The organism is Thermosynechococcus sp., from assembly GCF_046299655.1.
Classification (GTDB): Bacteria; Cyanobacteriota; Cyanobacteriia; order Thermosynechococcales; family Thermosynechococcaceae; genus Thermosynechococcus.
This window is the reverse complement of the sequence record NZ_JBKBHZ010000014.1, coordinates 1-57,138: the sequence shown is the minus strand read 5'-3', so window position 1 is coordinate 57,138 and position 57,138 is coordinate 1. Positions and strand designations below refer to the sequence as shown.

Here is a 57,138-nt window from a genome sequence, read left to right as displayed (position 1 = left end):
CATCAACCGTGCCAACTTGGGGATGGAAGTGATGCACGAGCGCAATGCTCACAACTTCCCCCTTGACTTGGCGAGCGGTGAATCTGCGCCTGTGGCGATGATTGCCCCAAGCATTGAAGCCTAAACAGGTCGCTCCTAAACCTCTCTAGTGATAAGTCCAAATATGGCTCCCCACAGGGGGGCTTTTTTTGTTGTAATTATTGGGCAGGGAGTTGATACTGATCCACAATTTTTTTGGCAAAGGCGGGCACGTGAGTGGCCAGTTTTTGGGGATAGTTGCGCCGCACATAGAGATAGTTTCGGGTAAAGTGGGAGTCAATGGAAAAGCGGGCGTATTCAAGACCTTTGGGGCCAATGCGCTCAATCACTAAACCCACCAGTTTCGCTGCCCACATAGGGAGCGTCACACCTTTATCGTAGGCGGGAATGCTTTGTTGCACGGCAGGGTGGCGATCGCCCGCACTGGTGACTGGCTGTGTTTCCAATTGATCCCACACCAAATCGAGCATTTCTTGGCCCCGCTCATTGCGCACCACTAGCCACTGCCAGCCAAAGGGGGCACCCATATAGCCCACCACTAAATCGGCAAGGCCGTTCACGTAGTCAAAGCAACTCATGCAGGAAGGGGCAAAAATGTCCTTCAGTTGATTGGTTTTTAGACCAAAGAAGGGCACTGTTTCGGTGGAGCCATCGCTATGTTTGAAATGCACCCGAAAATCCTGCATGAACTCGTAGTGGATTACAGTTTCGGGCGATCGGCTGGTGGTTTCAAGGAATTTTTGCAGACCGGCACGGGTAACATTGTCCACGCAGGGTGTGCCCAGCACATAGAGCTTCTCAAGACTCAGTTTGTCCTGTACCGCTCGCAGAGCTTGAATTTGACAGCCGACACCAATCACCAACAGCCGTTTGAGGCCGGACTGCTCCACCTGTTCCAGTACCGAAAGATTGGGCGAGAGGGTGGGTTTATTCACACGCGCAGCAAGAATCTCCTCACGGCTGCGGGCAATCACGGGCTTGGGGGTAAAGCGATCGCGCTCACTATTTTGAACACAGACAACGCCCTCCACTCGTCCCGAGTCTAACAGGGCAATGGCAATGCTGCTGACAATTCCCGTCCACTGCGCCCCCGCAATTGGTTCGGTTTTGCGAGCCGCCATCATTTGCTGGTGAACGCCAAAGTAGCACTCATCCCAATTGTCAAGATCGCGGGCACGGCCATGGGTTTGCTGCTCAAGGGTGTCAAACTGCTGATTGAGGAAGGCACAGGCCTCCTTGACGTAGTGGATATAGTAGGTGTCGCAGAGGCCACACTCACTGCACAGCGCTTTAGCGGGGCGGGGGCTACTGGGCTTGAGGGCACGGGCTTTGTGATGGGCAGCAGTCATGGGCAATTACTTCAGCAGTGAACGGGCGCGATCGCAAATTGCTTCGGGAGTGAGACCATTGTAGGCCATGAGTTCAGCGGGGCTAGCTGTGGTTTCTCCCCGTTGCCAAGCCAAGACATCGCGAGGACAGGTAGCGCGCAGGAGAATTGGCTCCAGCAGAGCCGCTGCTCCTCCCGTCACCCCCAACAGGGCATCACCGCCAAAAAGCCGCTGAAAGGTGGTCTCATCGGCAAAGCCGCCATCGGGTTCAGCACAGGTATGCCAAGCCACATCGCTGGGGCGATATAGCCGCCGCGGATTAATCACCGAGACAATGCGTACCCGATAGCCCAGCTCCTCCAACTGGGGCAGAGCACTATAGACGGGTTGCAAAATCATGTCCCCAACTACTGCCAGCACCACTGTGCCCTTACCAGTGGCAGACTCGTAGAGGGTGACTGCACCCTCATCAAGGGCCTGTTCAGTTTGGGTAAAGGTGGTGCGCACCGGTAGGGGAGTTTTACTGGCAAAGATGGCAATTCCCTTGTTTTGAGCCGTCAGTGCCCAGCGGTAGCAGACTTGAATACTGTTAGCATCAGGGGGAAAGAGGGCAAAGACATTCCCATTACGCAATAGGGCAGCATAGTAGGCTTCAATTTCCGGCCGTTGGTGCGTCCAACCATTGCGCCCCTGCTCTAGCGCCCCAGCAGTAAAGAGGGTTACCGTACTAGGGGTTGGGCGCCGCAATTCTGCCATGGCTTGGGTGACTGTTTGCCAAATGGGAAGGCCGTTAATGGCAAAGGATTCGTAGGAGCACCAAAGGCTGCGGCTCCCCATCAAACACAACCCTGCCGCTAGACCCGCACAGGCATCCTCGCTCAGGGGTTCATAGACTTGGCCATTGGGGACTTGGTTGTAGAGGGGATCCGTCGTCGGGTGAATAATCTTCAGGGCTTGGTTGATGTTGCCAATTCCAGAGGCCTCATTGCCATCGGCATTCGTAACGAGGTAGTGGCGATCGCGCTGCCCCACTGCAGCCACCATCCGCCCCATGGCTGTTGTTGCAACCTTGTTTTCTCCCAATTCATAGGCTTCAAGGGCAATCTCACCGAGGGGGGGTAAGTCTAACACTTGTTCAGTAACCACCACCTCCGCCGCTGGACCACCGGCCGCAGCAACACAGTTTTGGCGCACCAGTTCCCAAGCCGCTGGGGATAAGGCACGGGCTTTCAGGGCATTGACAATATCAGGGTTGTCGAGGGTGTGCTGGGCATAGAGGTTGTGGGATTTTGCCCCCTTGGCATGAACGCCAGCACCCTTCAGTTGCTTGAGGATAAAGACGGTTAGCTTGCCAGAGAGGGCCGATCGCACCGCTTCTTGAACCCCCTTGAGCACCGCTTGCATGAAGGCCAATCGCTGGCCAAAGGAAAAGAGCGTGCTGTCAACGTAATCCCCCTCTTGGCCACTGTCGTCAAAGTCCTTGGCATCCACCAGCACCACTTCTTGGAAGCCATTGCCGTGCCAGTAGGCCATCATAGCCTCATTGTTTTTAGTGGAAACCATGCTGTGGTGCTCTTGGCTAAAGCCATTCCACACAAGAACGGGCAGAAAGTTAGTGACCTCTGGAAAAGCGGTGTGGAAGTGGGCCATACTGCTCATGACGTAGGGTTCCCCAAGGCCGCCATCGCCTAAGGTAAAGGGAAAGAGGGTTTGACGGTGTAACCACGCCGCCGCCATGGCAAAGTGCTGTCCCTGTCCGAGGGGGCCGGCGGGTGCCAGAATTCCCGGAATATAGCCAGAGAGGTGACCCAAAAGGCCATGTTTTTCGCGGAAGCGATCGCGCAGGTCTTGAACGGTATAAATGCCCATCTTTTCCAAAGACCGATCCAAAAACAGGGCGGCGTAGAAACCAGGGGCATGGTGACCGACTTCAGTGATGATATTCTTGTGCCCGAGCATCACGAGAGCGGCATAGGCTTCCGCTTGGCTAGCAAATCCACCGGGGTGACCAGAGGCTTTACTGCCGGTCATCTGTAAAATCAAATAGCGCAGGGCATCGGCATAAAGGAGCGTTTGATAGGCGGCCTCAGGAGCATCGAGATCGGGGAGGGCGCTCTGTTGGGCATTGAGCAGGGGAGTTTGACCATAGCGATCCCAGTCTGGCCAATCCTTGCCAAAATACTGGATTCCTTCACAGAAACTGGGGATCGAAGTTACCGCTGTCATAGACCCTGACCCAACTGTTGATTGCACACTTAGTCTCCTATCTTACAGGGGTGGGGGCGTGCCCACGGCCAAGGGGGAGAGGGAATCTCCCCAAAATGCAGAGATGGCAATGGGTTGTGGCTATGGATTGATTTTTCTTGGGGAACGAGATTAACAATGGTGTTGGTGATAGCCGGCGATCGCAGTGGTGTCGGCAAAACAACAGTTGCTTTGGCCTTGAATGCAGCCTTAACGGCACGGGGGCAGCGGGTTCAAACGTTTAAGGTGGGTCCCGACTACATTGATCCGCTGTTTCACACCAGCATTAGTGGTCGCCCCTGCCGTAACCTCGATGCTGTACTCACCAGTGCTGACTACATCCGTACCTGCGTCGGCTACCACAGTCAGGGGATGGATGCGGTCTTGATTGAGGGGGTGATGGGGCTATTTGATGGCCAGGGGGGAAGCCATGAGGGCAGTACGGCACACATTGCCCAACTTTTGCAAGCTCCCATCCTCCTAGTTTTGGATGTGCAAAAACAGGCGGCTTCGGTGGCGGCGTTGGTTTATGGCTTTTGCCACTATCATTCCCCCCTCCAGATTGCCGGCGTGGTCTTAAATCGAGTGGGGAGCGATCGCCATCGGCAAATCTTAGAAGCTGCCCTTGCCCCCCTTGAGGTGCCCATTCTCGGCATCCTCTATCGCGATCAGACTTTGAGCCTCCCCAGTCGCCACCTCGGCTTAGTGCCGCCCCAAGAATCAGTGGAATTTCAACACCTTCGCGATCGCCTTGCCCATTTAGGAAACACCTGTTTCGACTGGGAGCGCCTCACACCACTCCTTGCTCCCGCTGCCCTTCCCACAGCCCCGCCGTTTGCCGTTTCCCCTCTGCCCCCCGTCACCCTTGGCATTGCCCAAGATGCCGCCTTCCTTTTCTACTACGCCGACACCCTTGATCTGCTGCAAGCCTTGGGAGCGACGTTAATTCCAGTGTCCCCCCTACGCGATACCCATCTGGCCCCAAATCTTCAGGGCTTGATCTTGGGGGGAGGCTTTCCGGAGGTGTTTGCTCCAGAACTAGCGGCGAATCACTCGTTCCTAGAATCCCTGCGGCAGGCCATGCAAGGGGGCTTAGCCCTCTATGCCGAGTGTGGTGGCCTCATGTACCTCAGCCGCGGCATCCAAACCCTAGAGGGAAACTACTATCCTTTGGTGGGATATCTGCCGACTGTAGCTCACATGGGGCGGACACTGACCTTGGGCTACCGCCAAGCCACCGCTTTGCAAACAACGGCGTGCCTCCTTGCGGGCGAGACCGTGCAAGGCCATGAATTTCACTATTCTTACTTAAGTGCGCCGCCAGCAATGCCCCTGTGGCAATTGGACGGTCAACCGGAGGGCTGGGGTAATTCTCGACTGCACGCCAGTTATCTCCATCTCCATTGGGGCGGCCATCCGCAGTGGGCGATGCGCTTTCTCCAGCAGGCAGCAAAGGTTGGATAATGCCACTCATGGCGGCGTAATTCTTCAAGGTGTCTGTTGGGGGTAGTCAATGCCAAAGCAATACCGTTACGCCCTCTACCTTGGCCTTGGGCTGCTGGTGATGCTAGGGGTGACTTTGGCGGCTTGGGCAACAGCGCCCTCCCAAAACCTAGAGTATTGGCAGCGGGTGATCCAAGAACACCAACAGCACCAGCAGGCAGTGGGTCAGCAGCGGCAGCAACTAGAACGCCTTGAGGCGGCGGCCAGCGATCGCCTTGAGAGCTTGGAAAACAATGTGGACACGACCACCCAGCAGTTAATGGCAGCCAGCGATCGCCTACAGGCAGCGGAAAACCTGCTCAAGGAACTCAAGGCGCAGCAACAAACCCTCAGCCAGCGCTACAAAGCCAGTGTGGCTGTGATGAGCGATCGCCTGCGGCGGCTACAACGCTACCGTGAGATTCCCCAGTGGGCGATGATCTTCGAGGCAGAAACCCTCAACGATTGGCTGGAGCAGCAGGGGCGCCTGCGCCAAGTCTATGAGCGCGATCGCCAGCACTTGGCCGCCTTGGTTCGCGATCGCGAGCGGCTGCAGCGGCAGGAGCGGCAAATTCAAGTGCAACAGCGCTTCATTCAAGCCCTACGCCAACAACTGCAACAGCAACAGGCCATCTATGAGCGCGAAGCCGCTCATCAACGTCAACTCATTGCCCGCCTCAGGAGCGATCGCCAAGCCCTTGCCTCCATCGAAGCCCAACTTGCCCGTGATAGTGCTGCCATTCAGCAACTCATTAGCCAACGCCTCGGCTACATTCCCAGGGGCACCCCACCCCTTCCCCGCAGTGGCCGTCTTGCTTACCCCATTCAAGCCCCCATAACCAGTCCTTTTGGTTGGCGGATTCACCCAATTTTAGGCACGCAGCGATTCCATGCTGGTGTGGACTTTGGCGCTGATTTTGGCACCCCCATCTTTGCTGCTGAAGCGGGCACCGTGATCTTTGCCGACTGGTCAGGGGGCTACGGCCAAACGGTGATTCTGGATCATGGCGGCGGCATGACCACCCTCTATGCCCATGCGCAGCGACTCCTTGTACGGGAAGGAGAATTGGTACAGCAGGGGCAGCCCATCGCTGAGGTTGGGTCTACGGGACTCTCCACTGGACCCCACCTCCACTTTGAAGTGCGCCTCAATGGCGAACCCAGCGATCCCTTGGCCTATCTCTAGGGGGTTGGCTGCCAAAAGACACCAATGGCATTATTGACCCGTGTTGTTGTCACCGAATGGCGATCCACCAAGACCCCACCAATATACAGGGCGGTTGAACTGCCACCATCCAAATTCACAGCATTGATCAAGCCCAACTGGCGGAGAATTTGTGCCCATTCTGCAAGGGTAGGCCCCATGCCGCCAACACGGTTGTGGGTAGTGACCCAGACAATGCTGCCATCACGGCGATTGCCCATGGCACTGCGGGGGGCTGCCTGCGCATCCAACCCCCTACCAAATTGTTCCAGTGCCGCATTCAAAACCACTCGTCCCTGCTCCACCAGTAGGGGACCGGCACCAACAATATTGGGAATGCTATTAAAGGCAGCGGGCATAGCCATAGTTTCCAGTTCCACTGACGCTCCCGTGGGGAAGTTTGCCAAGACGGAATTAAAGTTACGCGCCACGAGTAGGAAACCATCCGGGGGAATAGGAACCGCTTGATTGTTATTGATGGGTTCCTGCGCCACCACCTGCTGATTGCGCACTGTAATTACTACTTCGCTACCCGTTTTGCCTTGGTAACTGGCGCCCCAACGGGGAGTATAGAGGGCAAGACCGCCTTGGACATAGCCAGAATTGAACGTGACAATGGGCACCGTAGCGGTGGGCGTCTTCACCCGCTGTTGCAAACTAAGGCGACCAACAACGATTTGACCGCGATCGTCCCAGCCAATAGCACCGCGATTGAGAATGGGGCCGGCAAGCCAGTTGCCCTCACTGCGAATTGCCCCCAGAGGCGCTTGGCGATCGCGATTAAAGAAGCCGGCATTGATTGCCGCCGCTGCCCCCCATGTTTGAGCTAGCTCAGGGAGAGTGGCCAGTCCTACTACGGTGGTTGGCTGAGGGGTCAAGGGGCGCAGACGCAGCCCGGACTGTTGGGGGTTGATGATGAGCAGATCCACAGGGAACTGGTGATTGCCGAGGGTAACAGTTTGCTGTTGCCAACGCAGTCCCGGTGCCCATTGAATTGTGCGGGGTGGCGGTGCATCCCTACGAAAATCAATCACCAGACGGGGTGGGTTGAGCAGCATCGAGGCCACGGGGCGAGCGGTGCCGGGAATTTGTGTTTCCAGAACCGTGCGATTGGGGGTAGCCGTAGTTTTAACGTTGGGAATGGTGGCCAACTGGCTGCTGGCTTCAATGGTTAGGCTCAGATCGCGAGGAGTAAGACCCGTGCGGCTAAAGGTGAGCCGATTGATTTGCCAAGGGGTGGGGCGGTCCAATTCAAAGACCCAGCGATCGCCCCAAGGTTGTCGTCCCTGCCGCCAACTGAGAATCCGTGCCGGAGGGGTACTGATCTGGAGCGTATTGCCTTGGGGTTGCACCTGCCACTGATATTGCTCAATCCACGCTGTAATGTCTAGGTAGCGGTACATACCGTTAGGGCTAAAGCGCACTGCCAAGGGGCTAAATTGCGGCTGAAACCACGCCACTGGCTGCTGAAAAGGATCCGTAGTATCCCCCAAGAGAATGCCGAAGCGATTGGCAAGACCCCCATCACTAATGCCAGTGCGCACTCGATTTTGGTTATCACGCCACTGCTGCCAAGCCACGGGATAGTCGCGGCCATTTAGGTTCAGGCGATCGCCCTCTAGCACCTGCCCCAGAGCAATACTTGTGCTGGCGATCGCAGCAATAATCCCCCCTCCCCAGGCCCGATAAACCAATCCTGCAGACACGCTCAACCCTCTACACCCATACTGAGACTAGTCAGTATAGATGCCCTTCTCCCCCTCAAGGTTGCCCCAGCAACCCACCTCAGCTAGGTCTGATCGGAAGGGGAGGAAACCTCCTCTGGCGGCGGTGCCACTTGCGGCTGAAACTGAAAGAGGGAATACACCACATTGCGGCGGATGGCCACCATCATGTCCAGAAATAGTTCATAGCCCTCCCGCTTGTACTCAATGAGGGGGTCCTCTTGGCCATAACCACGCAAGCCCACCGACTCCCGCAGGGCATCCATCTGTTGCAGGTGTTCCCGCCACAGCAGGTCAATTTGCTGCAGGATAAAGAATCGCTCCGCCTGCCGCATCAAGCCGGGTTGGATGCGCTCAATTTCTGCTTCCTTTTGCTCGTAGGCCGTGCGCACTTGCTCATGCAAAAAGGCCTGCATCTCCGGTACGCTGAGGTGCGCCAGGTGCTCAGGGCGCAGATCCGCAAGCAAATAGACAAATTCCTGCACCTTAGCCACCAAGCCCTCTAAATCCCACTCTTCTGGCGGCAGATCCGGATTGACATAGGCGGCAATAATGTCATCCATGGTTTTTTCGGCGTACTCCAGCACCCGATCCTTGAGGTCTTCCCCTTCCAGCACCCGTCGCCGCTCCGCATAGATAGCCCGCCGCTGGTTATTCATCACCTCGTCGTACTCAAAGACCTGCTTGCGGATGTCGTAGTAGTAGGTTTCCACCTTGCGCTGCGCATTTTCCAAGCTGCGGGTGAGGAGTTTGGATTCAATGGGCATGTCCTCATCAACGCGCAGAGCATTCATGATGCTGGCCACGCGATCGCCCCCAAAAATACGCAGCAGGTTATCCTCTAGGCTCAGGAAAAAGCGCGTTGATCCGGGGTCGCCTTGGCGTCCTGCCCGTCCTCGCAACTGGTTATCAATCCGCCGCGATTCATGGCGTTCGGTACCAATCACGTGCAAGCCACCGAGGGCTACCACCTCTTCGTGTTCTTTTTTGGTGACCACCTCGTATTCTTCGCGGATGCGGTTAAAGGCATCCCGCAGGGCTTGAATCACGGGGTCTTGGGTCGGGGCTTTCTCCGAGGCGATCGCCAGCATATCCTCCGCCTGCAACTCCGGCAGACTGCGCTCACCATAGGTCTTGACTGCTAAATCCACCGCCTGGCGCAGCAACTTTTCTGCCTCCTGACTAATTTCACAGGGAAAGAGTCCCGGTGAAGCCTTCCAGTTTTTCTGCGCCGCCTGACTAAAGCCTTGGCCACCGCCGCGATCCATTTTCAGCCCCAACAGCATCATCGGGTCATCACTGGGGGGCATGACAATGCGAGGCATAAAGTATTCCCGCACCTTGAGGCGTGCCATATAGTCGGCATTCCCCCCTAGGATAATGTCGGTACCGCGACCTGCCATGTTGGTTGAGATGGTTACCGCCCCCTTGCGCCCTGCTTGGGCAATGATCTCCGACTCCCGCTCCACATTTTCGGGTTTAGCATTCAGCAGGTTATGGGGAATTTCCAACTCCCGCAGCAGTTGCGACAATAGCTCCGACTTTTCTACACTCGTAGTCCCCACTAGCACTGGCCGTCCTGTAGCGTGAACCTCCGCACATTCAGAGGCCACGGCCAGCCATTTACCCCGCTCCGTTTTATAGACCACATCGGGAAAATCTCGCCGTTGACTGGGGCGATTGGTGGGCACCACCGTCACTTCTAGTTTGTAGATTTTCTCGAATTCCGCCTCTTCCGTCTTGGCCGTCCCCGTCATCCCCGCCAACTTTGGATAGAGCAAAAAGAGATTTTGGTAGGTAATCGTGGCGAGGGTTTGGGACTCATTTTGAATCTCTAGGCCTTCCTTGGCTTCGATCGCCTGATGCAGGCCATCACTCCAGCGGCGACCCACCATGACTCGCCCGGTGAATTCATCCACAATCACCACTTCACCATTGCGGACGATGTAGTTCACATCCCGCTGGAAGAGTTCCTTGGCCTTGATGGCATTGAAGATATAGTGTGCCCAAGGGTCTTGGGGATCATAGAGATCGCTGACCCCTAGCAACTTCTCTGCCTCGATAAACCCCTCATCGGTCATGAGTACGTTGCGAGCTTTTTCATCCACCTCGTAGTGCTCGTCCTTTTTCAGGAGACGGGCGACCTCAGCGGCCTTGAGGTACTTCTCGGTGGGACGCTCCACTTGACCGGAAATAATCAGCGGCGTGCGGGCTTCGTCAATCAGTACCGAATCCACCTCGTCAATGATGCAGTAATTGAAGGGACGCTGCACCACTTCGGCCATGGACGTGGCCATATTGTCCCGCAGGTAGTCAAAGCCAATTTCGCTATTGGTGGCATAGGTGATATCGCAGGCATAGCTTTTCTGCCGCTCTTGGGGCGCCATTTGCTGCTGAATCAGCCCGACCGTTAGACCCAAAAAGCGATGTACCTGCCCCATCCATTCCGCATCCCGCCGTGCCAGATAGTCGTTGACCGTAACAATGTGCACCCCTTTGCCCGTTAGGGCATTCAAGTAAGCCGGCAGCGTAGCCACGAGGGTTTTCCCTTCCCCCGTTTTCATTTCGGCAATCTGACCCTCGTGGAGAATCATGCCACCGATGAGCTGGACATCAAAGTGGCGCATCCCCAGTACCCGTCGTGAGGCTTCGCGCACCACGGCAAAGGCCTCTGGCAGCAGGTCATCGAGGGTCTCACCATTGTCGAGTCGCTGCCGAAACTCAGCCGTTTTCCCCTGTAGCTCACTATCGCTTAGTTGCTGAATTTGCTCCTCCAGCAGGTTGATCTCCACCACAAGGGGTTGATACTTTTTAATTTTGCGCTGATTGGGATCGCCAAATAGGGCTTTCAGCATGCGACGGGTACCATGGATACAGAGCTATACATTATTAATCGTATAGCAACTACTCGTTCCTCGCTGCCTAGACATATTGGCTGATGTCCTCTTGGCAAACCTCATTGAGATGGGTGAGGGCACGAAACCGCAGCATCACGACCTCCTCATAAAAGGGATTGAGTTTACACAGGGGCGGGATGGTCAGGACTGGACGACCAAAGGGGCATTGGGCTGGAATCAATCGGCAGAGGCGGTGGGCGATCGCTGGCATTGTGATCGGATAAGCCATTAACCACTGACGGATTTTGGCCATTAATTTGGTCATTAAAAAATGAAGTGGGTGTGCGTTGGGCAAGGAGTTGATTCATGGGGCTATCCTCACAATTGCGCATACCCTCACGGTAAAAGATAATCTGGACAAATAGCAACATGGTTTTAATATAAAAAATATTTATCAACAATAAGCATTACTAAACTTGCAGCCGCTTCAGGTGAGGAATCGCTGCCCTTCAGCTCAGCGGAGTGCTAAACTGTTCAGCAACTCAAACTCTAATGAAGTTTTGTCTAGAAATTTTTCAATTGCTTACATAAACTGATTTGCTATTTTTGCCCCTTCATCTTGGCCTTGCTTGCATTCGTTAAGGAAGATACTCAATGCGTCCACTGGTTGCCAACTACTACCTGACCTACCGCTGTAACGCCCGCTGCCACTTTTGCGACATTTGGGCACTGGAGCCGGGCAAAGAAGCTGATTTTAGCACTATCCAAACTAATCTCCGTGATTTGAAACGTTTGGGCGTGAAATATGTGGACTTTACGGGGGGTGAACCCTTGCTGCGTGCCGATGCTCCAGCCATCTACCGTGAAGCCAAGCGGCTCGGTTTCCTGACCAGCATGACGACAAACACGATTCTCTATCCCCGCCGTGCTAAGGAAATTCAAGGCTTGGTGGATTTCTTGAATTTCTCCCTCGATGGGCCTGATGCCGCCACCCATGATCAGTCGCGGGGGGTGAAAATTTTTGACACGCTGGTGGAGTCTGTCAAAATTGCCCTTGACCTTGGCGAATACCCAGTGCTCAATCACACTGTCACAGCGCAAAATTATGAGCGGATTGGCGAGGTGGCTGAATTTGCCCAAAGTCTAGGGGTACGGGTTTGGTTGAACCCCGCTTTTACCGCCCATGAAAACTACAACGACAAGAAGAACCCCACCCCTGAAATTGCTGACAGCATTGAACAAACGGCGAAGAAGTATAACAATGTTGGTTACAATAAGGCAGCATTAGCCCTCATCCGTGCAGGGGGAAACAATCCCCGAAATCCCCGTTGCAAAGCGGTGGATGCCGTCATTGCTATTTCTCCCAATGATGAGTTGTTGCTACCGTGCTATCACTTTGCGCAGAAGAGAGTCCCCATCAACGGTCGCCTGTACGATCTGTACAAGTCCTCCGAGGTGGTAGAGGAGTATCGTCGCTCCCAAGGCCGACTCTCCGTCTGCGAAGGCTGCACAGTATGGTGTTATCTCATTCCCAGCTTCTTTAAGGGAGTAGATAAGTACTGGTTTCTCAATCAGGTGACCTATGCCGGAGAATTCCTGGCCCGAAAACAGTTTCTACAACGAAGCCGATCCCCTCGACGAACTCCTGTCGGAGTGGGTTGACGCCCCAGAAAGTCCTCCATTACAACCTCGTTCTGAGGGTCGCCGCCGCAAAGCTTTCTTGGCGCTATCTCTGATTTGGGGCAGTACAATCGCCCTTCACCTAATTGTGGGCGGTATTTGGCTCATTTATGTTTTAACGCTGTTGATGAGTGTGCAAACACTGCGCTACTGGCGGGTTAGGCCACAAACTCTCCCCGCCGCAGGGACGGTGGAAAAGCTGCAGCCCATGGTGTCGTTGGTGGTGGCGGCAAAAAATGAAGAAGCGGTCATTGGTCGCCTTGTCAAGAATCTCTGCTGCTTGGATTATCCCCACTACGAGGTGTGGATCATTGATGACAACAGTAGCGATCGCACCCCCGATATTTTGAGTGAACTACAAAAGCAGTATCCTCACCTCAAGGTGCTGCGACGGCTACCGGGGGCAGGGGGCGGCAAATCCGGTGCCCTCAATCAAGTCCTGCCCCTGACTCGGGGAGAAATTATTGGCGTCTTTGATGCCGATGCCACGGTGCCCGAAGACTTACTGCAACAGGTGGTTAGCCGCTTTCAAGTACCCAACGTCGGCGCGGTGCAAGTGCGCAAAGCCATTAGTAATGCCGACATCAATGTGCTGACCCAAGGCCAAGCGGCAGAAATGATTCTCGATGCCTACTATCAACAGCAGCGAGTTGCCTGTGGTGGCATGGGGGAACTGCGGGGCAATGGCCAATTTGTGCGGCGGCAAGCCCTAGAGCGCTGTGGCGGCTGGAATGAAGAAACCATTACCGACGATCTGGATCTCAGCCTAAAGCTGCATCTCCACGGTTGGGAGATTGATCTGCTCATGCATCCAGCGGTGCAAGAGGAGGGGGTAACCACATTGATGGCTTTGTGGCACCAACGCAATCGCTGGAGCGAGGGAGGCTACCAAAGCTATCTCGACTACTGGCAGCCCCTACTGCGCAATCGCCTTGGCTGGCACAAAAGCTGGGATGTTCTCTTCTGGTTTTTGATTAAGTATGCTATTCCCACGGCAACCATCCCCGATTTGCTGATGGCTGTGCTGCGCCACCGCAGCCCCTTACTTCTTCCCCTTACAACGCTGAGCTTTACAATTTCACTGGTAGGCATGTGGCGAGGCATTCCCCAGACGCAATCAGTGAGCATCTGGCAACTCTTTTGGCAGAGTTTGCGGGGGACTCTCTATATGCTCCATTGGTTGCCGGTGGTCAGTACGACCACGCTGCGCATGGCGTTACGGGCTAAGCGGCTCAAGTGGGTGAAAACGGTGCACCATGGCACCTAAGATACACCTAGGAATCAAGTTGCGGTAGGCTAGGGGCGAGGTCATTCCCAGAGGCTTTTCATGGCACGCAGCAATTCTAATGTTCTTCCCCTGCTCATTTCCCTAATTTTTACATTGGGGCTGCTGGGGGTAGGGGGGGTGGCAGTGATGCGATTACTGGGCCGTCAGAACCTCTTGCCCCAGTTGCCCACGAATAACCCCTCGCAGCCTTCGCCGCCAACATCCACTGCTAGTCCTGAGGTTGCTGCTGAGCCAGCAGCCAAAACATTTAACGAGGTCAAGGCAGTTCCTAACGGCATATTTGCCTATGGGGGGAGCACCACGTGGGCACCCATTCGTGGCGTGGTCGATCCCGTTCTCTTACGGGTTTGGCCAAACTTCCAGTTGCGCTATACGGATCCACCCACTGGCACCCCCGGTTCGGGGAGTGGTATCCGCATGTTGCTGAACGGCCAGTTGGCCTTTGCCCAATCCTCGCGGTCTCTCAATGCCCAAGAGCGACAGCAAGCGGAAGCCAAAGGACTCAAGTTGGTGGAAATTCCAATAGCCATTGATGGGCTGGCGATCGCGGTCAACCCTAGCCTCAACATTCCCGGATTAACGGTGCAGCAGGTGGTGGACATCTTTACCGGCAAGCTGACCAATTGGAGTCAAGTAGGCGGCCCGAATCTTGCCATTGCTGCATTTTCGCGGCGGCCGGAGGACGGCGGCACCGTGGAGTATTTTATCCAAGAAGTCTTAGGCGGCCAGCCCTTAGCTTCCAATGTCACGCTTGTGCGCGATACCACCGATGGCCTACGGCGCGTGGCCACCACCTTGGGAGGAATCTACTATGCCTCGGGACCGGAAATTGTGGGTCAGTGTACGATTCGCCCCTTACCTTTGGGGCGGCAACCCAATCAGTATGTCCCCCCCTATCGCGAACCCTATGTTGATCCCAGCCAATGTCCAAAGCAGCGCAATGTTCTCAACCACGCAGCATTTCAAGATGGGTCGTACCCCATTACTCGCCGTCTGTTTGTGATTGCTAAGGACGATAACACGCTGGATGCCCAAGCCGGCCGCACCTATGCCAATTTGTTGTTGAGTGATCAAGGCCAATTACTGATTGAACAGGCGGGCTACGTTCGCTTGCGTTAGGGAAGTAGGATGCTGGATAAGCCCCTCAATCGAACCTATGAACGGATCATGGTGGCGATCGCCAGCCTCAATTTCCTCTTGGTGCTTTTTGACCTTACCTATATTCCATTGCGGGATTTTTGGCTGTTGGGCAAGGTGCGCATTCCTCTGCTGCAGCGAGTCATTTATTTACCTCAGCCCCTGCAAATCACTCCCCTGTACGATCCCATCAAAGGCATAGAACCCCACCGCACCACCCAAGCCTATATTGAAACCATCGCCAAGCTGCGGCAAACGATTGCTGAGCAAGGTGTGGACGCTCCAGCCACTCAAGAGCTGTTGGCTCAGTTGCGCCAGCACAGCACAACACTGGTGGAGACAAACCCCTTTGCCTTGGCCAATAAGACGGGCACCCTTGAACGAATTAAGAACCTGATGCGGCTAAAGGTTTTTGGCCGTCGCGATGCCTCCGCAAAACAGTCCTTTGAGCGCTTTTGGAGTCCCGAGTATATCAATGAACAAAACTGGCAGGCCAACCTCACTTGGTTTGAGCAGCAAATTATCCCCCTGCTGGCGACCAACTACTGGCGTGCCTATGGGGAGGATGGTGACTTTATCAACCGCTTTGGTACCCTCGATATTCCCTTTAATCTCCTCTTTTTTGTGGAGTTCTTGGGGCGCACGTTTTGGTTGAGTCGGCAATATCGCGGTGCCCGCTGGTGGGATGCCATGGTCTGGCGTTGGTACGATGTCTTGCTCTTTTTCCCCTTTTGGTGGCTGGCACCCCCTTGGGCATGGCTGCGGATTATCCCTGTCACGATTCGCCTTGATCAAGCGGATGTGATTTGCTTGGATCGCCTTGAACGGCAAGCCTCTCAGGGCTTAGTGGCAGCGATCGCCACCGATATTTCGGAAGTGGTTGTTCTGCAAGTGCTTACCCAACTGCAAAAGGCCATCCGTCGCGGCCAATTGAGTCGCTGGCTACCGAGTATTTCTGGTGTCCAAGGGAGCAAGAAGACTCTCAACGACATTGATGAACTGGGGGAACTGGCGGCCTTGGTTGGACAGGTAGTCATTTACCGCGTGCTGCCTCAACTGCGACCGGAAGTGGAAACCTTGGTGGCCTACAGCGTGGATCAGGTGCTGCGGCAAGCCCTCCCCTATCGGCAGCTATTGGAAATTCCGTCCCTTCAAGCGCTACCGATCCACTGGCGGCAGTCCCTTGCGAAGGAGATTAGCGATCGCCTCTTTCTGCTATTGGAGCAAGCCAGCAAAAACCAAGGCAATCCACCCCGCGAGGGGGCATTACTAGTGAGTCAACTCGCCCAAAAATTTGGTCAAACCCTGAGTGCAGAGCTGCAAGAGGAGCAGATAGGCAAGGTCATTCAAGAGCTACTGGTGATGTGGCTCGAGGAGGTAAAAATTAGTTTTGTGCGCCAGACTCACCTTGAAGGCATTGAAAGGGTTTTAGAGGAAACCCGCGCCCTGCAGGAAAGCTTGGAACAGGTACAACTCAAAAAAAAATCTTAGGCTATTCGAGGGGCTGCAGCAGCCATAGGGCGGTGTAGGTAATGTCACTGGGGGTCGGTTGAATGAGCAGAAAGTGCAGACCTTGAGTAAATTGCAGGCGATCGCGAAAGAGTTCTCCCGCCTTGGCCATTTCGGCATTGTCAAAGGTCAAAAAGACCCAGCGATCGCGCAAGCCACTGTGCAACACCACCCCACAGGGCTGGCCTGGCACAAACTCTAAGCGATAGGGCACCTGCTCTTGGAACCACCGCGCCAGCTTCAGGGACTTGCGACCACCGTAGAGAATAATGCCCGGAATCAACGTCTCGGGAGCCAAACCTAGGGACGCTGGCAACATGGCCATATCAAAGGCCAGAATTCGTAGCGGATACTGCATCAGTTGTTCGAAGTCCGGGGGGGTAATGGCTGCAAATTGCCAAGAGTCTCCCCAAATCTCCTCCGGCAGCGGTAATGGCGGCGGCTGCTCGATCGCCAACGGATCATAGGTTTCCCCTGTGTAGGTTTTCAGGCTGGGATACTCCTGAGCGCGTTGGCGCAGGTAGTGCTTGAGGGCAGGAGTGCGGCGCGTGGCTTCGAGGGGAATCTGCAGTTCTTGGCAGGCCACCTCCACCAGTCCTAAAGTCTGGGGACGAAAGACCTGTACTCGTTCTGGTAGAGGTTGACCGCAACTTTTGAACTCGGTGGTAACCCAGGCACTACTCACCAGCGGCTGTGGGCAAAAAGCCGTGTAGTAAAAATTCTCATCAGGGTCACAAATCACCAGTTCCCACAGGTCAAAGCCACTGGGAGTACGCAAGGGTCGGCGGTAAAGATCAACTTGCCAGCAAGACATTGATGGATACAGAAGGGCTGTATCTCGCTATTGTCCCCTATTTTTCCAGTTTGTTACTGCAGTTTTCCCTTGGATTGTTTCTGTGCCTAAGCCACCACCTTGCCTCGGAACACCAAGTAATTGTAGAGATTGTAGGCCAGCATAATCGGGATTAAGAAGGCCACAAAAATCAGCATAAAGACTTGGGCACTGGGGGAGGCGGAGGCTTCATAAATGGTGACACTGGGGGGAATGATATTGGGAAAAATGACGAAGCCCAAACCAATAAAGGACACCAGAAACAGGAGAAAAGTCCACACCAAGGGCAGGACTTCTTCGCGCTTTTGTAAACTGCGCAGCAGCAGGAAAATCAGCAAGACCCCTAGGAGGGGAATGGCCGCAAAAATGTAAAACAGCGGCGGCTGAAACAGTTGGGCACGCAAGTGCTCATGGAAAATGGGAGCGGTGATGGTAATTAGCACAGCGCCGATAAAGGTGGTCCACGCCGCAATTGTGGCGGTGCGATAGTGGGTTTGCTGCAACTCGCCGGTGGTTTTGTAAATCAGGTAGGTTGACCCAATCAGTACATAGCCCTGAATCAACGTCAGTGCCACCAATACCGAGTGCCACGTCAACCAATCCCACATGCCACCTGCAAAGTGACCGGCGGCATCGACCTTGATGCCCTCAAAAACGGTGCCCACCGCAAAGCCCTGCCCCAAGGCCGCCAAGAAGCTGCCAATGCCAAAAGCAAGGTTCCAGACCCGTTTATTATTGGCATTCTCGCGAAACTCAAAGGACACTGCCCGCAAAATCAACCCCACCACCATAATTACGGCGGGGAGGTAAAGGGCATTAAGAATAGTGGCATAGGCCAAGGGAAAGGCACCAAATAGTGATCCACCCATCAATACCAGCCACGTCTCATTGGCATCCCAAACATTGCCAAGGCTGGTCATGAGGATATTGCGGCGCTGTTCATTACTACTGGTGAGGGAGAGAATGCCAATGCCCAGATCAAACCCATCCAGCAGAATGTAGAGAAACAGGAACAGACCAAGGATAAAAAACCACACCTGAGGCAGAAAGTGCTCTAAGGGAGCAAGGGGATTCGGTTCCATGGCCACCTCCTTATTGCTGAGTCTCTAGGGGACGGCGATCGGGTTGGTGCTCTGCCAGCTTGATGCGAATTTCCAGTTGTTCGGCATTCTGCAGACCAGGGACGGGCAGAGCCACATTGGGGCCTTTTTGGATAATGCGACTGCCAAAGAAAAGAGCGGCAAAGAAGAAAATCGTGTAAAGGGCAACTAGACCACTCAAGGAAAAGAGCACCACTTGCGGCGGTAAATGGGAGGCGGCGTCCGCTGTGCGCAACTGGCCATAGACAACCCAAGGTTGTCGCCCCACACAGCGCACCATCCAACCTGCTTCGATGGCCAGATACCCCAACGGCCCTGCAAAAATCCAGCCCCACCACAGCCACTTGTAGTTGCGCAGGCGATCGCCCTCCAGACCCGTGCGCCACCAGACAACAATCGTGAGGATCGCCAGAGCCGCAAGGTACAGACCAATGGCCACCATCAGGCGAAAGGAATAGTAAATCAGGCCAATCAAATGGGGGCGATCGCTGGGTGCCCACTCCTTCAGACCCAGAATTGGCATGTCCAGCTTGGGCTTCAGTTCCAGTAGGTAGCTGAGGAGGCCGGGAATTTTCACTTCAAAGGTGTTTGCCTGTGCGGCCTCATTGGGGAGGGCAATCAAACTCCAGTCTGCAGGGGTACCCGCTGGCACCGTTTCCCAGAGGGCTTCCATGGCAGCTAATTTGGCCGGTTGGTAGTGATAGACCTGCTCAGCACTCAAGTGGCCGACAAAAACTTGTAGGGGCGCAATCACCAAGGCCATGACCAACACCACCTTCAGGGATTTGGTAAAGAAATTGGGCAGGCGGTTTTGCAGTAAATACCAAGCACTGATACCACCAATCACAAAAAGCGACGTTTCAAGGGTGGCAAAGAACATGTGGGCAAAGCTTTTGACCATGAAGGGGTTAGCGATCGCTTGGAAGTAGTCTTGGACGCGGAATTTCCCCTCGACAAACACCCCCCCGGCCGGGGTCTGCAGCCATGAGTTGGCGCAGAGAATCCAGAAGGTAGACAGGTTAGCCCCAAAAGCAACACAGATGGTGGAAATCCAGTGCATCACCGGGGGCACCCGTTGCCAACCAAAAATCATAATGCCGAGGAAGCTGGCTTCCAGCATGAAGGCCATGGTGCCCTCAAAGCCCAAAACGGTGCCAAAGAAATCCCCCACCGCTTCCGAGAAGGGTGCCCAGTTTAGCCCAAACTGAAAGGCCATGGGTAGCCCCGACGCCACCCCTATGCCAAAGTTGAGGATGTACAGCTTTGACCAAAAGCGCGCATGGTGATAGTAGGCTAAGTTTTTGGTTTTCAGCCACAGGCCCTCAATGACCACGAGGTAAATACTCATGCCCGTCGTTAAGACCGGCCAAAGCATGTGAAACATGGCCGTGAGGGCAAACTGCCAACGGGAGAGAACAACGGTATCGAGGCTATCCACTGTCATAAGACCCCTTAGAAGTTGACCTGCCTTACTTTTAGCAACCTCCTTTCGGCTTCGACAAGGAAAACAGGCGACCGTTGCCGAAGTTTCAGCTTTGCTTAAGACTCTGGAGCCGTGAGGGGGGTTGAGCAGCTACACACTAGATGGCGATCGCCATAGGCATTGTCAATGCGGGCAACGGCCGGCCAGAATTTGTACTCCCGCAGCCAAGGCGCCGGGTAGGCCGCGACTTGCCGCGAATAGGGATAGGGCCAAGGGTCTTGAACCAGCATCAGGGCTGGATGGGGGGCATGCTTCAGGGGATTGTGCTGGCGATCGCTCACCCCCGCCTCAATCTCCGCAATTTCCCGACGGATGGCAATCATTGCCTCACAGAAGCGATCCAATTCCGCCTTGGTCTCACTTTCGGTAGGTTCAATCATCATGGTTCCCGGTACGGGCCAAGAGATAGTAGGCGCATGGAAGCCGTAGTCCATTAGCCGCTTGGCAATATCCTCTACCTCTATGCCCGCCGATTTTTTCAATGGGCGTAGATCGAGAATGCACTCGTGGGCAACCAACCCCTGGGCCCCTTTGTAGAGAATTGGGTAGTAGGGTTCAAGGCGCTTGGCGATGTAGTTGGCATTGAGGATGGCGATCGCCGTGGCTCGCGTCAGCCCCACCCCCCCCATGAGAGTGATGTACATCCATGAAATCGGCAAAATACTGGCACTGCCCCAAGGGGCTGCGGTCACCGGGCCAATTTCTGATCCTTGGGGAATGACTTGGGTGGTGGGTAAGAAGGGCGCTAAGTGGGCTTTCACCCCGATGGGTCCGACACCGGGTCCGCCACCCCCATGGGGAATGCAGAAGGTTTTATGGAGATTCAAATGACAGACATCAGCACCAAAGTCACCCGGACGGCACAGCCCCACTTGGGCATTCATGTTGGCACCATCCATATAGACTTGACCGCCGTGACGATGGATGATTTCGCAGATGTGGCGAATTTCCGTTTCAAAAACGCCATGGGTCGAGGGATAGGTAATCATCAACGCTGCTAGGCGATCGCTATAGGTTTCCGCCTTGGCTGCTAAATCTACCACATCAATATTGCCTTGGGCATCACAATTCACTGCCACCACTTGCATGCCGGCCATCACCGCACTGGCCGGATTGGTGCCATGGGCCGAGGTGGGAATTAAACAGACATTGCGCTGGGGTTCGCCGCGGCTGTGGTGGTACTGGCGAATCACCAAGAGTCCGGCATATTCCCCTTGGGAGCCAGCATTGGGCTGTAGAGAAATGGCCTCAAAGCCGGTGATTTCGGCCAGCATCGCCTCTAGCTCTTGAAACAGTTGCCGATAGCCTTGGGCTTGCTCTGGCGGCACAAAAGGATGCATTTGATTGAATTCTGGCCAACTGATGGGCAGCATTTCCGCCGCCGCATTGAGCTTCATGGTGCAGGAACCTAGGGGGATCATTGAGGTGGTGAGGGAGAGATCCTTGGCCTGCAGGCGGTGCATGTAGCGCAGCAGGGCGTGTTCACTGTGGTACTCCTGAAAGACTGGGTGCTGCAGGTAAACCGATTGGCGTTTTAGGGTTGGCGGCAGGCGATCGCACCCTTGAACTGCCACAGGACTAGCCCCAAACAGCGCTAGTAAATCCGCCACATCTTCCTTGGTCGTGGTCTCATCCAAGCTGATGCCGACACTGCCATCCTCAAAGTAGCGCAGGTTAATCTGCGCCGCTGCCGCCCGCGCTTTGAGCAAAGATATTGGCAAATTTCCGAGGCCAATGCGTAGGGTGTCAAAAAATTGAGCATGGTAGAGCTGATACCCCGCTGCCTCCAAGCCTGCAGCGAGGGTCACTGCCCGTTGATGGATGCGCTCAGCAATTTGCCGCAGCCCCTCTGGACCATGATAGACGGCGTACATACTGGCCACCACCGCCAGCAAAACTTGGGCAGTGCAGATATTGCTGGTGGCCTTCTCACGGCGGATGTGCTGCTCACGGGTTTGCAGCGCAAGGCGCAAGGCCTTTTGACCAAGGGCATCACGGGAAACCCCCACCAGTCGTCCCGGCAACTGCCGCTTAAATTCCTCACGGGTGGCAAAGAAAGCCGCATGGGGTCCGCCATAGCCCAAGGGCACACCAAACCGCTGGGAACTGCCGACGGCAATATCCGCCCCCAATTCCCCCGGCGGCGTCAGCAGTGTCAAGGCCAGCAAGTCGGTGGCCACCGTGACCACAAGTCCCCGCGCATGGGCAGCGGCAATCAGGGCTTGGGGCGATCGCACCGCGCCATCGCTAGCAGGATATTGCAGCAGCAGACCAAAGGCATTCTCCCAAGGCAGCTCCGCAGCGAGGGGATCAACTGGCACGATTTCAATGCCCAAGGGCAGAGCACGGGTGCGCAGCACAGCCAAGGTTTGGGGATGGCAATCCTGTGCCACCAAGAAGCGGTTGGCGCCCTTTTGACGGCAGGCATTCAAGCTCAAGGTCATGGCTTCAGCGGCAGCAGTTGCTTCATCGAGGAGGGAAGCATTGGCAATGGGTAGCCCCGTCAGATCGCTCACCAAGGTTTGAAAGTTGAGGAGCGCTTCGAGGCGTCCTTGGGCAATTTCTGCTTGGTAGGGGGTGTACTGGGTGTACCAGCCGGGGTTTTCCAGAATGTTGCGCTGAATTACTGGTGGTGTGATGCAGTTGTAATAGCCCATGCCAATGTAGCTGCGCCAAATTTGGTTTTTCTCTGCAATTGCGCGTAGCTTTTTCAGCGCTGCGGGTTCACTCAGACCCTCCCCAACTGCCAAGGGACGCTGCAAGCGAATTTCGGGGGGAATAACGGCATGGATCAATTCCTCAAGGTTGGCATACCCCACTAGACCCAACATGTCAGGGAGATCGGTAGGGGTGATGCCAATGTGACGCGCGACAAATTCAGCCTTTGTTTCTAAGATGATCTGCAGTTGGGGCAGTGAACGAACCATTGCTATCGGGCTTACTCTTAACCAGTTGTCCGTAATATCTTAATCGTTCTCCACAGCAAATTCAACTGTAAGCTTACAAATAACCTTTTACGAAGTATCCCCGAAGTGTTACACCTAAGCTGGTAGTAGCCAGTATGAAATTGGCAGCCCGTTTGGCGAGGTTGAGGAGTAAATTCTTCTCTGTTGCGATTCTGATCTTTTCATTATCTACTCTTAGGAGATTCTTTAACCCTTTCTTGGGAAATAGTCTATCAAAATCAATTCCTGTTGTCTCAACTTTTTTGCACAAAAATCCATTCTTAACCAGTAGCTCCTTAAGTGTTTTCGGAGTATAATAGCAGAGGTGTTCGGGATAATTGATAACCGAATATTTTTCTTGCAAAATATACCTAACGATTGAATTAAAGTTGGGAGTTGTACAATAAAAAATCCCCCCCGGCCGTAAGAATCTAAAAATTTGGCAGATGAATTCTTTAGGATTGTTGATATGCTCAATTACTTCAATTGCAACAATTACATCAAAGTAGTTAGAGGGAAATAAATCCTCCCGCAAGGTGCCGTAATGAGTTCTAATGCCTTTATCAATACACAATTGAGCACCTCTTTCCGAGAGTTCGGTTCCTTGCACCTCCCAATAATTTTTTCTTGCCTCTAGTAAAAAATCACCTTTCCCACAACCTACTTCAAGAATTTGATTGCTATGGCGGTAGATTTCAAACTCCTCTAAAAGCTCGTGATAGCGCTTAATGGTAATCGGGGATACAGGTTTGTCTTCTGCATAACAATAAATAGAGTAGTATTGTTTTAATTCTTCCTCTGAGGGAACTTTCTCAATAAATACAAAACTACAATCTTGGCACTTTACAATCTGATGACTATTGTAGTATCTTCCTAATTTTTTTAAATTAGATGATTGGCAAAGCAAGCAATTAGAATGAATGGTCATAAAAGAATCCTTTGCGATTCAAGTTCAGGCGATCAAGGGTTCATTAACACTATAGCATCGAAACTTCAAGCGCCTCAGTCTATCCCACAAATTGCGTCTGACTCACTCTTATCACTTCCTGTTGGGGCAGTGAATACGCCATTCCTTGAAACAGTTACCTGTGGGTTTTGGATATTCTAGTCTGCGATGAGACTCAGGGGTTTACGAGCCTGAAGCACTTGTAGGCTACGTCCTAACACATAAGCTTTCCTTTCAAGGAGAAATTTATTTTCTTTAAGTTGTTGGGGCAAGTCTATTTGCAGCAGTTGCCAAGCGGTTTCCGTTTCAAAGAGCCAGAAAAAGAGGGCCATCCCCGGCCAAAAGAGGGGCACTTCGGGAGGATGAAAATCAATCAGGGCAAACCAGCCGCCGGGCTTAAGCACTCGCCGCACTTCCGCCAAGATGGCACGCCGTTGCTGCGGGGTCATTTCGTGGAGCGCCATGCTGATGTGGACAAGATCAAAAGTGGCATCGGCAAAGGGCATCTGCTCCGCAAAGGCTTCTACATAGGTGGCTTGGGGCACCCGCTTTCGGGCACGGGCGATCGCCCGTGGGGAGGCATCCAATCCGATCACCTGATCAAAGGCTTGAGTTAAGGCTTTCGTGACAACGCCATGGGCACAGCAAAGGTCTAAAACGACGGCACTGCGGGGTAAATCCAAATCCTGCCAAGCCAACCGATGCAGGCGATCGCTCCCGCCAACTGCGATTGCGGCAAGGGCGCTAATGGCGTCATACAGCCACGGATATTGATAGCTCCAAGTGCGTAAAAAGGTTGCCACAGGGGGGAATCAAACCTTGCGGTTTGCCGAAGTGAGGCCAATTAAAGCCACTTAAAGGACAGTGTACCGCCTTTGGGGGCAGGATGCCTTGGGAAAGGACTGGTATAGTCTTATCTGGTAGAGCGCAGCTGTAAGTGTGTCGGGAGTGAGCATGGGTCAACAATCCATCTGCCAACAAAGCAATCTGCTGCTGGGGAGCCTTGTGGGGGTCTTGATTACCCTCACTGGGGGAGCGATCGCCCAACCTGCTCCTACAGCAAGCGAGCTTTTACCCCTCAATCCCCATCCCGATCCCCTCTATCTCCCCAGTCGTCCCGATCAAGTAAAAATTGATTTGGATCGCCCGATTACCCTCAACGAAGCCCTTGAACTAGCGCGGCGCAATAATCGTCAACTGCAAATCCTTGAGGCGCAACTGCAACAAAGTCGGGCGGTGCTGCGCCAAGCCGAGGCTGCCCTTTACCCCACGATTTCCTTGCAGTTGGGGATTAACCGTACCGACTCAGCCGCCATTCGTCTGCAAAATGCCCAACTGCCGCCTCCCTTGCGGGCCAATAGCACCAGCAACACTTGGACAAGTACCGTACAACTGGGATACAACCTTTTCACGGCGGGTCAACGGGATGCCAGTATCAAAGCGGCTCAGGAACAGGTGCGCAATGCCGAACTCGACCTCCAGCGAGAACTAGAACAACTGCGTCAGGAGGTCACCAATGCCTACTACAACATCCAGCAGGCGGAAGCGCTTGTGCGCATTGCCGAAGCTGCTGTCCAAAATTCGCAGGTGAGTCTGCGGGATGCGATCGCCCGTGAGCGGACTGGCCTAGGCACCCAATTTGAGGTACTCACCGCCCAAGTGCAACTGGCCAATAACCAACAGCAACTTGTGCAAGCCCAAAGCCAACTGCAAACAGCGCAACGCCAATTGGCCCAGGTGCTCAGTCTCAATGACAAGGCCAATGTGCGGGCGGCGGATCCAATTCGCGTGGTGGGAGAATGGACGCTTTCCCTTGAGGAAACTATTGCCCTCGCCCTGCGCCAGCGGGTGGAGCTAGAGCAGCAACTGACGCAGCGGAATGCGGCACTTCAGCAGCGACGGGTGGCCCTGGCGAATTTGCAGCCCCAGTTGGTGGTGGGCGGCAGCTTCAACACCCTTGATGACCTCACCGATAGGAGGGCACCGCGGTGGGGATATACCATTGGGGGTCAGCTGAACTGGACGCTCTTTGATGGGGGCGTCTCCCGTGCCAGTGCTGCCCAGCAGGAAAGTGCCGCCGCGATCGCGGAAGCCCAGTATGCCGCCTTTCGCAACTTAATTCGTTTCCAAGTAGAGCAGGCCTACTACACCCTCAAGTCAAGTCAGGAAAATATCCGCACCAGTGAGGTGGCGGTGCGCCAAGCCACGGAGGGATTGCGGCTGGCGCGGTTGCGCTTCCAAGCGGGAGTGGGTACCCAACTGGAGGTGAGTAATGCCGAAACAGCTCTGGTTCAAGCCCAGAGCAACCTGCTCAGTGCCACAATTGAGTACAATCGGGCGATCGCTGCCCTGCAACGCTTTGTCAGTGGGTTGCCCCTCAGTCCCCAAGGGACAGTCACACCCTGATGTTTGGTGATGTTTGGTTTTTTGAATCTGAATAAACCTGCGGGCTGCACCTCCCACGACTGCATTAACGCCCTGCGCAAGCGGCTGCGACTCAAGCGCATTGGCCATGGTGGCACATTGGATCCCATGGCCACCGGGGTGTTGCCGATCGCCCTTGGTGCGGCAACCCGACTTCTCCCCTATTTAAGCGATCGCAAGGCCTATATTGGCACAGTACGCTTTGGCCTCACCACAACCACGGATGATATTACGGGGGATATTTGCCAAGAGCAGTCAGCCAGTCACCTCACCCGCGAGGCCATTGAGGAACAGCTTCCGCAATTTATTGGGGAGATTGAGCAATTGCCCCCAGCCTACAGTGCCATTCAAGTGGAGGGCCAGCGGCTCTATGCCCGTGCCCGTGCAGGTGAAATGGTGAGCGTTCCGCCGCGTACCGTCGAAGTTTACGAGATTGAAGTGTTGCATTGGCAAGCGGGGCATCATCCCGAACTCACCCTACGCATTGTCTGTGGCGGTGGCACTTATATTCGCGCCATTGCCCGTGACTTGGGGGCAGCCTTAGGAGTGGGGGGAACCTTGGCGGCACTGCAACGCATTGAAAGTGGGGGCTTGAGAATTGAGGCGAGCCATTCCCTAGAAAGCATTTCCCCAGAGCATGTACCCTTGCAATCGCCGCAGGCGGTTCTCTCTCATCTGCCTTGGCTTGAACTGAATGAGGCCCAGCTCAACGACTGGTACCATGGCCGCGCCGTGGTTGGTGAGGGGCTACCCCCGGCGGAAAGTTTCGTTGGCGTCACGTTTGGCGGTACTTGTGTAGGCATTGGCCTTAGTGGGGGCGATCGCCTGCAGCCCAAGGTTGTGCTCAAAAATTAACTGTGTCTTCCGAAACATTTTTCTAGTGCTAGCTTAGGAAAAAGAAGCAATCAGTAGGTGAAGGAATGGGGCTGCGTTGGCTACACCGTTTCATTTGTTTTTGGGTTGTCCTCGTGGGGGTCTGGAGCCTTTTCGCCACTGACTCAGCGATCGCCCTCACAGAGGAACAAAAACTCTTTAATGAGGCGTGGCGCATTGTCAACCAAGCCTATGTGGATCCCTCCTTTAATGGCCAAAACTGGTGGCTGGTGCGCGAAAAAGCGCTGAAACGTCCCCTTCCCAATCGCGAGGCCACCTATACAGCCATCGAGAAAATGCTGGCCACTCTTGAGGATCCCTTTACCCGCTTCCTGCGACCAGCCCAATTTCGTAGCCTACAAACGACCACCGCTGGCGAATTGACCGGCGTCGGCTTACAAATTAGTACGGATCCTGAAAGCGGTGTCCTTGAAGTGATTGCTCCCATTGATGGCTCCCCTGCTGCCAAGGCTGGTATTCAACCCCGCGATCGCATTCTGGCCATTGATGGTGTCTCCACCAACCAGCTCAGCCTCGATGAAGCTGCTGAGCGCATGCGGGGAGCTGCTGGTTCTGCTGTGCACCTGTTGCTACAACGGGGCAGTGAAGCCCCTCAAGAAATCACGCTGCAACGGGGACACATTGAAATTAATCCAGTCATTGCCGAAGCACGTCAGGTGCAGGGGCACACCCTTGGCTATATTCGCCTTGGTCAGTTTAGTGCCATGGCAGCAACAGAAATGCGCAAAGCGATTCAGAGGCTAGAACAACAGGGGGCAGAGGAGTACATTCTTGATCTGCGCAATAATCCGGGCGGGCTGTTGCAGGCGGGGGTAGAGATTGCCCAACTGTGGTTGGATTCGGGGGTGATTGCCTATACCGTCGATCGCCAAGGGATTATTGATAGCCTCAATGCCAGTGGCACTGCCCTCACCCATGATCCCGTCGTCGTCCTTGTGAATGGCGGTACTGCCAGCGCTAGTGAGATTTTGGCCGGCGCCCTGCAAGATCATGGCCGTGCTCGACTCGTGGGCGATCGCACCTTTGGTAAAGGCTCGATTCAGTCCCTCTTTAACCTCAGCGATGGCTCTGGCCTTGCCGTCACCATTGCCTACTATGAAACCCCCAATCACCACAACATCAACAAAGTGGGGATTGAGCCAGATCAACGCGTGCTTGAGGCTCCAGAGAACCTAATGGCCATGGGCACCGCCGCAGATCCGCAATATTTGGCAGCCCTAGAGCTGCTCCACAGCCCCGTGCAAGTTGCCACTAACGCAGCGTAACGAACTCCTCCGCCGTCGAGGGGTGAATAGCCAGAGTGGCATCAAAGTCCTTTTTGGTGGCGCCCATTTTGAGGGCGATCGCAATTCCTTGAATGATTTCAGCGGCATTGTCCCCCACCATGTGGGCACCCAGCACCCACCCTGTATCTTTTTCTACCACTAACTTCACGATTGCCTTTTCCTCGCGGCCGCTGAGGCTGTAGTACAGAGGACGAAAGGCAGTACGGTAGATTTTGACTTTGTCTTCTCCTAATTTCGCCTTGGCTTGGGCCTCGGACAGCCCCACCGATGCTGCCTCTGGCTGGGAGAATACCGCTGAAGGGATATTTTCATAACTCAGGGTGCGCGGTTGGTTGCCAAATTGAGTATCCGCGAAGGCACGACCTTCCGCAATGGCCACAGGGGTAAGGTTCACGCGGTTGGTGCAGTCCCCCACTGCAAAAATGTGCTCTTGATTGGTGCGATAGTATTCATCCACAGGAATGGCCACAATTCCTTCACTGTTGGCACTCAGGTGCACCCCTGCTCGCTCTAGACCCAGTCCTTGGAGGTTGGGTGCCCGCCCAACGGCACACAGTACGGCATCCACTTTGGTTTCATAGGTCTGTCCCTGCTGTTCGTAGTGAACGCGGATTTTGCCCTTTTGGGTGAGGGTCAAGCTACTAATGTGGCAGCGGGGACGAACATCAACGCCGTGGCGCAGCATCCCCTCATAAACGCCATCTTGAATATCTTGATCAAAGTGGCGAAGGGGGCGATCGCCCCGCAGAAAGTGAATTACCTCGGTGCCCAAGCCACGCAGAATGCCGGCAAACTCAACACTAATGTAGCCACCGCCAAGAATCGCAAGGCGCTTGGGCTGCTTGGGCAGTAAAAACATCTCCCGGGAGGTGATGCTGTATTCAATGCCGGGGACATTCGGCTTAATGGCTTCGCCCCCCACAGCAATCAAGATTTTTGCTGCTGTTACTCGCTGCTGCACCTCTCCTTGGCGATCCACCAATTCGAGGGTATGGGGATCGGCAAAGCGGGCAAAAAAGGGTAGCAGTTCAACGCCGGCTTTGGCAAGGTAGCTGATGTGCAGTTGGCTGAGGCGATTCACTTCTTGGTGCACTGCCTGCATCAGGCGTTCCCAATTCACCTTGGCCCGAACCGGCCGCCAGCCATAGCCAACCGCATCCGCAAAGAGATGGCTAAACTTGGAGCCATAGACCATGAGCTTTTTGGGGATACAACCCCGCATGACACAGGTGCCGCCGACTTTATCCCCTTCAGCGATGGCTACCTTGGCACCGTAGGAAGCTGCCCGTTTCGAGGCTGCTAATCCCCCCGAACCAGCACCAATCACAAACAGGTCGTAGTCGTAGCTCATTTTCCCTCCCCAAAACCTAGCCTCAGTCTAGCGAATCCGCGTCAGCCCCAAAAGTAGCCGTAGCCAAAGCCGCACAGGGTTGCCATGAGCACAACCAATACCACATAGGCCACTGTTTTACGCCAGCCAATGATTTGGCGGATGACCAGCATATTGGGCAAAGATAGGGCTGGCCCAGCGAGGAGGAGCGCAAGGGCAGGTCCTTGCCCCATCCCGTTGGCGAGTAGGCCTTGCAGGATCGGAACTTCTGTGAGGGTGGCAAAGTACATGAACGCGCCGGCGATCGCCGCCACAAAATTTGCTCCTATGGTGTTACCGCCGACTGCTTGGGTAATCCATTGACTGGGAATGAGCGCTTCACTCCCCGGTCGTCCCAGTAGGGCACCCGCAATGAGCACCCCAACCAACAGGAGCGGTAAAATTTGCTGGGCATACTCCCAGCTGGATTCAAACCAAGCTTTGGCCTCACCCCGCGCGGTACTGGTCAGCCAGCCCAAACCTACAATGGCAGCCCCAAAGGGAAGCAGTGGTTGGGAGCCAAATCGCCAGGCAAGGACGGCAGTAACACCGATGACCAGCAATACTTTGGAGAGGTTGAGTTGATACCAAAACACCAACAGGCTTGCCAGAATGAGACCCAAGCCTCCGGTGATCCACCACTTCCCTTGGGCGATCGCCTGCCAGAGGGGAGCCTCGGTGGTAGCTTGCGCCCAGTTGGCAAAAACCAAAATGCCCACTAACACGGCAAAGAAGATCACCTGCTGCCCCAAGGAGCGTGGGGAGTCATCGCTTGGGGGTGAGGGAGGGGAAACCGCAGGTGCGGCGGTGGGGCCAGGAAAGAGAGCTTGCATAACCAGCCCAATCACCACACTAAAGAGAATCGCCCCGATCGCCCGCGCCACGCCCAAGGATAGCCCCAATACTCTTGCAGTGAGAATAATGGCCAGCACATTAATGGCTGGCCCAGAGTAGAGAAAGGCGATCGCTGGCCCCAATCCCGCGCCGCGCCGATAGATACTGGCAAAGAGGGGCAAAACCGTGCAGGAGCACACCGCTAGAATGGTGCCTGAAACTGCTGCCACGCCATAGGCCAAGGCCTTAGGGGCTTCTGCTCCTAGATACTTCATCACAGCCTCTTGGCTGAGAAAGACGGCGATCGCCCCCGCAATAAAAAAGGCGGGCACTAGGCAGAGAATGACATGCTCTTGGGCATACCAGCGCACCAGATAGAGGGCATTCCAAAAAGCAGCATGCAGGCGCGGCCACTGCTGCAACTGCTCCACGGGTAAATAGAAGCACAACAGGAAGACAGCAAGGATGGCAACGAGGGATTTCCACTGTCCCTGCCAAAAGGTACGACCCTGCATGGCTCTCTCCTTGGGGAATCTCAGCGGGGGAGTAACGCGGCAATTTCCGCCGCACTCAGAACCTTACCTTGGGAGACCACTTGACCATTGATCCGCAAGGCGGGGGTGCGCATCACGCCACAGTCGGCGATCGCCAAGGGATCGGTAATATGATTCACCTCCGCGGTCAAGTTTAACTGGGCAAGGGCAGCTCGGGCATTTGCTTCCAATTCGTGGCACTTTTTACAGCCTGTCCCCAGAACCTCAATTGTGAGTTGACTCATACGGGTTTTCCTCAAGCAGTTTTTCTACCCCTAGGCTAAACCCTATACCTCACTACAGGGTCAAGAGGCTGCTGCTGACTCCTCCAATAGGGTACAGGCTTGATCCATCGTCACGCTGCCAAGGCGGCTGTGGCATTCCTGCAGAAGGCTCTCCAATTCCTGCTTGAGTGCCTGTAACTCCAGCATCTGAACTTCAATGGCAGCAATTTTCTGTTGGAGTTGCTCATACACTGCCCAACAGGTGAGGGTGCGCTGCTCTCGTAGTTCCAGCAGTTGGCGAATCTCCTTGAGGCGAAATCCCAGCGCCTTTGCGCGTTGAATAAATTGCAAGCGCTCGATATCCACCTCGGTAAATTGGCGATAGCCCGCTGGAGTGCGCTGCGGCGTCGGCAATAAACCAATGCGCTCGTAGTAGTACAGTGTTTGCGGATGAATTTGCAACTGCTCAGCCACGTCTTTAATTTGCCATGTCTTGGTTTTCATGGCGGAAGTCTGCTCTCCTACAGAAAAGCTTGGCGATGAATCGCCTGTAGCGCTTGGTATTCAGCCATTTTGCCAAGGCGACGGAGCGATCGCAACCGCTGTTCAATGAGCATCCGCGCCTCTGTCCGACTGATAGACTCAAAGCTCATCCCCCCGGCTTTTTGGCTGACAATAAAAAACAGCCGCTGTGCATACAAGGTGGTAAATAGTTGCCGATGCTCATCTAGCGGGCAGACCCCGTAGAGTAAGCCAAAGGTGGGGTGATTGAGATACTGCTCAGCGGTCATGGCGGGCTTCAGGAATAGAGAGAATCTACCTCGCAAAGGTTGTAACAGATCAACACGGCAAGGATGGGCTGTGGGGGGCAAAGACAGCAGAAAGCCGCAGAAAGCGCCTAAAATCAGTAAAACATTTAACTGCAAACTTTTCAGCTAATACCATTTCTTTGTAAGATTGCACTAAACAAATAAGCCACAGGCAAGCAGCTCCCCTATCCGAAAACTGATGTTCCTTCCCTAGGAGACCCGCATGGCTTGCCCACTTCTCCTCGTCGCAGCCCGCCTCATTCCTTGGTTGGGGCGATCGCTAGCCATAAATGGCTGCTGTCGATAAAATTCCTCGTATCGGCCAATTGTGTGCCCTTGCCTACTACGGTTCTCTGCCTTGCCGCTGTCGGTGATGCGTTTTGACATTATTACCCTCTTTCCCGAATTTTTTGCCTCACCCCTCAGCACTGGGCTAATGGCTAAAGCCTTGGCGCGGGGGATTGCCGAGGTGGTGTTCACCAACCCACGGGATTTTAGTACCGACAAACACCATCGCGTTGATGATGAACCCTATGGTGGGGGGGTGGGGATGGTGATGAAGCCTGAACCTCTCTTTGCGGCGGTAGAATCGCTACCTGCTTTACCACGGCGGGAAATTCTCTATGTCACCCCTCAAGGAGAACCCCTTCAACAAGCTCATCTTTGGCATTGGGCACGGGAATTGGATCAATTGGTGATTCTCTGTGGCCACTACGAAGGGGTGGATGAACGAGTGGTGGAGCATTTAGTGACCCAAGAGATTTCCATTGGTGATTTTGTCCTCACCTGTGGCGAGATTCCAGCCCTGGTGATCCTCAATGGCGTGCTGCGCTTACTCCCCGGTACTGTAGGCAAGGAGGCCTCATTACATCACGACAGCTTTGAAGAGGGCCTGCTGGACTATCCCCACTACACGCGCCCGCCGCAGTTTCGGGGCTGGACTGTACCGCCGGTCTTGCTCTCTGGCCATCATGAGAAAATTGCTGCGTGGCGGCGATCGCAACAGATTGAGCGCACTCGTCAACGCCGACCAGACTTATATGCTAAATGGCTGGCTGCGCAGGTGCCTGCGGCATCTATTGAGGAACCGTGCAAAACCGAAAGCTAAAGTTAAACTAAAACTATGAAAATGAGTTATTAGGGTAACTTTTGGAAATAGTAGCAACTGCTAGAGTTTTTTTATGGTTATTCTTTCACTGGGTCTTTTGTAATGTTCGAGAGCGGCCTGTTCCCTCAAATAGCAGCAGAGAGCACCTTGATTCACGTTTTGCGGGAGCTTAGCGCCGAGGAGATTGAGCATTGTTTAGCCACTATTTTTGATGCTTTACCTGTAGGCATTTGCCTTTATAATCCTGGGGGTCAATTGGTTTATACCAATCCACGGGGACGCAAACTGCTGGGTATTCCTGACCCACACTATCCCTGCGACGCAATTCAGGCCAGTCTGAAATTCTACTATTGCGATAGCGATCGCCCCTATCTCAAGGAAGAGCTGCCCCCGCTTTTGGCCTTGCAGGGGGTTTGTGTCGGGCCAGTGGAATTGGATGTGCAGCGGGCATCGAGTCGCATCAGTCTGGAAGTCTATGGCATTCCCCTTTTAACTCGCCAAGGGGAGGTAGCGGGTAGCCTTGCTGCCTACTTTGACATCAGCGATCGCAAGCAGCAGGAAATTGAGCAGCGCATTCTGGCCAACCATTTCCAAACCCAAGCCAATCGCTACCGCGAGATGCTTCAAACCCAGACCGATTTCGTGGTGCGCTCGACCCCTGCAACCACCATCACCTTTGCCAATCAGGCCTTTTGCCGAGCCGTCGGGCGATCCCCCCAAGAAGTCATTGGCCGGCAGTGGGCGGAATTGGTCTGTGCCTCAGAGTTAACACCGCTTCTTGAAGCCTTGGCTGCCCTCACCCCCGCAGCTCCAACCTTTACGGCGGAAACCCGTCTCCAGACCGCTCAAGGCGCAGTGATCTGGACGCAGTGGGTGAGTCTTGGCGTCTTCGATTCCGAAGGGCAACTGCAGGAAATCCAGTCGGTCGGTCGCGATATTACCGCCCTCAAGGAGCAGCTCTGGCGGGAGCAAACCCTGAACCGCATTAGCCAAGCTATCCGCAACTCCTTGGATTTGGAGACGATTTTTCGCACGGCCGTCCGTGAGGTTGCCCAGATGGGCTTGGGACTCGATGCCTGTGTGGTGCAGTATTTGCCCGAAGCTCAAGTTTGGCGGCACATTGCCGAGTACTACCATGACCCAGACTTTACCTCCTTGGTGGGCTTTGAAATCCCCGATGCTGACAACCCCTTTGCCGATCGCCTGAAGCGGGGGGAGGTGGTGGCGATCGCCGATACCCAGGCAATTACGGATCCGCTGAATCAAACCATTGCCCAGACCTTTCCAGGGGCGTGGCTCCTCACCCCTTTACGAGTCAATGATCAGTTGTGGGGAAGCCTGACGGTTTTTACCCTGAAGCGCCCTCACCCTTGGTCAGCAGCAGAGATTTCCCTTGTGCGTGCTGTGGCCACCCAACTAGAAGTGGCCATCCATCAAGCCACCTTGCACCAACAATTGCAGCAGGAGCTAGAGCAGCGCCGCCAAGCCGAAGCAGCCCTCTGCCGCAGTGAAGAACGCCTTCGCCGCACAGCCATGAATCTGCCGGGGGCACTCTTTCGCTATCTGCAACGGGCTGATGGTCAGATTCAAGTGTTTTACCTTAACCCCCTTTGCGAAAAGATTTGGGGTGTTTCAGCCGAGGCTGCCGCCGCCGATGGCAAAGTCCTCTGGGCATTGGTGCATCCCGAAGATTACACCGCCACTTGGGAGTCGGTGCGCCGCTCAGCAGAAGCCCTTACCCCCTGGCAGTGGCAGTTTCGCATTTTGCGTCCCGACGGGGAGGTGCGCTGGCTAGAGGGGGCAGGGCAGCCAGAAGCCCTTGAGGATGGCGGTATCCTGTGGCACACCCTGGTCTTGGATGTCACAGAGCAGCGGCAAGTCCGCGAGCGCTTAAGGGAGCAACAGGCGCAGCTAGAAATGGCGATGGCCACTGCCGGCATTGGCTTTTACTCCTTTGATTGGGAAACCGAAATCTTTTGGGTTTCTGACAGCTACAAGCAGCAACTGGGGGAGCCACCCACGGCAGTCTTTACCCTAGAGGATTGGCGCAACCGCCTTCACCCCGAGGATCGGGAATCGGCATTGCAGTTTTTCCGCACTTTCCTTAGGAGCACTGATTCCCAGACTCTTGAATTTCGCCTGCGGCATCGTGACGGTTTCTATCGCTGGTTTTATGCCAGGACGACGTTTCTCTATGGTGAGAATGGACAGGAGAATAAGAATCACCACCCCTGCAAGGTGATCGGCACACAAATTGATATTACCGAGCGCAAAAATGCTGAAATTGCCCTCAAAGAAAGCGAACAACGCTATCGGCTACTGGCGGAAAACACCAGTGATATTATCTGCCTGCTGGATCCCCAAGGGCAGTGCAAGTACGTGAGTCCTTCCTGTGAAATGCTACTGGGGATTGCTCCCCAGGCAATGATTGACCGGGCGTTTGCAGAATTTTGTCCGCCTCAGGAGCGCTCCCGCGTCAGGCAAGAGTTACAGCAGATGGTGCAGCAGCAGCGCTTTTGGCCTCTGACCCATCGAGTGGCCAGTGCCAGCGGCACGCTCCACTGGTTTGAAACCCTAATTAAGCCCCAATACACTCCCGATGGTCAATTACAGCATCTGCAAGCGGCCTCTCGCGATGTCACCCCTTGGGTGCAGGCGCAGAAACAATTGAAGCACCAAGCCTACCATGACCCCCTGACTGGTTTGCCAAATCGCTTTTATCTTGATCAGGAACTCACTCAGGCCATTGCCCAAGCGCAACGCCAGTCCGATTTTCATTACGCGCTTCTCTTTTTGGATTTGAATCGCTTTAAGCTGGTCAACGATAGCCTCAGCCATCAGGTGGGCGATCGCCTGCTCGTTAGTTTTGCGCAGCGCCTCCGTCAATGGATTAACCCGCGGTACCTCGTGACTCGCTTTGGCGGCGATGAATTTGCCATCTTGGCCACTGGTCTGAGAAATCGCGAAGAAGCCATTGCCATTGCTGAAGACCTATTGCAGCAGCTCAAGCATCCCTTGGACGTTGATGAACTGCAACTCTACGTGAATGTGAGTATCGGCATTGTCTTTGCGCAGCGCGAGTACGACCAGAGCTTTCAGGTGATCCGCGATGCCGATATTGCTATGTATCGTGCCAAAGCAGAGCGTCAGGGTGGCTATGCCCTGTTTGATATTCAGATGCAGACCACCATCTGGCAAACCCTGCGTCTAGAGCATGATCTGCGCTGCGCCATTAACAACAATGACCTACAAATGGTCTATCAGCCCTTCTTTGAGTTGAAAAAGCAGCAGTTGGCCGGCCTAGAGGCCTTGGTGCGCTGGCGACATTCCAGTGGGGAGGTCATTTCCCCGGCCCAGTTTGTGCAGATAGCGGAGGATACAGAGTTAATCGGTGCTCTGGATCAGTGGGTGCTAGAGCAGGCCTGCCGCCAGTTTAAGGCGTGGCAAGAGCGCTTTCCCCAAGCGGCCAAGCTCATGCTGAGTGTCAATCTCTCGGCAAAAACCTTGAAACATCCGCACTTTTTCCGGCAGTTGGATGCCCTGCGCCAAACCTACCCCCTTGCCAAGGGACAGTTGATTTTGGAGTTAACGGAACGCATGGCGCTGGACTTGGGAGAAGAAATGCTAGGCCTATTGACGGCTTTGGGCGATCGCGACATTGAAATTAGCATCGATGATTTTGGCACCGGCTATTCCTGTTTGAGTTATTTGCACCGCCTGCCAATTCATCACTTGAAGGTGGATCGCTCATTTGTGCGGGAATTGGACAAGCCGGAAAACTACCGCATTGTGGAGATGATTATTTTGCTGGCTCACCACCTTGGATTTGGAACCATTGCCGAGGGCATCGAGACCCCCAAACAATTAAAACAGTTGAAGAAATTGGGCTGTTGCTATGGTCAAGGCTATTTGTTAGCTCGACCCATGCCCCCGCAGGAGGTTGAATCGTTCCTGAAACATTTACATTAAATCTACGTGCCCTCTAGATTACTCCCCGCTGCGGTGAAGACCTTCCCTTAGACTGAACGCAGGACATACGTGACACCTAAGTGAATATCTTGAAAGTAGCCTATGGCAATCCTGCACGGGACATGGCTGGCAGCGCCAACCCCACAATTCTTTTTATGGGCAGAAGAATGGCGATCGCTGGCTCAGGCAACCACGCCTTGGGCATCAACGACGGTGCCTGTCTATCCCTATGCGGCTCCCCTGAAGCTGTCCCTTGCCAAGGCGAGTCCTAGTTTTACGTATGCGGCTTTACCCGCCCAAGTGCAGGGCAATGACCTTGTGCCATCCCCCTTAGCAGAAGCCAACGGCGAACCGCTGTTTCTCTGGGAGGTGCCGGGCTGGTCAATTCCTGCCTCAGCGGTTTTAGAGCAACTGCATCAACTGAGTCTTCACGGCCAAGCCAGTGGCGGCATTGGCGATGACTTGCGCTATTGGTTTCACGTAAGTCGCTGGTTGCTGGATTTAATTGTGCGCGGTCAATATCTGCCGACGGCTGAGGGCTGGCGGATTCTCCTTACCCACAGGGGCGATCGCGATCGCTTTCGCCAATTTAGCCAACTGATGCCGCATCTGTGCCGCTGTTATCAAGAAGATGCCACGGCTCTGCGATTTCCCCCCCATGCCACAGACCTATTAGCGGATTTTCTCCACCACACCTTGCAGGGCTATCTCCACACTGCCCTTGCTTCCCTAGACTTACCCAAAGTCGGCTTGGGCAAGGAGCACAGTCACTGGCTGACTTTCCTAAAAACAGGGCAAGGGACGGAGCTGCCGCCTTCTTTTGTAGAACGGCTCCAACGTTGGCAAGAACCCTACCGCGAGCAGTTGGATCTGCGTCCCCAATGGCGGCTGGCGCTGCAACTGGTGCCCCCGGAAACTGCTGAGGGTGACTGGCGCTTGGCCTTTGGCTTACAAACTGAGGGCGAAACGGACACAATGCTGGCAGCGGCGGAGATTTGGCAATGCACCCAAGAGTCCCTGCTCTATCAAGGACAAGTGCTCTGGCAGCCCCAAGAGACCCTACTGCGGGGACTCGGTTTGGCTTCACGGATTTATCGCCCCCTGGATCGCGCTCTCCAGGAACCCTCCCCTGTGGATCTGACGCTGCAAACAACGGAAGTTTATGCCTTCTTGCAAAGTGCCATTCCCCCCCTTGAGCAGCAGGGGGTTGCGATTATTTTGCCCCCCAGTTTACGCCGCAATAGCTCCCAGCATCGCTTGGGTCTAAAGATGATTGCTACATTGCCGCCTACGGCCACCAGCGGCTTGAGTATGGAGAGCCTGTTGCAGTTTCGGTGGCAATTACAGTTGGGGCAGCATCTCCTCTCGGAAGCGGATTTTGAGCAACTGCGCCGCCAAGAGACTCCCCTTGTTTACCTCAATGGTGAGTGGGTGCTGCTGCGTCCCCAAGAGGTCAAAGCGGCTCAAGAATTTCTGCAATCTCCCCAAAAGACCCAACTCTCCCTTGCCGATACGCTGCGCATTGCGACGGGGGATACGGTGACGGTGGCCAAGTTACCCATTCTTGGCTTAGACGCCAATGATGCCCTTCAGGCACTACTCGATGGCCTCACGGGTAAACAAACCCTTGATCCAGTGCCGACACCGCAGGAATTTTGTGGTGAACTGCGTCCCTACCAAGCACGGGGGGTGGCGTGGTTGAGTTTTTTGGAACGCTGGCGGCTGGGGGCTTGCTTGGCGGATGATATGGGCTTAGGCAAAACCATTCAACTGTTGGCCTTTTTGCTCCACCTCAAGGAAGCAGGACGTGCCTACCGACCCACACTCTTGATCTGTCCCACTTCGGTACTGGGGAACTGGCTACGGGAGTGTCAAAAATTTGCGCCGACATTGCGCCCCTACATCCACCACGGCAGCGATCGCCCCAAGGGCAAGGCGTTTGTGAACAAAGTCGAAGCTCACGATTTGATTCTCACCAGTTATGCCCTCCTGCAGCGCGATCGCGCCACCCTTCAACAGGTGTCATGGCAGCATCTAGTCCTCGATGAAGCCCAAAACATCAAAAATGCCAACACCCAGCAGTCCCAAGCCGCCCGAGACCTTGCCGCCCAGTTTCGCATTGCCCTGACGGGAACCCCCCTCGAAAATCGTCTTCTTGAACTCTGGTCGATTATGGAGTTTCTACATCCGGGGTACTTGGGCAATCGCACCTACTTTCAGCACCGCTATGTGCGCCCGATTGAACGCTATGGCGATACCACCTCCCTCAACGCCCTGCGCACCTCTGTGCAGCCTTTTATTCTGCGTCGCCTGAAAACCGACCGCAGCATTCTCCAAGACTTGCCCGAAAAACAGGAGATGCTGGTCTATTGCGGACTTACCCTAGAGCAGATGCAGCTTTATAGTGCGGTGGTGGAAGAGTCCCTTACTGCCATTGAAAACAGTGAAGGCATCCAGCGGCGCGGCAATATCTTGGCCACTCTCACCAAGCTGAAGCAAATCTGTAACCATCCGGCGCAATATCTCAAGCAGGAAGACTATGCCCCCGATCGCTCGGGTAAATTGCAACGCCTAATAGAAATGCTGCAGGAGCTTCAGGAAGTGGGCGATCGCGCCCTTGTTTTTACCCAATTTGCCGAGTTTGGCCAGCACCTGAAAACCTATCTAGAGCAGGCGCTACAGCAGGAGGTCTTTTTCCTGTCGGGACGCACCCCCAAGGCCCAGCGGGAACTGATGGTGGAACGTTTTCAGCACGATCCGGAGGCACCCACAGTCTTTATTCTTTCCCTCAAAGCCGGGGGTGTCGGTTTGAACTTGACCCGTGCCAATCATGTCTTCCACTACGATCGCTGGTGGAACCCCGCGGTGGAAAATCAGGCCAGCGATCGCGCCTTTCGCATTGGCCAAACGCGCAATGTGCAAATCCATAAATTTGTCTGCACGGGCACCCTCGAAGAGAAGATCCACGAGCAGATCGAGCAAAAGAAAGCCCTCGCGGAAATGATTGTTGGTAGTGGCGAGCACTGGCTGACCGAACTCAACCTCGACCAACTGCGGCAACTACTCACGTTGGATAAAGAGCGAGTAATGACACTCTAGGCCATTGCCCACTCAGAGGCCTGCTCACCCCGCAAAAGACGAATTTGGGCGATCGCAAAAATGGTGGGAATAATGCGTGCATAGTTCGTGGAAATAGCCCGCCAACCCAAGTCGGCAATAAACCACACCCATAGGGCAGTACTCGCAAAGGCCAAGACACTGCGCCCCACAGCAAATTTGGCTGCTCCCATCGCTGCTCCGCGTGAGATTAAGGGGGTAATGGAGAGTTTGTAGCCCGCGAAATGAACCGCAAATTGCCGCGCCACCTGCTGTACGACCATTGAGCGGACAACGGAGCTGATGGCGATCGCCGCACCTCCCTCCAGAATCAAGCGCACGGTTTCCATCGAAATGGGGTGGCCGTTGCGCAGTTGGGGCAAGCTATCTTGAATTTGGGCGGCCAAGACCTTGCGATCGTCATCCCCCAGCTTTTTCCACATCCGCTGCAAGACATTCAGGAAGATTTCCATTTCCAGTTCGGGCACACTCCAACTGGGGGAAAACTTGATATTTAAATAGCGACAGACGCGCATCAGGGTTTGCCGATAGCTCACCTGTTGGGCTTTACCCGTGAGAACAGTGAGGCCATCCGCTGCCAAAAAGCGAAACCGCTCCTCAATGTCATCTAGCCATGCTTGGCGATCCTGAGCTTGGACGGCAATGGGATCCGGCGTTGTTAGATAGTCCAAGGGATTGAGCCGACGACGAAACAGAATTTCTGTTAAATCTTGCAACTCCTCCTCTGTTGCCAATTCCAGCGCAGCCCGTAGCTCGTTCATGGGGTTCTCGCTCCAGCAGCAGCACAATAGAACATGATGATTCTTCACCCCTGATTATAGGGATTCAGGCTGAAATTGTGGTACGGCTCTTTATTAAGCCCAGAATAGGCTCCCCTATCCCATAAAAGCGTGGTTCGGACAGTACAATACGAAAGAGTAGCAGGCTGGCAAGGCGAAAACCTATGGATTTATTGACCCTAGAAGGTTGGCTGGATAATACTACCTTTGCGGTGCTTTTTATCACCATGTTGCTCTACTGGTGTGGGGCAGCGTTTCCCCAATGGCCTGTTCTCACGGCGGCGGGTCGCACTGGCATGGCGATCGCCAACCTCTGTATTACTGGCCTGCTGACGGCGCGCTGGATCGAGGGGGGCTACTTTCCCATTAGCAACCTCTATGAATCCCTCTTTTTCCTGTGCTGGGGCTTGACAGCGATGCACCTTGTTGCCGAGTCCCTCAGTGGTCAGCGCTTGGTGGGGGTGGTCACTGCCCCCGTGGCCATGGGAATTACCGCCTTTGCCGCCCTCTGCCTCCCCCCAGAAATGCAACAGTCAGCGCCTCTGGTGCCTGCCCTGAAGTCCAATTGGTTAATGATGCACGTCAGTGTGATGATGCTCAGCTATGCCACCTTGATGGTGGGGTCACTGCTGGCGATCGCCTTCCTAGTGGTGACATGGGGTAAACCCGTCAGCCTCAAGGGGAGTTCTGTGGGCACCGGCAGTTTCCGTCCTCGCACACCAGAACCCTCCTTAGAATCCTCGACCGGGGGCGGTACCACCACGGTACTCACCCAACCCACCCTGCAACTGAGTCTGCAACGCCTAACCGTAGCTGAGACCCTCGATAACTTGAGCTACCGCATGATTGGTTTGGGCTTTCCACTGCTGACAATTGGCATTATCTCTGGTGCTGTGTGGGCAAACGAAGCATGGGGTGCGCCTTGGAGTTGGGATCCCAAGGAAACTTGGGCACTCATTGTCTGGCTGGTGTATGCTGCCTATCTGCATGCCCGCATTACCCGCGATTGGCAGGGACGGAAGCCGGCGATTCTGGCCAGCGTGGGGTTGGGTGTTGTCTGGGTCTGCTACTTGGGGGTGAATTTGCTAGGGAAAGGCCTGCACTCCTACGGTTGGTTTTTCTAGTGAGCGATTGCCCGTGTGGGGCCTCTACCACGCCCGCCTGCATACCACCTTAAAAACCCAACAATGGCTGCCCCAAGGGTCGCGGATTCTCATTGCCCTATCGGGGGGGCAGGATTCGGTTTGCCTAACCCAACTCTTGGTGGATCTGCAGCCCCATTGGCAGTGGCAGTTGGCGGTTATCCATTGTGATCACCGCTGGCGAGAAGATAGCGCTGCCAATGCTGCCTTTGTTCAAGAGCTGACGCACAGATGGCATCTGCCCTGTGAGGTGGTGAGTGCCCCTGAGATCCCCAAAACGGAAGCTGCAGCCCGTTCATGGCGCTACCAAGTCTTTGAGAGGGTGGCCAAGGCCTGCCACTGCACCCATGTGGTGACCGCCCACACCCAGAGCGATCGCGCCGAAAGTCTTCTGCTGCATCTGTTGCGTGGCACTAGCCCCGACGGCCTAGCCACTCTTTTGCCCATGCGCTCCCTAGGATCAGTTCAACTAGTCCGCCCCCTGCTGGGGATGACGCGAGCGGAAACGGCTGCCTTTTGCCAAACCTACGAATTACCCGTCTGGCAGGATGAAACCAACCAGAACTTGGACTATCGCCGCAATCGGCTGCGTTTGGAGTTAATCCCCTATCTGCAACAGCACTTTAATCCAAATGTGGAAGCAGTACTTGCCCAAACCGCTGACTTGCTGGCTAGCGATCGCGCCTATTTCGAGGCTGAGGTGGATCGTCTTGCCCCCACCGTGATGCGCGAGCATCCCCCTGCCTTGGATCGGCTACGCCTACGGGAATTGCCCCTTGCCCTACAACGCCGCTTGATCCAGCGATTTCTGCGTCAGCACCTGAAACGGGGCATTGATTTCAGCCTGATTGAAGCAGTGCGTCTCCTGATCGCGGCAGGCAATGGCAGCCAAACCTCAACACTGCCGGGGAGGTGCCAGCTGCGGGTCTGTGGTCAGTGGCTTGAATGGGTTAGCTAATCGGCACCACCGCCTGCATCTGTTCCCCCGGATCAAGGGGAGCGATCGCCACCCCCACCGCCTCTTTATTGAGGATGGGGATCTCTTCGCCGTTGGTGATCCACGCCCGTTCTTGGGTGGTCACTAGTGCTAAGGGGCTACCGCCACGGCCAATGCCCGCCAAGCGATCTGATCTATGGGGCAGGGGCATCGCCAACTGGCCTAAATGACCGAGGGGTACCACCTCAAGGAGAGAGAGGGGAAGTTGCTTGCCAAGGCCTGAAGCGGTAACCAAGATGATATTCTCTTGGTCTGAGAGGGCGATCACCCCCACCAAGGTTTCTTGCCCACTGAGGCGCACCGCCGCTTGGCCTTGATTTAGCCGTCCCAAAACTGGAATATCAGGGATGAAAAAGTGAAAGAGCCGCCCCCGCGAGGTGGCTAACACCAAATGATCCGCGTCCGCAGGTAGTACCCAACCAAGGGCATCCCTCGCCTTGGGTTTCGTGAGTTGGAGACCGCGCCCGCTCAGGTCTTGGAGGTCTGAGATGGGAATGACCTTTATTCGGCCTTGGCGTGTCAGGAGGATGAGCTTCTCTACTGTGGGTTGACTGGGGAGGACAGTGAGGAGAGTTTCCCCTTGGGCTGACTCCGGCAAGAGGGTCAGTAGGGGTTGAGCGCGATCGCTACGGCTAGTAACAGGTAATCGCTCTACGGGCAGGGGATAGACCTTGCCACTTCCGGTAAACACCCACAGGCGATCCCTAGCCTGTACCGAGAAGGCCAAGGGCAATGGCTCTGACCACGGTAGCCACGTTTGCAATTGGATATTCCCCCGACTGCGCTGGGACAAACAGCGCCCGTAACCACGATGATTCACTTCGACCCAGAGGGGCGTATCGTCACGCGCAGGGGATTCTGGGGGAGTGGAGGGTAGTGGGGGGGCGGCAAGAATTTGGGTGCGGCGGGGATCGGCAAACGCTTTCTTTAACTGGCGCAATTCTTTTTTCAGTGCCTTAAGGCGCTCCGGACGCCGGTCAATCAAGATTGCCAACCGGGCAATTCGCGCTTGTAGCTCCGCCTGTTCCCGTTCCAATGCTTGGCGCTCCTGTTGGGTGAGGCGGCGTAGGGGCATGGCCATCAGGGCACCGGCTTGGCGATCGCTCAAACCTAGGCGTGTCATCAATTCTTGCTGGGCAGTACTGCCATCCACTGCCGATCGCAAAATTTCAATCACCTGATCCACGGCATTGAGGCCGATGAGAAGTCCCGTCACCACCTGCTGGCGGGCTTGAGCCGTTTCGAGATCATGGCGATACTGCCGTAGCAGGGTCTGTTCACGGAACTGGAGAAACTCACTGAGAATTTCTTTGAGGGAGAGCTGGCGGGGTTGATTGCCCACCAGTGCCATGAAGTTAATACCATAGGTGACTTGCAGTGCCGTTAAGCGGTAGAGTTGCTCCAACAGTTGCCCTGCTGAGACATCCCGCTTCAGTTCAATGACCACCCGCAGCCCCTCGCGATCGCTCTCATCCCGCAGATCGGCAATGCCCTCAAGGCGACCTTGATTCACCAAATCTGCCACCTTCTCAATCCATGCCGCCTTATTGACCTGATAGGGTAGCTCCGTCACCACAATTGCTTGGCGGCGGTGACGGCCGCGTCCGGGCTGAATATCCTCAAGGGTGGCTACCCCCCGCAGTGTAATCGTGCCTCGACCCGTAGCGTAGGCGCGCCGCAATTCTGCCCCATCCACAATCACACCCCCCGTGGGAAAGTCAGGTCCCGGCAAGTGGCTGAGCAGTTCCTCTAGGGAAAGATGGGGGCGATCAATGAGCGCAATCAGGGCATCCACCACTTCCCCTAGATTGTGGGGTGGGATATTTGTCGCCATGCCCACGGCAATTCCCGTTGAGCCATTCAACAGCAAAATCGGCAGTTGTGCCGGCAGCACCAATGGCTCCTCTTGGGAACTGTCAAAGTTGGGGACAAAATCCACAATGGCGTCGCTGATATTCTCTAGGAGTGTGCGATGGGCGATCGCTGCCAAGCGCGTTTCGGTATAGCGCATCGCCGCCGGTGGATCATCATCAATGGAGCCAAAATTGCCATGCCCGGCCAAGAGGGGATAGCGACTGCTAAAGGGCTGCACCAAGCGCACCAGTGCTTCATAGACCGCTTGATCCCCGTGGGGGTGATATTTCCCCAGCACATCCCCTACCACCCGTGCACACTTGCGAAAGGGGCGATCGGGCGTCAGCCCCAACTCATACATAGCATAGAGAATCCGCCGATGCACTGGTTTTAGTCCATCCCGCACATCTGGTAGTGCCCGCCCCACAATCACACTCATGGCGTACTCCAGATAGGAGCGTTGCATTTCACTGTGCAGTGGTGTCGGAATGACCTGTCCAGAGGTCAGTAAATCCAGTTGTTTGGGCATGATCACGAACGAGCCAAAGGATCATTCCCCACGATACAAGAGTTTTGCGAATTGTAAAGCAACTTAAGACGCCCTGGGTGTTGCTTCCTCGAGTTTCTCCTAGGTCAGCCGCGCCAGCAGTTTCTTAATCTTAATGAGGATATAGATCACGGGCACGACAAAGAAGCTCAAGACTATGGCGAGTGCTGCTTTAATAGTTAGTTGCTGTGTCTCTAGGGGAATAGAGAATAGCTCCTATTGGCAATCCTCCGCTAAGATGTAGAGCAAGGGGCAGGGGGTCATTTCTAGCTGCCCTCAGAGGCTAGAACAGTCCTTGCACCAACCTTTATCAACGACAGTACAGGTACCAGTGGCTCTTACTAAGAAAACACAGCAAGAACAACCCATGATTAATGAGCGCATCTGCTTTCCTCGGGTGCGGGTGGTGGATAGTGATGGTTCCCAATTGGGGATTATGTCGTCCCAAGAGGCGATCGCGATCGCCCGTGAAAAGGAACTTGACCTTGTCCTCGTCAGTGACAAGGCAGATCCGCCCGTTTGCAAAATTATTGACTACGGCAAGTTTCGCTTTGAGCAGGAGAAGAAGGCGCGTGAAGCCCGCAAAAAGCAACACACCTCCGATGTCAAAGAGGTGAAGATGCGCTACAAAATCGAGGAACACGATTACAACGTTTGCATCAACCGCGCCGAGCGTTTCCTCAAGGCTGGCGACAAGGTGAAGGCCACTGTGACCTTCCGAGGGCGGGAAATTCAGCACTCCCACTTGGCCGAAGAACTCCTCAACCGCATGGCCAATGACCTGCAAGCGGTGGCCGAAGTGCAGCAGGCACCGAAACAAGAAGGGCGCAATATGATCATGTTTTTGGCACCGAAGCGGTAATTCCTGCTGGGGGGCGTATGTTTGGCTATCGTCCAGACCCCAAGTCCACCCCACTGGATGTTTCAACCCATGAGAAACCCCGTTCGGCACTGCTGCTGGCGATCGCCGCCCTTGTCGCGATTATTCTTTGGCAGATTCCCTTAGGGAACTATCTGCTGTATCCCTTTACAATCCTGTCCACGTGGTTCCATGAGATGGGGCATGGTCTTACGGCGATTTTGTTGGGGGGCTATTTTCGTGAATTAGTCATCTATCCCAGTGGTTCAGGGTTTGCGCGCTATGGGGGCGAGGTGCTGCTAGGAAATTTAGGACATGGCTTAGTTGCCATGGGCGGGCCATTGGGACCCGCGATCGCTGGCAGTCTCTTTATTTTGTCGAGCCGCTCTCATCGTGCCACAGATATTTGCCTCAAAGCTCTAGGAATGATTATCCTCGCCTCGGTGCTGCTGTGGGTGCGATCGCTCTTTGGCATTGTCTTCATGACGTTGGTGGGGATTGCCATTCTGCTGGTGGCCTATCGCGGCAATCGCTGGCTCAAGGGCATTTCCATTCAGTTCCTTGGGGTACAGGCCTGTATTAGTACCTTTCAGCAGGTGGACTACCTCTTTACCTATGCTATTCTGGGGGAGCAGCTTTCCGATACGGGGCTTCTCCAGCAGTACCTGTGGCTCCCCTATTGGCTGTGGGGAGCGCTGATTTCTGCGATGACGTTGGGGTTGCTGCTGTGGAGTCTCAAAGTGGCCTATACCCGGTCTAAGTAATGCCCCAGCGGTGTCGCCAGCGGCTGGTGGATTCACGGTGAGAGGCTTGCTGCTCGGCTTGGCGGCGCGATCGAATGGTCTCCGCACTATCCCGCAGGTGCGGATCGCGGTAGGGAATACCCGCGCGGGTTTGTAAATGTTCCTGCTCCATCAGCGACAGGGGAATAAGCTGATCGGCTTGCCAGCGAGCCACCGTTCCCTGTGCCCATTCATGGCTGTGCTGGGGGGCAGCAATCGGCAGCGTCCCAAGGTGTAAACCCGCCGCCTGCAAAGCGGCACGAACAGCAGCGGCACGACAATAGGTGGCCAAATGCCCCTCAGGAGCCAAACACTGCGCCACTAAGCTGAGAAACTCCACTGTCCACAATTGCGGACAGCGCTGGGGTGAAAAGGGGTCAAGAAAAATCGCATCTGCTTGGAATCCTTGACGAACAAGGTCTTGAATCGTTTGGCGGGCATCGCCAATAAAAAGCTGTGCCTGACACTGTGGGGTGCTTACCTGCTGTTGCTGAGCTAGTCCTTCAAGAATCGCTTGAACCGATGCTGACCAAGGGGGCATGACCGCTAAAGCTGCTTGGGGAACGCGCAGATCCAGTTCTAGGCCGATGACTGTGACTTGACAGGTGGGATTGTGCTGCCAAATCACCTCTAGGGCAGCAGCAGTGTTGTATCCCAAACCATAGCAGATGTCCAAAAGGCGCAGATGGGAGGCTTGGGCTTTGCGGGGCAGATCGGTGGCGATCGCGAACTTTTCAAAAGCTTCTTGACGTGCCCCCCCAAGACTATGGAACGTTTCCCCAAATTCTGGAGAAAAAAACGTAAAAGAACCATCCGCCGTCGGTTGGGGCTGCCAGATGGAGTTCAAGGTAGGCGCTAAGTTTTGGGAATCGGCCATCACTGCATTTGCGTGGGGGTCTGCGGTTGGGGGGCAGGTGGTCGGTTCATCATCACAACGCCAATTCCCGCGATCGAAAGAACAATGACAATTCCGCCAACAATCAGCAGCCAAGGAGGAGAGGATTTGGGAGCTGGCGCTGATTCTGGGGTAGCATTGGCGGGCAGCGGTGGGGGAGTGGCATTCAATTGCGTTTCTTCTGCTGATTTTTTATCGTCTCCGCCTTCTTCAGCTTGAGTAATTGTTGAGGTCAGGGGCACGGCCTTGATGCTGTGGTAGTTGACGCTCTTCAAATACTTAATAAACTCCGCCTCGCCCATTGACACAGTGGCATAGTGTGCCTTGACAGATCCGCCGAAGTTAATTTCATCGCCATCTTTTAGCTCATGGCTTTGCACCCGCTGGCCATTCACTAGGATACCGTTGGCACTGGGCTTACCATCGGCATTGCCATCCACGACACGATAGCGGTAGCCATTGGGGGAGGGAATCCGCAGCAGTAGAGCATGTTGCCGTGAAACACCGTGACCATGAATGATAATCGCATTAGTGACATCGCGGCCAATGGAGTAGGTTGCTGCATCCAAAGGGATCGTGCGCTTACCCGTTTCATCTTCAATGTTCAGTAGATGGTGCTCACGGTTATCACTCATGGCAACAGCCCAAGGCTAAGTTGATCTTTACATTAAGACATTAAGATCTTACCTTGAGGGCTGTATGTGGCATCACCTGCAATGAACCTGAGATGGGAAGTTCTAAGACTTTTCGGGGGTTGAGGCACGATCTTTATGTCAAAGGAAAGAGGCGGACAGGGGCTAGAGCCTGCAATTGTTGACTGAGGCGAAAGGCTTGGGGTTCGTAGATTTCAAGGGTAGTCGCTGCAGGGAGTTGTTGAATAAAAGCGCGCGATCGCCCTAGGGGCAGGCCTGTAATCTTAGTGATTAGATTGCCAATTTCGAGGGCGGCTTCTGCATTGCGAGGGGGACCGACCCACAGCCGCCAGAGACGCCGGGGAGCCATTTTGCCCTGTTCAATGCGCCGTAGGCCATCAATTGTGGCTAAGACAACCAAGCGATCGCCCACCGTGAGTTGCAGCGTATCACTGGGCAAAAACTGATGACTCGTCTCACCGCCGAGAAACTGTTCGTGGCGACGGTAGAAAACAGGGATGACTGCGTAACCGTAGGCCACTTCCCCAATCAACTTTCCCTCAAGGGTGTCACCGGCGGTAACGGTGTAGTCGGCAATCAGTACTGTCTGCTGATCGATTTGAAACAGACCGAGCATCGTTTCCCCAAAGGCAGCACCGGCAAAGGCTTCAGCAGCAAGGGCATAGGCACAGAGGGGGCGGGCACGGGGCAGCAGATCTCGCAAGTCCTCTGTGAGGATCGGATCATAGATACCAATCACCAAACCAATGGGAGACTCGCGCTGCTCTGTCGCTTGGCGGGCAATCAAGGCCACTTCTAGGTTCAACATTTCATCGCCCGTGGTGAGAACCACGCTTTTAGCCGTGTCCAACTGGGCTTGGGGGAGCTTTTCAGGAATGTTGCCAAGGAGCATTGGCAGGTCTTCAAAAAGCTGAGCCTGCTCAGGGTTGTCCACCAGTAGCACCAGGGGTTGACGAAAGGTGCGGAGGAGCTGCACCACCTGCTGCCCAATGCGATCTAACCCGACAACGATCACGTGATCCGCCGTGGGCAGGGGAGGACGTTTCTTGAGGAACTCAAACCGCGCTTGCAGCAGCTTTTCGGCCAAAAGTCCCAAGACACCGACAATAAAAAGAAGACTGACGATCGCCACCAGAATGCAGACGACCAGCAGCCAAGGGGGAACGGGATCATTTTCTAGGCCGCCAAAGACATCGCCAAAGCCCCCCAGTAGGAGGATAAACCCCGCTGCAAAGGCCTTTTGCCAATTGAGGTTAGGGACGTTGTAGCGCAGTAGCAGAGCAGTCAACAGCCACAGACCACTGCCTATCCAAAGGCCATTGAAGATTAGCTCGCGGGAGCGATCGCTATGGATCCACTGCCAAAATTGTTCTGCCTGCTCAGGCAATTGGCGTCCCTGCTGAATGAGGCGCTGGATGGGATGGGGGTCAGGAACCAAGGATTTCACCACTTCCACTCGTTCAATCCAAATCGGGCGATCGCCCACCTCAAAAAGCAAATCTGGCGGCCAATGGTTAAAGAGGCGATAGGGGCGAGTTGGCTGGAAGAGCGAGGATTGGGAATGGCAAGAACGAATACTAATCAGGCGTTGGTGACGGCGCTGCCAGCGGTGGGCAGGTGTACCCACGAGGGGACTATCAGCGGTAACTGGTTGTTGAAAGACTCGAAACTGCTGACCCTCAATTGTAAACGCAGCAAGGATATTTTCCTCAAGGGCCGCAAGGGCAAAGGCCGGCGCCGGCAGTTCTGTGGGATTGAGGGCCACAAAGCTCCCCAGTTTTTTCTCTAGGAGGGCGTTGAGATTATCGCGACTAGAGCGCACCACAAGATGCACCTGGGGATTTAGGCGTCGAGCCACAATTGCTGTCGCAATATTGGTAGCCTCATCACTCGTCACCGCCAGTAAGGTACGACAGCGATCAATCCCAGCCGCCTTGAGAACTGACTCTTGGCGACAATCACCAACGATCACAGGTTCACTGAGTAACTCTGTCAACTGGGGAATTTCCCACTCAATGTTGGCGCGGCGTTCAATGGCACAGATCTCTATACTCAAATGCTCACCTGCAAAGCGACGCAGACTTTGGATACAAAATTGCCCCAAGCTGCCAAGTCCGCAGACAATAAAGCGATCGGGCACAGGGGTTTCGCCCTCCCCTAGCCTTGTGACCGATGGTGTCGGTGCCGCCACAGACCAAGATTGCCACCAATAGGGAAATGGCTGATGGGGTTCAGCCGCCAACAGGAGAAACGTGCCCCGCTGCCACTGTTGCCAAAAGGCCTTACCCCAATTCGCGAGGCGATTGAGATCAAGGTTGGTGGCTTCAATCCAGATGCTGAGGTGGCGATCGCCGACATCAATGAACCACGTTGCACCCCTACCCAATAGTTGGTGCAGTTGGCGGTCAATCACCTCCTCTAAGCTAGCCATCGCCTCCTAGCCAAAATGGGACAGTAACTCCTGTTGATCCAACTGACGACCAATCACCACCAGACGGGTTTGACGGGGTTCTGCCGCTTGCCACAGGCGATCGTAAAACGAGTCTAACCGCTGACCGACCCCTTGGACTACCAATCGCATCGGCTTGCCCTCTATAGCGGCAAAGCCTTTGATGCGGTAAATGTCAGGCACTTGCAGTAATCGTTCAAGGGATTGGCGCAAGCGCTGTAGATCGCAGGCCCCCAGCTCTAGGCAGACTGCTTGAATCTGCTCATCGTGATCGTGCTCTTCCTCAAAATCGTGGTGACTGGGCCGCTGCCCCAAGTTTTCCTCAACTGCTGCATTAAATCCCAGCAGCAAATCCGCCGGCACCTGTCCTTGGCAAGCAGCAAGAAGCTTAATGCGGGGGGGCAATTGACGGCGCAGTTCAGCAATTAGATGGTCAACCTGATTGGGAGCCAGTTGATCCACCTTGCTGAGGATGACTAAATCGGCACAGGCCAGTTGATCATTAAAGAGTTCCTCAAGGGGCGTTTCCTCATGCTGCAAGTTGGGATCGGCTGCTTTCTGGGCAAAGAGCGCTTCTAGATCCGCACTCACTTGACCGGCGGCAAGGGCAACCCCATCCACGACGGTGACAACCCCATCCACGGTGGCGGCATGGCGCACCTCCGGCCAACGAAAGGCCATAACTAGAGGCTTGGGCAAGGCCAGTCCCGAGGTTTCAATGACAATGTGATCAATCTCCTGCCGCCGTGCCAAAAGGGTTTGCATCGTTGGCAAAAACTCCTCCTGTACCGTGCAACACAGGCAGCCATTGGTGAGTTCCCAGATGCCCGCCGCGCGATCGCAACAGGACTGCAACAACTCGCCATCAATACCGACATCGCCAAACTCGTTCACAATCACGGCAATGCGCCTGCCCGCGGCATTTTGCAGCAAGTGTCGAATCAGGGTTGTCTTACCACTGCCAAGAAAGCCGGTAATAATCGTGACTGGAATTTTTGCACTCATTAAAATGCCTCAATGTTGGGAAAGTCTTTGAGTTGATGAGCCGCCTCCCCACAGGTTCGCGGTGTCGGAAAGACCTTTTCAGGGTTGGCTAGACGTTTGGGATCAAAGGCAGAGCGCACCTGCTGCATCGTCTCTAGATCGGCTGGGCTAAACATTTCACTCATGAAACAGGCTTTATCACTGCCAATGCCATGTTCTCCAGAGATACTCCCCCCCAAGCGCACACAGAGCTTGAGGATTTCACCCCCTAAGGCCTCCACCTCTGCAAGGGCACCGGGTACCGCTTGATCATAGAGGATCAAAGGATGCAGGTTACCATCGCCCGCGTGAAAAACATTGGCAATGCGATAGCCACTGCGCTGACTCAGTTGTTCAATTTCCTTGAGGACAGTGGCCAGTTGACTGCGGGGAATCACCCCATCTTGGACAAAATAATTCGGACTGAGGCGACCCGCAGCAGCAAAGGCGGCTTTGCGCCCCTTCCAAAGACGGAGACGATCTTCGGCTTCTGTGGCCACAGTAACGTGGCGTGCCCCCTGTGCATAGCAAATGCGTGTCACCCGCTCTTGTAAGATGGGCACTTCTGCTTCTAGACCATCCACTTCCACAAGGAGAACAGCGCCAGCATCGCGGGGATAGCAGTTGGTGGCCACGACATCTTCGACGGCATTGATACTCAGGTTGTCCATAATTTCCATGCCAGCGGGAATGATACCGGCACGAATAATCGCGGAAACGGTTTCGCCGGCCGCTTCAATCGTGGTGAAGTCCGCCAATAGAACGGCGATCGCCTCCGCCTGTTTGAGAATCCGCAGCCGAATTTCCGTAGCAATGCCCAGCGTGCCCTCAGAGCCAACAAAAACCCCCATGAGATCATAGCCGGGTATTTCTGGGGCTGCACCACCGAGTTCAACAATCTCACCATTGGGCAAAACCACCGTCAGTCCCAGCACATGATTCGTGGTAACGCCATACTTCAGGCAATGGACACCGCCGGAGTTCTCGGCCACATTGCCGCCAATGGAGCAAATAATTTGACTCGATGGATCCGGGGCATAGTAAAAGCCCTGATCGGCGACGGCTTGGGTGACCCAGGCATTGATGACCCCCGGCTGCACCACTACCTGCTGATTGGCCAGATCAATGTCTAAAATCTGGTTCATGCGAGAGGTGACAATGAGAATCCCTTCGGTGTGGGGTAAAGCACCCCCGGATAACCCTGTGCCGGCGCCACGGGCCACAAAGGGAATCCGATAGCGATCGCACACCTTAAGAATCGCTGAGACCTGTGCGGTGGTTTGGGGGAGCACGACCAGCTTGGGTCGCTGTCGGTACATGGAGAGGCCATCGCATTCATACACCAAGGCTGCCGCTGGATTAGTGAGGACAGCCCCCTTGCCGACAATGGCCGTTAGCTCCTCCGTTACCCGCTGCCAAGGGGTAATTTGCTGTAGTGTGGACATCCCCAGTGCTCTGAAACTGCCTTACTCTTATCCTAAATTGGCTTCCCCTAGAAAAATGGGGGTGCGGGGGTTGACGTTTATTTACCAAATGGTTATAAAATTGAGTAGTAAAAGTTCTAGATTTAGTTCTAAGGCTGAACGCATCCCTCCACACTTTACCCCCCAAAGGAGTCCGCTATGCTATTTCGCCAACTCTTTGACTACGAGACCTGGACCTATTCTTACCTCATTGCCGATGAGGCCACGCGGGAAGCCGCCTTGGTGGATAGCGTCCTTGAACAGGTGGATCGCGATGTGCAGTTAATTGAGCAACTGGGGTTGAAACTGCGCTACTGCCTCGAAACCCATGTTCACGCCGACCACATTACTGGGGCAGGCAAAGTCCGCGAACGGACAGGCTGCCAAACCCTCGTGCCAGAAAATGCCCAAGTGGACTGTGCCGACAGCTATATCAAAGACGGGGAAGTGATTCACGTTGGCAGTATCCCCATTCAAGCGATCGCCACCTTGGGGCACACCGATAGCCACATGGCCTTTTTGGTGAATGGTACCCACCTACTGACGGGAGATTCCCTCTTTATCCGTGGCTGTGGGCGCACCGATTTCCAGAGTGGTGACGCGGGTGCGATGTACGATGCGGTAACGCAGCGGCTCTTTACGCTGCCAGATACCACCTTGGTCTATCCTGGCCATGACTATCGCGGTCATACGGTTTCTACCATTGGGGAGGAAAAACGCTTTAATCCCCGCTTTGTGGGTCGCGATCGCCAGCAGTTCATTGAATTCATGGCCAACCTGAACCTGCCGGATCCCAAGAAAATCATGGAGGCGGTGCCCGCTAACCAGCAGTGTGGCATGGTTGCTGCTGCCGTCTAATCCCTTGACCCCTGATCGCTCCTGTCTAGATAACCTTGAGTAACGAGTTGAGAACCAATGACGATGACCACAACAACGACTGAGTCTCCCCTCATTTCTGCGGCTGAACTGCACGATGCCCTGCAACGCCAGCAGGTATTGCTGATTGATGTGCGGGAGCCAAGCGAATACAACAATGCCCACATTCCGGGGGCGCTACTCTGTCCCTTGGCCAATGTGAAGGAACTTGAACCCCCCTGTAGCTCTAACACCCCCGTGGTGCTCTACTGTGAATCGGGTCGGCGATCGCAGATGGCCTACGAAATCCTTGCCCAGCGGGGGTTCCAAAACCTTAAAAACCTCGAAGGAGGCATCCAGCGCTGGAAACAGGCCGGTTATGCAGTACGTGGCGCTGCTAACGCCCCAATCAGCCTCATGCGGCAGGTGCAAATTGTAGCGGGTACCCTGATTCTCAGCGGAGTAATCTTGGGCTTTACGCTGAATTCGGGCTTCTTCTTTCTAGCGGGGCTAGTGGGCACAGGCATGCTCTTTGCCGGTCTGAGTGGTCGCTGTCTAATGGCTCAATTGCTGATGCGACTGCCCTTTAATCGTCCCCAAGGGAAGTAGGCAATGTTCAGCTACTGGTTGGGGCATGGGCTGGCGATCGCCATCGGCTTGAGTCTGGGTCTATTGGGGGGTGGCGGTTCCGTTCTGGCCCTGCCAGTGCTGGTCTATGTCATGGGCATTGAAACCAAGGTCGCGATCCCGATGACGCTTGTCATTGTTGGCAGCGTCAGCTTGCTAGCAGTGCTTCCCCAATGGCGGCGCGGCTATGTCAATTTGCGGCTGTCACTAATTTTCGGTTCTGCAACCATGTTGGGTGCCTACCTCGGAGCGCGACTGGCTGCCCTGCCTTGGATTACCGATACGGTGCAGCTCTTACTCTTTGCCGTTGCGATGATGGTGGCGGCAATTTTAATGATCCGGCGGCAGCAGCGCCCCCCTGTCCCTGAACTCACCCCTGCAGAAACGTCTCTGGAAAGTCAGCTTTATATCCCGCCCGTGTGTAAGTACTGTTGGCTATGGCTCCCCAGCGAGGGTCTGGGTGTGGGTATTCTCACGGGGTTGGTGGGGGTTGGTGGCGGCTTTGCCATTGTGCCTGCCCTTGTTTTATTGGGGAAAATTCCAATGCGGCAGGCGATCGGGACTTCACTCCTGATTATTACTGCTAATTCCGCGGCTGCGGTTTGGGGCTATCTGGGCACGGTTAGCTTGGATCTACGCTTGACCCTGACGCTCACTTTAGCAGCCGCTAGTGGCTCCCTTGTCGGGAGTTATCTCAGTCACCGCGTTTCTGCAAAGCGACTTCAGCAGGGCTTTGGTTACTTCTTAATTGGCATTGCGGCCTTTGTGATCCTGAAAACCCTACTGGCACCTCCCCAGCGCGGCAAAAGCTCTTCCCCATCGCCAAGACACTACCTTACTGCATCCGTTGCACCTAGACAAAACCGCGCTTAGGACTCCGCCTCAGGCGCCTCTGAAGCACGCTGCTGTTGCCCAATTTGATTGAGCAGCGAAAGAACGCGACTGCCCCGCTCGAGGGAGCGATCCTCAATAAACACGACCTCAGGTGTCCGCCGCAGGCGAATGCGCTGCCCCAATTCCCGTCGCACAAAGCCTGAAGCTGCCTTCAATCCGGCCATTGTTGAGCGCCGTACCTCATCGGTACTGTAGATACTGACGAAAATCTTGGCGTGCTGCAAATCACCGGAAACTTCCACATCGGTGACACTGACCATGCCTGCCCCCACGCGCTCATCGCGGATTTCATACATTAATAACTGGCTCACTTCTCGTTTAATCAATTCTGCTACCCGTGCCACCCGTCGCTCTGTCGCCATGGCGGGCCTCCTTTTTTTTAAGTTGTTGGCAAAGACTATCCTGCACCTTTCTTATCTTATCAAGACAGCTATCGCTCTGTTTCTGGATTGTGGGCGATCGCTCAAGACTTCTATGGCAGTAACCGCTGGCAGCAGTGTTACAAAAGTTAACATTCCTTACTGATGTTCTCTGCGAGTTGAGGCCTCAATTTCCTGCTCTCTTGCCAGATTGGAACCCCTGCTCAAAAATGAGAAAACTGAGAAGCTAGGCAACAATCACCTTGATATTTCGTAAGAATTCCGCTATCACGTTAATATAGTTCTCCCGCAGCAAATGCTGATGGGAAGCTTAGCCTACCCTTGGTAAGCGCCAACAGTGATTAGGTAAAATCGCCTACTTACTTAAGCGTTTATGGGGGATGGGTTTCTTATTTATGAAGCCAAATTAACAGGATGCTGGAGCGATCGCTCCTAAGTCTTAGAGAGCTGATCATGTCCTACCAGCAACTGTAAGGTTCTAAATCTGGCATCTATATCTGCAAGAGGATTTAATTCCATGACGATCGCGATTGGACGAGCGCCAGCGGAGCGGGGATGGTTCGACATCCTCGACGACTGGCTTAAACGTGACAG

The 57,138-nt window shown here is 54.7% G+C and carries 43 protein-coding genes and 1 pseudogene; 20 read left to right on the top strand and 24 right to left on the bottom strand.

What is annotated here, in order from left to right:
* Positions 1-124 (top strand): annotated as a pseudogene (locus ACK4HN_RS09510) (photosystem II q(b) protein); the annotation flags it as partial.
* Positions 125-197: 73 nt separating this feature from the next.
* On the opposite strand, the gene ACK4HN_RS09505 reads toward ACK4HN_RS09510, so the two are convergent.
* Together ACK4HN_RS09505 and ACK4HN_RS09500 are read right to left on the bottom strand one after the other, a co-directional pair.
* Positions 198-1,388, bottom strand: coding sequence for a Coenzyme F420 hydrogenase/dehydrogenase, beta subunit C-terminal domain (locus ACK4HN_RS09505; RefSeq protein WP_409869384.1), 1,191 nt, complete (start codon positions 1,386-1,388; stop codon positions 198-200).
* A 6-nt stretch (positions 1,389-1,394) separates the two neighbouring features.
* Entirely contained in the window at positions 1,395-3,593 is a 2,199-nt protein-coding gene (locus tag ACK4HN_RS09500) for a phosphoketolase (protein ID WP_409869383.1), read from the bottom strand.
* A 156-nt stretch (positions 3,594-3,749) separates the two neighbouring features.
* Between ACK4HN_RS09500 and ACK4HN_RS09495 the strand changes: the two genes are divergently transcribed.
* Both ACK4HN_RS09495 and ACK4HN_RS09490 read left to right on the top strand, forming a co-directional pair.
* On the top strand, positions 3,750-5,075 hold the full coding sequence (locus tag ACK4HN_RS09495) for a cobyrinate a,c-diamide synthase (protein ID WP_409869382.1): 1,326 nt from the start codon (positions 3,750-3,752) through the stop codon (positions 5,073-5,075).
* A 49-nt stretch (positions 5,076-5,124) separates the two neighbouring features.
* Positions 5,125-6,279, top strand: coding sequence for a peptidoglycan DD-metalloendopeptidase family protein (locus ACK4HN_RS09490; RefSeq protein WP_409869381.1), 1,155 nt, complete (start codon positions 5,125-5,127; stop codon positions 6,277-6,279).
* Here the strand turns inward: ACK4HN_RS09490 and ACK4HN_RS09485 are convergent.
* The 3 genes from ACK4HN_RS09485 to ACK4HN_RS09475 form a co-directional block, all read right to left on the bottom strand.
* Positions 6,276-8,003, bottom strand: coding sequence for a phosphodiester glycosidase family protein (locus tag ACK4HN_RS09485; protein ID WP_409869380.1), 1,728 nt, complete (start codon positions 8,001-8,003; stop codon positions 6,276-6,278). The genes ACK4HN_RS09490 and ACK4HN_RS09485 overlap by 4 nt on opposite strands.
* 83 nt (positions 8,004-8,086) lie before the next feature.
* Entirely contained in the window at positions 8,087-10,876 is a 2,790-nt protein-coding gene (gene secA / locus ACK4HN_RS09480; RefSeq protein ID WP_409869379.1) for a preprotein translocase subunit SecA, read from the bottom strand.
* 67 nt (positions 10,877-10,943) lie between these two features.
* A complete protein-coding gene (locus ACK4HN_RS09475) occupies positions 10,944-11,171 on the bottom strand; it encodes a Mo-dependent nitrogenase C-terminal domain-containing protein (protein WP_409869378.1) in 228 nt (75 codons plus the stop codon).
* Between the two features lie 341 nt (positions 11,172-11,512).
* On the opposite strand from ACK4HN_RS09475, the gene ACK4HN_RS09470 reads away from it, so the two are divergent.
* From ACK4HN_RS09470 to ACK4HN_RS09455, 4 genes are read left to right on the top strand one after another with little or no spacing between them, the layout of a single operon-like run.
* Complete coding sequence (locus tag ACK4HN_RS09470) at positions 11,513-12,520, top strand: radical SAM protein (protein ID WP_409869377.1); 1,008 nt, start codon at positions 11,513-11,515, stop codon at positions 12,518-12,520.
* Positions 12,441-13,805, top strand: a complete 1,365-nt coding sequence (locus tag ACK4HN_RS09465; protein WP_409869376.1) for a glycosyltransferase — start codon at positions 12,441-12,443, stop codon at positions 13,803-13,805. The genes ACK4HN_RS09470 and ACK4HN_RS09465 overlap by 80 nt, the downstream gene beginning before the upstream one ends.
* A 60-nt stretch (positions 13,806-13,865) precedes the next feature.
* A complete protein-coding gene (locus ACK4HN_RS09460) occupies positions 13,866-14,945 on the top strand; it encodes a PstS family phosphate ABC transporter substrate-binding protein (RefSeq protein WP_409877564.1) in 1,080 nt (359 codons plus the stop codon).
* Between the two features lie 9 nt (positions 14,946-14,954).
* Entirely contained in the window at positions 14,955-16,454 is a 1,500-nt protein-coding gene (locus ACK4HN_RS09455; protein ID WP_409869374.1) for a hypothetical protein, read from the top strand.
* Between the two features lies 1 nt (position 16,455).
* Here the strand turns inward: ACK4HN_RS09455 and ACK4HN_RS09450 are convergent, their stop codons facing one another.
* The 6 genes from ACK4HN_RS09450 to ACK4HN_RS09425 form a co-directional block, all read right to left on the bottom strand.
* Entirely contained in the window at positions 16,456-17,286 is an 831-nt protein-coding gene (locus ACK4HN_RS09450) for a Tab2/Atab2 family RNA-binding protein (RefSeq protein WP_409869373.1), read from the bottom strand.
* A gap of 86 nt (positions 17,287-17,372) precedes the next feature.
* A complete protein-coding gene (gene cydB / locus ACK4HN_RS09445; protein ID WP_409869372.1) occupies positions 17,373-18,386 on the bottom strand; it encodes a cytochrome d ubiquinol oxidase subunit II in 1,014 nt (337 codons plus the stop codon).
* Between the two features lie 10 nt (positions 18,387-18,396).
* Positions 18,397-19,848: a cytochrome ubiquinol oxidase subunit I gene (locus tag ACK4HN_RS09440; protein ID WP_409869371.1), complete on the bottom strand. Its 1,452-nt coding sequence runs from the start codon at positions 19,846-19,848 to the stop codon at positions 18,397-18,399.
* Positions 19,849-19,943: 95 nt separating this feature from the next.
* Positions 19,944-22,814 (bottom strand): aminomethyl-transferring glycine dehydrogenase, encoded by a 2,871-nt coding sequence (gene gcvP, locus ACK4HN_RS09435; RefSeq protein WP_409869370.1) that lies wholly within the window; start codon positions 22,812-22,814, stop codon positions 19,944-19,946.
* A gap of 73 nt (positions 22,815-22,887) precedes the next feature.
* Positions 22,888-23,760 carry a methyltransferase domain-containing protein gene (locus tag ACK4HN_RS09430; protein ID WP_409869369.1) on the bottom strand — a complete coding sequence of 291 codons (873 nt, stop codon included), beginning with the start codon at positions 23,758-23,760 and terminating at the stop codon, positions 22,888-22,890.
* A 176-nt stretch (positions 23,761-23,936) separates the two neighbouring features.
* Entirely contained in the window at positions 23,937-24,581 is a 645-nt protein-coding gene (locus ACK4HN_RS09425) for a class I SAM-dependent methyltransferase (protein WP_409869368.1), read from the bottom strand.
* A gap of 151 nt (positions 24,582-24,732) precedes the next feature.
* Here ACK4HN_RS09425 and ACK4HN_RS09420 point away from each other — a divergent pair, with 151 nt between their 5' ends.
* The 3 genes from ACK4HN_RS09420 to ctpA all read left to right on the top strand — a co-directional run bounded on the left by ACK4HN_RS09420 (position 24,733) and on the right by ctpA (position 28,361).
* Complete coding sequence (locus tag ACK4HN_RS09420; RefSeq protein ID WP_409869367.1) at positions 24,733-26,184, top strand: TolC family protein; 1,452 nt, start codon at positions 24,733-24,735, stop codon at positions 26,182-26,184.
* Between the two features lie 9 nt (positions 26,185-26,193).
* Positions 26,194-27,057, top strand: coding sequence for a tRNA pseudouridine(55) synthase TruB (gene truB / locus ACK4HN_RS09415; RefSeq protein ID WP_409869366.1), 864 nt, complete (start codon positions 26,194-26,196; stop codon positions 27,055-27,057).
* 65 nt (positions 27,058-27,122) lie between these two features.
* Positions 27,123-28,361: a carboxyl-terminal processing protease CtpA gene (gene ctpA, locus ACK4HN_RS09410; protein ID WP_409869365.1), complete on the top strand. Its 1,239-nt coding sequence runs from the start codon at positions 27,123-27,125 to the stop codon at positions 28,359-28,361.
* Here the strand turns inward: ctpA and gor are convergent.
* Genes gor through pipX form a run of 5 tightly spaced genes read right to left on the bottom strand, consistent with a single transcriptional unit; the run spans position 28,348 to position 32,133 of the window.
* Complete coding sequence (gor, locus tag ACK4HN_RS09405; RefSeq protein ID WP_409869364.1) at positions 28,348-29,733, bottom strand: glutathione-disulfide reductase; 1,386 nt, start codon at positions 29,731-29,733, stop codon at positions 28,348-28,350. The two genes, ctpA and gor, sit on opposite strands and share 14 nt — an antisense overlap.
* Positions 29,734-29,774: 41 nt before the next feature.
* Positions 29,775-31,100 carry a permease gene (locus tag ACK4HN_RS09400; RefSeq protein ID WP_409877563.1) on the bottom strand — a complete coding sequence of 442 codons (1,326 nt, stop codon included), beginning with the start codon at positions 31,098-31,100 and terminating at the stop codon, positions 29,775-29,777.
* Positions 31,101-31,120: 20 nt separating this feature from the next.
* Positions 31,121-31,363 (bottom strand): thioredoxin family protein, encoded by a 243-nt coding sequence (locus ACK4HN_RS09395; RefSeq protein WP_409869362.1) that lies wholly within the window; start codon positions 31,361-31,363, stop codon positions 31,121-31,123.
* Between the two features lie 60 nt (positions 31,364-31,423).
* Positions 31,424-31,846: a heavy metal-responsive transcriptional regulator gene (locus ACK4HN_RS09390; RefSeq protein WP_409869361.1), complete on the bottom strand. Its 423-nt coding sequence runs from the start codon at positions 31,844-31,846 to the stop codon at positions 31,424-31,426.
* A 17-nt stretch (positions 31,847-31,863) separates the two neighbouring features.
* A complete protein-coding gene (gene pipX / locus ACK4HN_RS09385) occupies positions 31,864-32,133 on the bottom strand; it encodes a transcriptional coactivator PipX (RefSeq protein ID WP_409869360.1) in 270 nt (89 codons plus the stop codon).
* A 391-nt stretch (positions 32,134-32,524) separates the two neighbouring features.
* Between pipX and trmD the strand changes: the two genes are divergently transcribed.
* The 3 genes from trmD (at position 32,525) to ACK4HN_RS09370 (ending at position 40,327) form a co-directional block, all read left to right on the top strand.
* Positions 32,525-33,259 (top strand): tRNA (guanosine(37)-N1)-methyltransferase TrmD, encoded by a 735-nt coding sequence (gene trmD, locus ACK4HN_RS09380; protein ID WP_409869359.1) that lies wholly within the window; start codon positions 32,525-32,527, stop codon positions 33,257-33,259.
* Between the two features lie 147 nt (positions 33,260-33,406).
* Positions 33,407-37,228 (top strand): EAL domain-containing protein, encoded by a 3,822-nt coding sequence (locus ACK4HN_RS09375; RefSeq protein WP_409877562.1) that lies wholly within the window; start codon positions 33,407-33,409, stop codon positions 37,226-37,228.
* 102 nt (positions 37,229-37,330) lie between these two features.
* Complete coding sequence (locus tag ACK4HN_RS09370; protein ID WP_409869814.1) at positions 37,331-40,327, top strand: DEAD/DEAH box helicase; 2,997 nt, start codon at positions 37,331-37,333, stop codon at positions 40,325-40,327.
* Here ACK4HN_RS09370 and ACK4HN_RS09365 read toward each other — a convergent pair.
* Positions 40,324-41,106, bottom strand: coding sequence for a YaaW family protein (locus ACK4HN_RS09365; protein ID WP_409869816.1), 783 nt, complete (start codon positions 41,104-41,106; stop codon positions 40,324-40,326). The two genes, ACK4HN_RS09370 and ACK4HN_RS09365, sit on opposite strands and share 4 nt — an antisense overlap.
* Positions 41,107-41,288: 182 nt before the next feature.
* Here ACK4HN_RS09365 and ccsB point away from each other — a divergent pair, with 182 nt between their 5' ends.
* Both ccsB and tilS read left to right on the top strand, forming a co-directional pair.
* Positions 41,289-42,248 carry a c-type cytochrome biogenesis protein CcsB gene (gene ccsB, locus ACK4HN_RS09360; RefSeq protein ID WP_409869817.1) on the top strand — a complete coding sequence of 320 codons (960 nt, stop codon included), beginning with the start codon at positions 41,289-41,291 and terminating at the stop codon, positions 42,246-42,248.
* Between the two features lie 13 nt (positions 42,249-42,261).
* Positions 42,262-43,224 (top strand): tRNA lysidine(34) synthetase TilS, encoded by a 963-nt coding sequence (gene tilS / locus ACK4HN_RS09355; protein ID WP_409869837.1) that lies wholly within the window; start codon positions 42,262-42,264, stop codon positions 43,222-43,224.
* Here the strand turns inward: tilS and ACK4HN_RS09350 are convergent.
* Positions 43,217-45,646 carry a DNA topoisomerase (ATP-hydrolyzing) subunit A gene (locus tag ACK4HN_RS09350; protein ID WP_409877560.1) on the bottom strand — a complete coding sequence of 810 codons (2,430 nt, stop codon included), beginning with the start codon at positions 45,644-45,646 and terminating at the stop codon, positions 43,217-43,219. The genes tilS and ACK4HN_RS09350 overlap by 8 nt on opposite strands.
* A 385-nt stretch (positions 45,647-46,031) precedes the next feature.
* Between ACK4HN_RS09350 and infC the strand changes: the two genes are divergently transcribed.
* Both infC and ACK4HN_RS09340 read left to right on the top strand, forming a co-directional pair.
* Complete coding sequence (gene infC, locus ACK4HN_RS09345; protein WP_409869839.1) at positions 46,032-46,526, top strand: translation initiation factor IF-3; 495 nt, start codon at positions 46,032-46,034, stop codon at positions 46,524-46,526.
* 17 nt (positions 46,527-46,543) lie between these two features.
* Positions 46,544-47,287 carry a M50 family metallopeptidase gene (locus ACK4HN_RS09340; protein WP_409877559.1) on the top strand — a complete coding sequence of 248 codons (744 nt, stop codon included), beginning with the start codon at positions 46,544-46,546 and terminating at the stop codon, positions 47,285-47,287.
* On the opposite strand, the gene ACK4HN_RS09335 is transcribed toward ACK4HN_RS09340, so the two are convergent.
* From ACK4HN_RS09335 to ACK4HN_RS09315, 5 genes are all read right to left on the bottom strand, one after another.
* The gene (locus ACK4HN_RS09335; RefSeq protein ID WP_409869822.1) at positions 47,280-48,182 is read right to left on the bottom strand and encodes a tRNA (5-methylaminomethyl-2-thiouridine)(34)-methyltransferase MnmD; all 903 of its coding nucleotides are present in this window, start codon (positions 48,180-48,182) and stop codon (positions 47,280-47,282) included. The two genes, ACK4HN_RS09340 and ACK4HN_RS09335, sit on opposite strands and share 8 nt — an antisense overlap.
* Complete coding sequence (locus ACK4HN_RS09330) at positions 48,182-48,835, bottom strand: FHA domain-containing protein (RefSeq protein ID WP_409869824.1); 654 nt, start codon at positions 48,833-48,835, stop codon at positions 48,182-48,184. Before ACK4HN_RS09330 ends, ACK4HN_RS09335 begins: the two co-directional genes overlap by 1 nt.
* A 133-nt stretch (positions 48,836-48,968) precedes the next feature.
* A complete protein-coding gene (locus tag ACK4HN_RS09325) occupies positions 48,969-51,284 on the bottom strand; it encodes a potassium channel family protein (RefSeq protein WP_409869826.1) in 2,316 nt (771 codons plus the stop codon).
* Between the two features lie 6 nt (positions 51,285-51,290).
* Positions 51,291-52,307: a cobalamin biosynthesis protein CobW gene (cobW, locus tag ACK4HN_RS09320; RefSeq protein WP_409869828.1), complete on the bottom strand. Its 1,017-nt coding sequence runs from the start codon at positions 52,305-52,307 to the stop codon at positions 51,291-51,293.
* Entirely contained in the window at positions 52,307-53,770 is a 1,464-nt protein-coding gene (locus ACK4HN_RS09315; RefSeq protein ID WP_409869830.1) for an FAD-linked oxidase C-terminal domain-containing protein, read from the bottom strand. Before ACK4HN_RS09315 ends, cobW begins: the two co-directional genes overlap by 1 nt.
* A 177-nt stretch (positions 53,771-53,947) precedes the next feature.
* Between ACK4HN_RS09315 and ACK4HN_RS09310 the strand changes: the two genes are divergently transcribed.
* The 3 genes from ACK4HN_RS09310 to ACK4HN_RS09300 all read left to right on the top strand — a co-directional run bounded on the left by ACK4HN_RS09310 (position 53,948) and on the right by ACK4HN_RS09300 (position 56,143).
* Positions 53,948-54,646 carry an MBL fold metallo-hydrolase gene (locus ACK4HN_RS09310; protein WP_409869831.1) on the top strand — a complete coding sequence of 233 codons (699 nt, stop codon included), beginning with the start codon at positions 53,948-53,950 and terminating at the stop codon, positions 54,644-54,646.
* 63 nt (positions 54,647-54,709) lie between these two features.
* Positions 54,710-55,252 carry a rhodanese-like domain-containing protein gene (locus ACK4HN_RS09305; RefSeq protein WP_409869833.1) on the top strand — a complete coding sequence of 181 codons (543 nt, stop codon included), beginning with the start codon at positions 54,710-54,712 and terminating at the stop codon, positions 55,250-55,252.
* A 3-nt stretch (positions 55,253-55,255) separates the two neighbouring features.
* Positions 55,256-56,143: a sulfite exporter TauE/SafE family protein gene (locus ACK4HN_RS09300; protein ID WP_409869835.1), complete on the top strand. Its 888-nt coding sequence runs from the start codon at positions 55,256-55,258 to the stop codon at positions 56,141-56,143.
* On the opposite strand, the gene rbfA is transcribed toward ACK4HN_RS09300, so the two are convergent.
* Positions 56,140-56,526, bottom strand: coding sequence for a 30S ribosome-binding factor RbfA (gene rbfA / locus ACK4HN_RS09295; protein WP_409849839.1), 387 nt, complete (start codon positions 56,524-56,526; stop codon positions 56,140-56,142). The genes ACK4HN_RS09300 and rbfA overlap by 4 nt on opposite strands.
* Positions 56,527-57,138: the final 612 nt, after the last annotated feature.

What these genes read in the sequence shown, in the direction of transcription:
- ACK4HN_RS09505 (WP_409869384.1), bottom strand. Translation starts at nt 1,388, where the DNA reads ATGACTGCTGCCCATCACAAAGCCCGTGCCCTCAAGCCCAGTAGCCCC.
- ACK4HN_RS09500 (WP_409869383.1), bottom strand. Translation starts at nt 3,593, where the DNA reads ATGACAGCGGTAACTTCGATCCCCAGTTTCTGTGAAGGAATCCAGTAT.
- ACK4HN_RS09495 (WP_409869382.1), top strand. Translation starts at nt 3,750, where the DNA reads ATGGTGTTGGTGATAGCCGGCGATCGCAGTGGTGTCGGCAAAACAACA.
- ACK4HN_RS09490 (WP_409869381.1), top strand. Translation starts at nt 5,125, where the DNA reads ATGCCAAAGCAATACCGTTACGCCCTCTACCTTGGCCTTGGGCTGCTG.
- secA (WP_409869379.1), bottom strand. Translation starts at nt 10,876, where the DNA reads ATGCTGAAAGCCCTATTTGGCGATCCCAATCAGCGCAAAATTAAAAAG.
- ACK4HN_RS09475 (WP_409869378.1), bottom strand. Translation starts at nt 11,171, where the DNA reads ATGGCCAAAATCCGTCAGTGGTTAATGGCTTATCCGATCACAATGCCA.
- ACK4HN_RS09470 (WP_409869377.1), top strand. Translation starts at nt 11,513, where the DNA reads ATGCGTCCACTGGTTGCCAACTACTACCTGACCTACCGCTGTAACGCC.
- ACK4HN_RS09465 (WP_409869376.1), top strand. Translation starts at nt 12,441, where the DNA reads ATGCCGGAGAATTCCTGGCCCGAAAACAGTTTCTACAACGAAGCCGAT.
- ACK4HN_RS09460 (WP_409877564.1), top strand. Translation starts at nt 13,866, where the DNA reads ATGGCACGCAGCAATTCTAATGTTCTTCCCCTGCTCATTTCCCTAATT.
- ACK4HN_RS09455 (WP_409869374.1), top strand. Translation starts at nt 14,955, where the DNA reads ATGCTGGATAAGCCCCTCAATCGAACCTATGAACGGATCATGGTGGCG.
- ACK4HN_RS09450 (WP_409869373.1), bottom strand. Translation starts at nt 17,286, where the DNA reads ATGTCTTGCTGGCAAGTTGATCTTTACCGCCGACCCTTGCGTACTCCC.
- cydB (WP_409869372.1), bottom strand. Translation starts at nt 18,386, where the DNA reads ATGGAACCGAATCCCCTTGCTCCCTTAGAGCACTTTCTGCCTCAGGTG.
- ACK4HN_RS09440 (WP_409869371.1), bottom strand. Translation starts at nt 19,848, where the DNA reads ATGACAGTGGATAGCCTCGATACCGTTGTTCTCTCCCGTTGGCAGTTT.
- gcvP (WP_409869370.1), bottom strand. Translation starts at nt 22,814, where the DNA reads ATGGTTCGTTCACTGCCCCAACTGCAGATCATCTTAGAAACAAAGGCT.
- ACK4HN_RS09430 (WP_409869369.1), bottom strand. Translation starts at nt 23,760, where the DNA reads ATGACCATTCATTCTAATTGCTTGCTTTGCCAATCATCTAATTTAAAA.
- ACK4HN_RS09420 (WP_409869367.1), top strand. Translation starts at nt 24,733, where the DNA reads ATGGGTCAACAATCCATCTGCCAACAAAGCAATCTGCTGCTGGGGAGC.
- truB (WP_409869366.1), top strand. Translation starts at nt 26,194, where the DNA reads ATGTTTGGTTTTTTGAATCTGAATAAACCTGCGGGCTGCACCTCCCAC.
- ctpA (WP_409869365.1), top strand. Translation starts at nt 27,123, where the DNA reads ATGGGGCTGCGTTGGCTACACCGTTTCATTTGTTTTTGGGTTGTCCTC.
- gor (WP_409869364.1), bottom strand. Translation starts at nt 29,733, where the DNA reads ATGAGCTACGACTACGACCTGTTTGTGATTGGTGCTGGTTCGGGGGGA.
- ACK4HN_RS09400 (WP_409877563.1), bottom strand. Translation starts at nt 31,100, where the DNA reads ATGCAGGGTCGTACCTTTTGGCAGGGACAGTGGAAATCCCTCGTTGCC.
- ACK4HN_RS09395 (WP_409869362.1), bottom strand. Translation starts at nt 31,363, where the DNA reads ATGAGTCAACTCACAATTGAGGTTCTGGGGACAGGCTGTAAAAAGTGC.
- ACK4HN_RS09390 (WP_409869361.1), bottom strand. Translation starts at nt 31,846, where the DNA reads ATGAAAACCAAGACATGGCAAATTAAAGACGTGGCTGAGCAGTTGCAA.
- pipX (WP_409869360.1), bottom strand. Translation starts at nt 32,133, where the DNA reads ATGACCGCTGAGCAGTATCTCAATCACCCCACCTTTGGCTTACTCTAC.
- trmD (WP_409869359.1), top strand. Translation starts at nt 32,525, where the DNA reads ATGCGTTTTGACATTATTACCCTCTTTCCCGAATTTTTTGCCTCACCC.
- ACK4HN_RS09370 (WP_409869814.1), top strand. Translation starts at nt 37,331, where the DNA reads ATGGCAATCCTGCACGGGACATGGCTGGCAGCGCCAACCCCACAATTC.
- ACK4HN_RS09365 (WP_409869816.1), bottom strand. Translation starts at nt 41,106, where the DNA reads ATGAACGAGCTACGGGCTGCGCTGGAATTGGCAACAGAGGAGGAGTTG.
- ccsB (WP_409869817.1), top strand. Translation starts at nt 41,289, where the DNA reads ATGGATTTATTGACCCTAGAAGGTTGGCTGGATAATACTACCTTTGCG.
- ACK4HN_RS09350 (WP_409877560.1), bottom strand. Translation starts at nt 45,646, where the DNA reads ATGCCCAAACAACTGGATTTACTGACCTCTGGACAGGTCATTCCGACA.
- infC (WP_409869839.1), top strand. Translation starts at nt 46,032, where the DNA reads ATGATTAATGAGCGCATCTGCTTTCCTCGGGTGCGGGTGGTGGATAGT.
- ACK4HN_RS09340 (WP_409877559.1), top strand. Translation starts at nt 46,544, where the DNA reads ATGTTTGGCTATCGTCCAGACCCCAAGTCCACCCCACTGGATGTTTCA.
- ACK4HN_RS09335 (WP_409869822.1), bottom strand. Translation starts at nt 48,182, where the DNA reads ATGGCCGATTCCCAAAACTTAGCGCCTACCTTGAACTCCATCTGGCAG.
- ACK4HN_RS09330 (WP_409869824.1), bottom strand. Translation starts at nt 48,835, where the DNA reads ATGAGTGATAACCGTGAGCACCATCTACTGAACATTGAAGATGAAACG.
- ACK4HN_RS09325 (WP_409869826.1), bottom strand. Translation starts at nt 51,284, where the DNA reads ATGGCTAGCTTAGAGGAGGTGATTGACCGCCAACTGCACCAACTATTG.
- cobW (WP_409869828.1), bottom strand. Translation starts at nt 52,307, where the DNA reads ATGAGTGCAAAAATTCCAGTCACGATTATTACCGGCTTTCTTGGCAGT.
- ACK4HN_RS09315 (WP_409869830.1), bottom strand. Translation starts at nt 53,770, where the DNA reads ATGTCCACACTACAGCAAATTACCCCTTGGCAGCGGGTAACGGAGGAG.
- ACK4HN_RS09310 (WP_409869831.1), top strand. Translation starts at nt 53,948, where the DNA reads ATGCTATTTCGCCAACTCTTTGACTACGAGACCTGGACCTATTCTTAC.
- ACK4HN_RS09305 (WP_409869833.1), top strand. Translation starts at nt 54,710, where the DNA reads ATGACCACAACAACGACTGAGTCTCCCCTCATTTCTGCGGCTGAACTG.
- ACK4HN_RS09300 (WP_409869835.1), top strand. Translation starts at nt 55,256, where the DNA reads ATGTTCAGCTACTGGTTGGGGCATGGGCTGGCGATCGCCATCGGCTTG.
- rbfA (WP_409849839.1), bottom strand. Translation starts at nt 56,526, where the DNA reads ATGGCGACAGAGCGACGGGTGGCACGGGTAGCAGAATTGATTAAACGA.